The sequence below is a fragment of the Mesorhizobium sp. M1169 genome (genome assembly GCF_040318345.1).
Classification (GTDB): domain Bacteria; phylum Pseudomonadota; class Alphaproteobacteria; order Rhizobiales; family Rhizobiaceae; genus Mesorhizobium.
Window position 1 is genome coordinate 1 of the sequence record NZ_JAMYME010000028.1, and the last position, 56010, is coordinate 56010.

54 protein-coding genes and 1 tRNA gene (1 of these 55 only partly in view) are annotated in these 56010 nt (G+C 62.2%); 27 read left to right on the top strand and 28 right to left on the bottom strand.

Features of this window, described 5'->3' with window-relative positions; genetic code table 11:
* The first annotated feature begins 232 nt into the window (after positions 1 to 232).
* Positions 233 to 1162 (top strand): IS110 family RNA-guided transposase, encoded by a 930-nt coding sequence (locus NKH41_RS23395; protein ID WP_352780255.1) that lies wholly within the window; start codon positions 233 to 235, stop codon positions 1160 to 1162.
* Positions 1163 to 1347: 185 nt separating this feature from the next.
* Here the strand turns inward: NKH41_RS23395 and NKH41_RS23400 are convergent, their stop codons facing one another.
* The 4 genes from NKH41_RS23400 to NKH41_RS23415 form a co-directional block, all read right to left on the bottom strand.
* Positions 1348 to 2406 carry a tyrosine-type recombinase/integrase gene (locus tag NKH41_RS23400; protein WP_352771737.1) on the bottom strand — a complete coding sequence of 353 codons (1059 nt, stop codon included), beginning with the start codon at positions 2404 to 2406 and terminating at the stop codon, positions 1348 to 1350.
* A gap of 236 nt (positions 2407 to 2642) precedes the next feature.
* Positions 2643 to 3836 (bottom strand): porin, encoded by a 1194-nt coding sequence (locus tag NKH41_RS23405; protein ID WP_352771735.1) that lies wholly within the window; start codon positions 3834 to 3836, stop codon positions 2643 to 2645.
* 81 nt (positions 3837 to 3917) lie between these two features.
* On the bottom strand, positions 3918 to 4214 hold the full coding sequence (locus NKH41_RS23410; RefSeq protein WP_502900221.1) for a hypothetical protein: 297 nt from the start codon (positions 4212 to 4214) through the stop codon (positions 3918 to 3920).
* 288 nt (positions 4215 to 4502) lie between these two features.
* A tRNA-Ser gene (locus NKH41_RS23415) sits at positions 4503 to 4593 on the bottom strand.
* Positions 4594 to 5041: 448 nt separating this feature from the next.
* Between NKH41_RS23415 and NKH41_RS23420 the strand changes: the two genes are divergently transcribed.
* A complete protein-coding gene (locus NKH41_RS23420) occupies positions 5042 to 6193 on the top strand; it encodes a porin (protein ID WP_352771733.1) in 1152 nt (383 codons plus the stop codon).
* A 254-nt stretch (positions 6194 to 6447) separates the two neighbouring features.
* Here the strand turns inward: NKH41_RS23420 and NKH41_RS23425 are convergent, their stop codons facing one another.
* Positions 6448 to 8100: a tetratricopeptide repeat-containing sulfotransferase family protein gene (locus NKH41_RS23425; protein ID WP_352771731.1), complete on the bottom strand. Its 1653-nt coding sequence runs from the start codon at positions 8098 to 8100 to the stop codon at positions 6448 to 6450.
* A 9-nt stretch (positions 8101 to 8109) separates the two neighbouring features.
* On the bottom strand, positions 8110 to 8403 hold the full coding sequence (locus NKH41_RS23430; protein WP_352771729.1) for a hypothetical protein: 294 nt from the start codon (positions 8401 to 8403) through the stop codon (positions 8110 to 8112).
* A 47-nt stretch (positions 8404 to 8450) separates the two neighbouring features.
* Between NKH41_RS23430 and NKH41_RS23435 the strand changes: the two genes are divergently transcribed.
* From NKH41_RS23435 to NKH41_RS23495, 13 genes are all read left to right on the top strand, one after another.
* Complete coding sequence (locus NKH41_RS23435; RefSeq protein WP_352771727.1) at positions 8451 to 9746, top strand: outer membrane protein; 1296 nt, start codon at positions 8451 to 8453, stop codon at positions 9744 to 9746.
* Positions 9747 to 10263: 517 nt separating this feature from the next.
* Complete coding sequence (locus tag NKH41_RS23440; RefSeq protein WP_352771725.1) at positions 10264 to 11370, top strand: pyridoxal phosphate-dependent aminotransferase; 1107 nt, start codon at positions 10264 to 10266, stop codon at positions 11368 to 11370.
* A gap of 90 nt (positions 11371 to 11460) precedes the next feature.
* Complete coding sequence (locus NKH41_RS23445; protein ID WP_352771723.1) at positions 11461 to 11739, top strand: acylphosphatase; 279 nt, start codon at positions 11461 to 11463, stop codon at positions 11737 to 11739.
* Between the two features lie 145 nt (positions 11740 to 11884).
* Complete coding sequence (locus NKH41_RS23450; RefSeq protein WP_352771721.1) at positions 11885 to 12547, top strand: TetR/AcrR family transcriptional regulator; 663 nt, start codon at positions 11885 to 11887, stop codon at positions 12545 to 12547.
* 47 nt (positions 12548 to 12594) lie between these two features.
* A complete protein-coding gene (locus NKH41_RS23455; protein WP_352771720.1) occupies positions 12595 to 13758 on the top strand; it encodes an isovaleryl-CoA dehydrogenase in 1164 nt (387 codons plus the stop codon).
* Between the two features lie 82 nt (positions 13759 to 13840).
* The gene (locus NKH41_RS23460) at positions 13841 to 14233 is read left to right on the top strand and encodes an AbrB/MazE/SpoVT family DNA-binding domain-containing protein (RefSeq protein WP_352540761.1); all 393 of its coding nucleotides are present in this window, start codon (positions 13841 to 13843) and stop codon (positions 14231 to 14233) included.
* Positions 14230 to 14613 (top strand): type II toxin-antitoxin system VapC family toxin, encoded by a 384-nt coding sequence (locus NKH41_RS23465; protein WP_023677795.1) that lies wholly within the window; start codon positions 14230 to 14232, stop codon positions 14611 to 14613. Before NKH41_RS23460 ends, NKH41_RS23465 begins: the two co-directional genes overlap by 4 nt.
* 4 nt (positions 14614 to 14617) lie before the next feature.
* Positions 14618 to 16225, top strand: a complete 1608-nt coding sequence (locus NKH41_RS23470; protein WP_352540760.1) for a carboxyl transferase domain-containing protein — start codon at positions 14618 to 14620, stop codon at positions 16223 to 16225.
* Between the two features lies 1 nt (position 16226).
* The gene (locus NKH41_RS23475; RefSeq protein WP_352471028.1) at positions 16227 to 16757 is read left to right on the top strand and encodes an O-acetyl-ADP-ribose deacetylase; all 531 of its coding nucleotides are present in this window, start codon (positions 16227 to 16229) and stop codon (positions 16755 to 16757) included.
* A 115-nt stretch (positions 16758 to 16872) separates the two neighbouring features.
* Entirely contained in the window at positions 16873 to 17247 is a 375-nt protein-coding gene (locus NKH41_RS23480; RefSeq protein WP_352471111.1) for a hypothetical protein, read from the top strand.
* Positions 17248 to 17276: 29 nt separating this feature from the next.
* Positions 17277 to 17657: a hypothetical protein gene (locus tag NKH41_RS23485; protein ID WP_245274740.1), complete on the top strand. Its 381-nt coding sequence runs from the start codon at positions 17277 to 17279 to the stop codon at positions 17655 to 17657.
* 43 nt (positions 17658 to 17700) lie between these two features.
* Positions 17701 to 18075: a hypothetical protein gene (locus NKH41_RS23490; protein WP_023677798.1), complete on the top strand. Its 375-nt coding sequence runs from the start codon at positions 17701 to 17703 to the stop codon at positions 18073 to 18075.
* A gap of 111 nt (positions 18076 to 18186) precedes the next feature.
* Entirely contained in the window at positions 18187 to 20175 is a 1989-nt protein-coding gene (locus NKH41_RS23495; RefSeq protein ID WP_352771718.1) for an acetyl/propionyl/methylcrotonyl-CoA carboxylase subunit alpha, read from the top strand.
* A gap of 99 nt (positions 20176 to 20274) precedes the next feature.
* On the opposite strand, the gene NKH41_RS23500 is transcribed toward NKH41_RS23495, so the two are convergent.
* Positions 20275 to 21396 carry a branched-chain amino acid ABC transporter substrate-binding protein gene (locus tag NKH41_RS23500; RefSeq protein WP_352471026.1) on the bottom strand — a complete coding sequence of 374 codons (1122 nt, stop codon included), beginning with the start codon at positions 21394 to 21396 and terminating at the stop codon, positions 20275 to 20277.
* Between the two features lie 390 nt (positions 21397 to 21786).
* Positions 21787 to 22053: an SEL1-like repeat protein gene (locus NKH41_RS23505; protein WP_010915070.1), complete on the bottom strand. Its 267-nt coding sequence runs from the start codon at positions 22051 to 22053 to the stop codon at positions 21787 to 21789.
* A gap of 459 nt (positions 22054 to 22512) precedes the next feature.
* Here NKH41_RS23505 and NKH41_RS23510 point away from each other — a divergent pair, with 459 nt between their 5' ends.
* The 5 genes from NKH41_RS23510 to NKH41_RS23530 all read left to right on the top strand — a co-directional run bounded on the left by NKH41_RS23510 (position 22513) and on the right by NKH41_RS23530 (position 26157).
* Positions 22513 to 22857 (top strand): DUF2147 domain-containing protein, encoded by a 345-nt coding sequence (locus NKH41_RS23510; RefSeq protein ID WP_023677801.1) that lies wholly within the window; start codon positions 22513 to 22515, stop codon positions 22855 to 22857.
* Positions 22858 to 23067: 210 nt separating this feature from the next.
* Positions 23068 to 23220 carry a hypothetical protein gene (locus NKH41_RS23515; RefSeq protein WP_023677802.1) on the top strand — a complete coding sequence of 51 codons (153 nt, stop codon included), beginning with the start codon at positions 23068 to 23070 and terminating at the stop codon, positions 23218 to 23220.
* Positions 23221 to 23261: 41 nt separating this feature from the next.
* Positions 23262 to 23456 carry a hypothetical protein gene (locus NKH41_RS23520; RefSeq protein WP_352454349.1) on the top strand — a complete coding sequence of 65 codons (195 nt, stop codon included), beginning with the start codon at positions 23262 to 23264 and terminating at the stop codon, positions 23454 to 23456.
* A gap of 80 nt (positions 23457 to 23536) precedes the next feature.
* Positions 23537 to 25039, top strand: coding sequence for an AMP nucleosidase (locus NKH41_RS23525; RefSeq protein WP_352540756.1), 1503 nt, complete (start codon positions 23537 to 23539; stop codon positions 25037 to 25039).
* Positions 25040 to 25119: 80 nt separating this feature from the next.
* Positions 25120 to 26157, top strand: coding sequence for an endonuclease/exonuclease/phosphatase family protein (locus NKH41_RS23530; protein WP_352771716.1), 1038 nt, complete (start codon positions 25120 to 25122; stop codon positions 26155 to 26157).
* 30 nt (positions 26158 to 26187) lie between these two features.
* On the opposite strand, the gene NKH41_RS23535 is transcribed toward NKH41_RS23530, so the two are convergent.
* From NKH41_RS23535 to NKH41_RS23545, 3 genes are all read right to left on the bottom strand, one after another.
* Entirely contained in the window at positions 26188 to 26784 is a 597-nt protein-coding gene (locus NKH41_RS23535; protein WP_352771714.1) for a DUF922 domain-containing protein, read from the bottom strand.
* Between the two features lie 111 nt (positions 26785 to 26895).
* Positions 26896 to 28575: an electron transfer flavoprotein-ubiquinone oxidoreductase gene (locus tag NKH41_RS23540; RefSeq protein WP_352471023.1), complete on the bottom strand. Its 1680-nt coding sequence runs from the start codon at positions 28573 to 28575 to the stop codon at positions 26896 to 26898.
* 106 nt (positions 28576 to 28681) lie between these two features.
* Positions 28682 to 28864, bottom strand: a complete 183-nt coding sequence (locus NKH41_RS23545) for a hypothetical protein (protein WP_198023574.1) — start codon at positions 28862 to 28864, stop codon at positions 28682 to 28684.
* Here NKH41_RS23545 and NKH41_RS23550 point away from each other — a divergent pair.
* From NKH41_RS23550 to NKH41_RS23560, 3 genes are all read left to right on the top strand, one after another.
* Positions 28815 to 29459 (top strand): hypothetical protein, encoded by a 645-nt coding sequence (locus NKH41_RS23550; protein ID WP_023677808.1) that lies wholly within the window; start codon positions 28815 to 28817, stop codon positions 29457 to 29459. The two genes, NKH41_RS23545 and NKH41_RS23550, sit on opposite strands and share 50 nt — an antisense overlap.
* A gap of 37 nt (positions 29460 to 29496) precedes the next feature.
* A complete protein-coding gene (locus NKH41_RS23555; protein ID WP_352934257.1) occupies positions 29497 to 30378 on the top strand; it encodes a uracil-DNA glycosylase in 882 nt (293 codons plus the stop codon).
* A gap of 105 nt (positions 30379 to 30483) precedes the next feature.
* Positions 30484 to 31299 carry a helix-turn-helix domain-containing protein gene (locus NKH41_RS23560; protein WP_352771711.1) on the top strand — a complete coding sequence of 272 codons (816 nt, stop codon included), beginning with the start codon at positions 30484 to 30486 and terminating at the stop codon, positions 31297 to 31299.
* On the opposite strand, the gene NKH41_RS23565 is transcribed toward NKH41_RS23560, so the two are convergent.
* Positions 31300 to 32277, bottom strand: coding sequence for a DMT family transporter (locus tag NKH41_RS23565; RefSeq protein ID WP_502906045.1), 978 nt, complete (start codon positions 32275 to 32277; stop codon positions 31300 to 31302).
* Positions 32274 to 32498, bottom strand: coding sequence for a hypothetical protein (locus tag NKH41_RS23570; RefSeq protein ID WP_352616908.1), 225 nt, complete (start codon positions 32496 to 32498; stop codon positions 32274 to 32276). Before NKH41_RS23570 ends, NKH41_RS23565 begins: the two co-directional genes overlap by 4 nt.
* Before the next feature lie 154 nt (positions 32499 to 32652).
* Between NKH41_RS23570 and pepN the strand changes: the two genes are divergently transcribed.
* A complete protein-coding gene (gene pepN, locus NKH41_RS23575) occupies positions 32653 to 35298 on the top strand; it encodes an aminopeptidase N (RefSeq protein WP_352771709.1) in 2646 nt (881 codons plus the stop codon).
* A 188-nt stretch (positions 35299 to 35486) separates the two neighbouring features.
* Positions 35487 to 37814, top strand: coding sequence for a PAS domain-containing sensor histidine kinase (locus NKH41_RS23580; protein WP_352934260.1), 2328 nt, complete (start codon positions 35487 to 35489; stop codon positions 37812 to 37814).
* A gap of 50 nt (positions 37815 to 37864) precedes the next feature.
* Here the strand turns inward: NKH41_RS23580 and NKH41_RS23585 are convergent, their stop codons facing one another.
* The 15 genes from NKH41_RS23585 to NKH41_RS23655 form a co-directional block, all read right to left on the bottom strand.
* Positions 37865 to 38344 (bottom strand): EF-hand domain-containing protein, encoded by a 480-nt coding sequence (locus NKH41_RS23585; protein WP_352771706.1) that lies wholly within the window; start codon positions 38342 to 38344, stop codon positions 37865 to 37867.
* A 145-nt stretch (positions 38345 to 38489) separates the two neighbouring features.
* On the bottom strand, positions 38490 to 41456 hold the full coding sequence (locus tag NKH41_RS23590; protein WP_352771705.1) for a bifunctional [glutamine synthetase] adenylyltransferase/[glutamine synthetase]-adenylyl-L-tyrosine phosphorylase: 2967 nt from the start codon (positions 41454 to 41456) through the stop codon (positions 38490 to 38492).
* A complete protein-coding gene (locus NKH41_RS23595) occupies positions 41456 to 42925 on the bottom strand; it encodes a sensor histidine kinase (protein WP_352771703.1) in 1470 nt (489 codons plus the stop codon). The genes NKH41_RS23590 and NKH41_RS23595 overlap by 1 nt, the downstream gene beginning before the upstream one ends.
* A gap of 6 nt (positions 42926 to 42931) precedes the next feature.
* On the bottom strand, positions 42932 to 43606 hold the full coding sequence (locus NKH41_RS23600) for a response regulator transcription factor (protein WP_254819962.1): 675 nt from the start codon (positions 43604 to 43606) through the stop codon (positions 42932 to 42934).
* A 399-nt stretch (positions 43607 to 44005) separates the two neighbouring features.
* Positions 44006 to 45562: a Do family serine endopeptidase gene (locus tag NKH41_RS23605; RefSeq protein ID WP_352771701.1), complete on the bottom strand. Its 1557-nt coding sequence runs from the start codon at positions 45560 to 45562 to the stop codon at positions 44006 to 44008.
* A gap of 116 nt (positions 45563 to 45678) precedes the next feature.
* Entirely contained in the window at positions 45679 to 46143 is a 465-nt protein-coding gene (locus NKH41_RS23610) for a cytochrome c-type biogenesis protein (protein WP_352616899.1), read from the bottom strand.
* Entirely contained in the window at positions 46140 to 48128 is a 1989-nt protein-coding gene (locus tag NKH41_RS23615; RefSeq protein ID WP_352501785.1) for a heme lyase CcmF/NrfE family subunit, read from the bottom strand. Before NKH41_RS23615 ends, NKH41_RS23610 begins: the two co-directional genes overlap by 4 nt.
* Before the next feature lie 14 nt (positions 48129 to 48142).
* Positions 48143 to 48586: a cytochrome c maturation protein CcmE gene (gene ccmE, locus NKH41_RS23620; protein ID WP_352471012.1), complete on the bottom strand. Its 444-nt coding sequence runs from the start codon at positions 48584 to 48586 to the stop codon at positions 48143 to 48145.
* A gap of 3 nt (positions 48587 to 48589) precedes the next feature.
* Positions 48590 to 49726: a c-type cytochrome biogenesis protein CcmI gene (ccmI, locus tag NKH41_RS23625; protein WP_352771699.1), complete on the bottom strand. Its 1137-nt coding sequence runs from the start codon at positions 49724 to 49726 to the stop codon at positions 48590 to 48592.
* 222 nt (positions 49727 to 49948) lie between these two features.
* Positions 49949 to 50380, bottom strand: a complete 432-nt coding sequence (locus NKH41_RS23630; protein WP_352771697.1) for an RT0821/Lpp0805 family surface protein — start codon at positions 50378 to 50380, stop codon at positions 49949 to 49951.
* A gap of 121 nt (positions 50381 to 50501) precedes the next feature.
* A complete protein-coding gene (locus tag NKH41_RS23635) occupies positions 50502 to 51929 on the bottom strand; it encodes an ATP-binding protein (RefSeq protein WP_352471109.1) in 1428 nt (475 codons plus the stop codon).
* Positions 51930 to 51939: 10 nt separating this feature from the next.
* Complete coding sequence (locus NKH41_RS23640) at positions 51940 to 52605, bottom strand: response regulator transcription factor (protein WP_352771695.1); 666 nt, start codon at positions 52603 to 52605, stop codon at positions 51940 to 51942.
* A gap of 64 nt (positions 52606 to 52669) precedes the next feature.
* A complete protein-coding gene (locus NKH41_RS23645) occupies positions 52670 to 52969 on the bottom strand; it encodes a hypothetical protein (RefSeq protein WP_352771693.1) in 300 nt (99 codons plus the stop codon).
* A gap of 383 nt (positions 52970 to 53352) precedes the next feature.
* Entirely contained in the window at positions 53353 to 53763 is a 411-nt protein-coding gene (locus tag NKH41_RS23650) for a DUF3168 domain-containing protein (protein WP_352771691.1), read from the bottom strand.
* 211 nt (positions 53764 to 53974) lie between these two features.
* The gene (locus tag NKH41_RS23655; protein WP_352771689.1) at positions 53975 to 54247 is read right to left on the bottom strand and encodes a hypothetical protein; all 273 of its coding nucleotides are present in this window, start codon (positions 54245 to 54247) and stop codon (positions 53975 to 53977) included.
* Positions 54248 to 54492: 245 nt separating this feature from the next.
* Between NKH41_RS23655 and NKH41_RS23660 the strand changes: the two genes are divergently transcribed.
* On the top strand, positions 54493 to 54831 hold the full coding sequence (locus NKH41_RS23660; RefSeq protein WP_352748114.1) for a co-chaperone GroES: 339 nt from the start codon (positions 54493 to 54495) through the stop codon (positions 54829 to 54831).
* 99 nt (positions 54832 to 54930) lie between these two features.
* On the top strand, positions 54931 to 56010 hold the 5' portion of the coding sequence (gene groL / locus NKH41_RS23665) for a chaperonin GroEL (protein ID WP_352771687.1). Its footprint extends 540 nt past the window's final position; the window shows 1080 of its 1620 coding nt (coding positions 1-1080); the start codon lies at positions 54931 to 54933; its stop codon lies beyond the right edge, outside the window.

Below are 56010 nucleotides of genomic sequence, written 5' to 3' on the forward strand. Positions count from 1 at the left end.
TCCGCTAAACACGGGGGCTGCGCGGCGGACACGCCGACGTCAACGCAATGCCACGCCATTTTGCAGAACTTGACGCACACAACTGAAGGCAGGTGCGGTGGCGGACGGGAGACCGGAGCATCTTTGGGTGATCGAGCCCGTGGGAGAGCAAGGGTCTTCGTCCGCCGTTCCATCGAACCCGAACAGTCGCCTGGGCCGCAAGCGAAGCCCGATTAGGCAAGGATGGGACAGGATGGAAATCATTGTTGGCATCGACGTTTCCAAGGATCGGCTCGACGTGCATGTTTTGCCGTCGGGCGAGGCGTTCTCGGTGGAGAATGACCACGCCGGGGTGGAGGATCTGGTTCGGCGGCTGGCAGCCCTTTCGCCGGCCGTTGTCGGATTGGAGTCGACAGGCAGCTTCGAGAGACTGGCGGTCGCCGCCTTGGCAGGCGCCGGCCTGGCGATTGTCGTGGTCAATCCGGCGCAGGTGCGCGCCTATGCCAATGCACTCGGCAAGCGGGCCAAGACCGACCCGATCGATGCCGCCGTCATTGCCGCTTTCATCGCCGCGACCAGGCCGCAATTGCGGCCATTGCGCGACGCCGAAACCGAGGCCCTGGCCGAGCTCGTCGCCCGCCGGCGTCAGATCGTGCAGATGATCGTGGCGGAGGAGAACCGTGCTCGCACGGTCATCGCGAAACAGGCGCAAAAGAGCATCCAGCGGCTGCTCGTCGCGCTTCGGCGTGAGCTGGCAAGCCTCGATGCGGGCATGGACGATCATATCCGCAAGTCCCCAGTCTGGCGGGTCAACGAAAAGCTGCTTTCCTCCGTGCCGGGTGTCGGTCCTGTCGTTGCCCGCAGCCTGATCGCCGAAATGCCGGAACTGGGCAGCCTCGACCGCCGCCAGATCGCCGCGCTCGCCGGCCTTGCGCCATGGACGAGGCAGTCCGGAAAATGGCGTGGCAAGAGCTTCATTGGCGGTGGCAGGAGCCACGTGCGCGCCGCCCTCTTCATGGCCGCCCTCGTCGCCATCAGGCACAACCCCGTGCTCAAGGCTTTCCGCGACCGCCTGGTCGAGGCCGGCAAGCCGAAGATCGTCGCCGTCGTCGCCACAATGCGCAAGCTTCTCACGATCCTCAACGCAATCGTCCGGGATCAAAAACCGTGGCAAACAGCTTGACAGCCAAGACAGTCGCTCTCCCCGTATTGCGACCGGGAGAAGGGAGGTGTCTGCAACGCTGGGGATTAGCGAAATCTTTCGCAAGGACGCCTTTCTCCCCGTCGCTATACGGGGAGAAATGCCCGGCAGGGCAATGAGGGGCAGCGCAACCCTGAGCGGCTGGCTGATATCTCACGTCAGATCCGTCAGGATTTGGCGCTTCTCTTTGCGGGCTTTGGAGCCTTGCTTGCGGCCGGCTCGCTTTTTGGCTCTCGCCTCGCCGGAGGTGGAGAAGACAAAGCGCTTGCACCGCCGATGTCCGAGCCACCGGACCGAGGCGTTTCCAGCACGGTGACGCAGCCATCGAGATCGTTGGTGGCCAGATGGGCGTAGCGCATGGTCATCGACAGCGTCTGGTGGCCGAGCCACATCTGCACACGCCTGATATCGATGCCGCCCTGGACGAGACGCGAGGCACAAGTATGGCGCAATATATGCGGCACGACCTGATCGTCGGCGCCAAGCCCGACTTCGGCCTTGGCATCGTTCCAGATGGCGCGAAACTGCGCCTGGCTGAGCTTGGTGAACGGGCCTTTGGGCCGGCGGCCCTCGGTCGCCGGCAGCTTGATCACCTCTTTTACCCGCTCGGTCATCGGGATGGTACGGCTGCGGCCGGATTTGGTGATCCAGAAACTGACGCGGTGCTCCTGGATATCATTCCAAATCAAGCCCAGCGCTTCGCCGAGGCGGCAACCGGTGTCGACGAGAAAGACGGAAAGCCGATAAGCGTCCTCGCTGCGGCTCTTGATGGCGGCGAACAGCCGGGCCTCCTCGTCTCTCTCGAGGAAACGAATCCGTCCCGCCCGCTCCTTCTGGCGGCGGAACTCCGGCAGGCTGTGGATATCTCCCATCTTGTAAGCCTTGCGCAGCAGTTTGCTGAGGGCAGCCATCTTCCGGTTGATGGTTGCGTTGCTGTTGCCGCGCTGGCGCAAGGTGCCGATAAGGTTGTCGAGGGTGCTTTGGTCAAAGGCGCTGAAACGCTCCCCAAGGAGGATCTCGTCTATCTCGCCGATGAAGGAGCTGACATTGTATTTATGCCGCCCGTCATCCCAAAGTATATCCCGGTATGCTGAAAAAAGTTCTCCGATCCTATGCGACTTTACTTCTCGTATCTTGTTGTAGCTGTATTTTATCTTTGCAGTTTGAGAAGAAAACATCGAAAAATGATCAGAGGTTCCTCCCTCTTGAATCGCATCGTTCGTCATTATTCGCCACACCCCCGAGTGGATAGGCCTAGACCTACCTGCTTGGCGGTGCCCTTTCAAGAGTTTTAAGCGCTGCGGCCGATCTCATCCACCAGCGGCGGATCCCAACGACATCGTTCCACAACCCTGTTCAGCTACCGAACCCCCTTTTCCTTCTGTTTGCGACCAGTCGCGAAAACAAAACAGCCCGGGCGATTGAGCGCCCGGGCTGGATTTCACCTGTATAGACCCAGCCCTCAGAACGAGCGCTGGAAGCGGAGGATGCCGCCGACGGCATCTTTCTTGCCCGGCTCAATACCAGTCCAGTTATAACGATAGCCACCGTAGTCGCCGGTGAAATGATTGCTGTTGTGGGCATAGTCGACTTCGGCCGTGATCGTGAAGCCGGGAACGATGTCGTAGGCGATGTTAGCCGCGACACCAGCTTCCTGCGCATCGTCGTACGACGCCTGGAGGTTGAACGAGGTCTTCTCGTTGATGGTGTAAGTGCCACCACCCCAAACTGCCCAGTTGCCGCCCCACTGCTTGTAGTAGTTGCGCGGCAGATTGTCGTCCGAACCATAGCCGGCCATGATGAACAGCGACAGGTTCTGCATCGGGGTTATGTCCAAGCGGACCTTGCCGGCCCATTCTTCCGCACTGCTGTCATAGGCAGCAACACCGGTGATCGAGCCCCAGCCCTGCGTCCACTTCAGACCGCCAACTACATAGGGAACGTAGCTATCGATCGAATCCGAACCGCCGCCAGTGGCGTCGGCCGTACCCACAGCCGGGGTGTAATTATGACCTTCACCGGTTTCCAGCGATGCCACGGCCGAAAAACCGTTGCCGGCGTCGAAATAGTACTGGACCACGTTGGAGTCGAAGCCGCCGTAAGGGACGATCGTATCCTGGATGACATTGCCGGCGTAGCCGCTGAACGTATTAAACGCTGTCTCGTCCTTGCCGACGCGCAGGCCACCGAGCTGGATCCAGGCGAAGTTCAGCGAGACGCCTCTGCTACCGAAGGCAGAATAGCCAGGGTCGATCTCGCCGTCCAGGGTGTCGTGACCGGTTCCCCAGTTGAAGCGGGTTTCGGTGTAGGTCTTCAAGGTACCGAGCTCGGTTTCCTGACCGGTCCAGGTCCTCAGCGTGAAGCGGGCCTGCTTATAGTAGCCGTCATTGACATCGTCGGGATCCAGAAGATCAGTGTACTTCGCACCGTCGAACGAGCCAGCCTGGCCAGCGCTGATATCATAGCGGACATAGCCGCCGATGCGCAGGCAGATTTCGGTGCCGGGGATGTAGTAGTAGCCAGCGCCGTAGACGTCGCAGATCTTGACGTATTCAGCGGGTTCCGGCTCGGCGACGACGACGGCGTCGGCGGCGCGCGCACCGGAAACTGCGATCAGTGCCGCAGCGGAGCCGAGAAGAAGGCTCTTGATGTTCATTTTCTGACCTCCAGTCAGAATCGAACAAAAGAGCGGAGTTGGCGCCGTGTGTTTATGCAGTAAGTAGCTGAGATTACGACATTATTTCGGAAAATCGTTGATTTTTGCGCGATCATGTGAGCAGCCGCAGATGTTCACCAGAGGCACTTGCTGGCAAAAGCATGCCCGGAACCGGATTTGAGATAACGCTCGAATGAAGTCGCCTTGGCTTGGTTCGAGAAGGCGATACAGGTCACGATCCGCCACGGCCGGAATTTGGACGTATGGCTGGATTTTCCGGCGTTGTGCTCGGCAGATCCGTCGCTTCAGGTCCGAGGTCACACCGATAAAGCGCTCGCCTTCCGCAGTCTTGCTTTCCAGCAGGTACACGTACCACACGAACCGGCCCTCCCTCGCCAAGGCATCGGAGTACATCCTCCTTCGCCAGCAAGGATATGCCAACCTGATTTTGCAACCGTTCCAAGGGGTTGCAGTCCTCCTTCGCTACGCCTTCGGAGGGCATCCTGCTTCGCGCGGAGAGGGTTTCGCTGGACTTGTCCTGCGAAGCGCGCAGCAGGGTTTTCGGGGCTAGCGGCCCCCCTTCGCTACGGCTTCGGAGGGCATCCTGCCTCGCGCGGAGAGGGTTTCGCTGGACTTGTCCTGCGAAGCGCGCGGCGCGAAGCAGGATGGCGGAGAGGATGGGATTCGAACCCACGAGAAGCTTTTGACCTCTACTCCCTTAGCAGGGGAGCGCCTTCGACCACTCGGCCACCTCTCCGTTGCGCCGGTGGATAAAGAAAAGCGCCGGCACAATCAACAAGCCTGCGCTATTATCCTTGAAAAATCGACCCTTCGCCAAAGCGCGCCCAGCGATGTGGCGATTCTGCGGCAATTCCCTGGTTCGCGACTCGGGCCATGGTCACATTTCGTGCCGACCATCGCCGGAATCCGCCGTTTGCAACGGCTTGCGAAAGGCTTTTGGTTAACGGGAGCTTTCGGAGTGAGGCCAAATCGTGTCATTTGTGCAACAACGCCGGGGGATAGCGCCGACATAAACCTTTTGCCGGTACGATCGTGGTTGAACGCCGCCGTCTCATGGGTAATGTCGGGTTTGAAGGAGCGGCGCGGTGCGCATCTTTTTCGGTAGTGGGGATGGGGCAGGGAACGCTGTCCTTCAGCAAAGAATACCCAGACCCGTTTTTTAACTTTTGACTGGAGGTCAGAAAATGAACATCAAGAGCCTGCTTCTCGGCTCCGCTGCGGCACTGATCGCAGTTTCCGGTGCGCGCGCCGCCGACGCCGTTGTCGTCGCCGAGCCGGAACCCGCTGAATACGTCAAGATCTGCGACGTCTACGGCGCTGGCTACTTCTACATCCCCGGCACCGAAACCTGCCTGCGCATCGGCGGCTACGTCCGCTATGACATCGGCATCGGTGACGTCGGCTCATTTGACGGTGCAAAGACTACTGATCAGCAGGATGGCGACTCGCAGGATACCTACTACAAGCACGCCCGCTTCACGCTGAAGACCTGGACCGGCCAGGAAACCGAGCTCGGCACCTTGAAGACCTACACCGAGACGCGCTTCAACTGGGGTAACCACAACGATTACCTCGACGACAACTATAATGGTGGCACAAGTGTTTCGCTGAACTTTGCCTGGATCCAGCTCGGTGGTTTGCGCGTCGGTAAGGACGAATCGGCCTTCGACACGTTCATCGGCTACGCCGGCAACGTCATTCAGGATACGCTGGTTCCCTATGGCGGCTTCGACACCAATGTCGTCCAGTACTACTTCGACGCCGGCAACGGCTTCTCGGCCGTGGCTTCATTGGAAACCGGTTCGGGCAGTGCCGATGCGGATCCTGGCGTTTTCCAAGACAGCAACAGCGGCAATGATTCCATCGACAGCTATGTCCCGTATGTCGTCGGCGGTATCAAATACACGCAGGGCTGGGGCTCGATCACCGGTGTCGCCGCCTATGACAGCACCTGGGAAGAGTGGGCCGGCAAGGTTCGCGTCGACGTTACGCCGATACAGAACCTGACGCTGTTCATAATGGCCGGCTACGGCTCTGACGACAACATCGACCGCAACTTCTACAAGCAATGGGGTGGTAACTGGGCCGTCTGGGGTGGTGGCACCTACACTATCAACGAGAAGACCTCGTTCAACCTCCAGGCGTCGGTTGACGACGACAAGAACTACGGCGTCGCCGCGAACGTCGCCTACGATATCGTTCCCGGCTTCACGATCACTGCCGAAGTCGATTGGGCCCACGACGGCCAGTTTGATAAAGCCTACGATCGGAACTGGACCAATGCCGACGACAAGGACAGCATCGGCGGCATGCTCCGCTTCCAGCGCTCGTTCTAACAGGCAAGTCTGACTGAAATCGAACCCGGCGGGCCACCGCCGGGTTTTTCGTACCCGGTGATGCCGCTCGCAATTGCGCAAACGCGGCTGCTGAACAGCGATCGGCCCGCAACTGGGCACGTCAATTGCAATTCCTGCCGCCGGGCGCGCAAAAGAAAAGGAGATCCTTGGTTCGATCTGAAGCGCTGGCCCGCAGGATCAACCAGTCTCGACAGCAACGATCGATATCGGCCTATCGAGCGCGCCGGACTTATTCAAAGTTCGGCCAAGTCGCCCAAGGCATCAATCAGCGGCTGGATTTTGTTTTCATAATTTTTCCACCGCTTGATGGAGGAACTGTAGATCGGCTGCCGGACCTGCCAGCGGCTGGGCGTATTGACCGACCTGTCCTTCTCGAAAAAGCGCAAGCAGGCATCGTCCCAAGGCAACCCTAAATGATCGATGAGACGGCGCGATTGCGCCTCTTGATCCGCAACCAGCATCTCATAGCTGCTTTCGAGAATACGTCCTGGAAAAATCTTGTCCCAGTGTCGCATCAAGCGGTCATATTCACGGTAGTACAGCCCCAATGTCTTCAAGTCGGCGTTATAACTGTGTGCCTCGGTGAAGTTCAGAGCAAAGCAGGAGAGGCAATTGTCGATGGCATCGCGACGGCAATGAATGATGCGGGCATTGGGAAACAGAATGCCAATGAGACCGATAAGCTCGAAATTATGAGGTCTCTTGTCGATTACGCGAAGCGCGGCCGGAGCTCGCTCCCGCAGGTAAGCCAAATGTTCTTCCGCCAGCATCTTGGCCAGGTCAGCGGTCAGCGTCGTGAGTGATTCCTGTAACGCTCCTGCCGAACGACTTGTGAAACCGAGTCCATTCGCGGCTCGCCGCAGCTTGTTAAGTTCGCCAGCACCGTGAACATCCGGATGGCTAGCGCATATCTGCTCAGTCAGAGTCGTCCCTGAACGCGGCATGCCGACTATGAACACAGGCACTTCCGACGGGTTTCCATAACCGGCCCTGGCTGCCAGCATCTCCGGGGTGAAGAAGTCGATTATCGAATCGACCCAGTGACGATAGGATTCAAGGTCGAAATGGTAGCCAGCCGCCTTTTTCGCTCTTTGGAAGTGATCCATCGCCTCTTCATAGCGCCGAATGTCGTTCAGCACTTTGCCGGCGGCGTGATGGAGCAGCTGCGCGACTTCTGAGGGAAGCTTCGGGTTGGCAAGTTCCGATAAAATAGATCCAAGTTCGGCAGGTTCATCAACGAATTTGCGGGTGTGCACCAGATCGTTGTAGGCCTCGCCCACGTCGAGCCGGCGCTCGATCGCCTCCTTCAAATAGGTCGTGGCCTCATCCATGCGGCCGAGGCTGGTAAGCACCCTGGCGAGACCGGTTCTGACCAGCACATTATTGCTGTCGATCTTGAGCGCCTTCTCGTAAAGCGGCAAAGCTATGTCGGCCTCGTCAAGCTCAACATAGGCACGCCCCAACAGGCAAAGCGCTTGCACCAGGTCTGGCTTCAATTCGCAGGCGTGCTGCAAGTGTCTGATGGCGGGCATTTGTTCGCCGACCTTCAGATAGGCCTCGCCCAGACTGAGATGGAAATAAGGATTTGTGGGCGCCTCGCCGACCGCCCGCGCGAAATATTCCAAGGCCAACTCGTCATCGACACCGAGCCCCAACGTGCCGAGGATGTAGAGCGAAAGCGGGTGGTTGCGGGTGCGGGCGAGAACGCGATGGCATAACTCCTCGGCCTCCGGGAACCGTTTGGCTTGCTGGAGTTCGAGCGCCTGCCTCAGCAGCATGTCGTCGGCTTGCGCACGCGACAGCGGCTTCACCCTCGGCGGTTCCGCTTTCGGCGCAGGTCGGCCCTTAAGATGCTTGGAGAAGGCGGGCGGCAGTCGGCTGCTCATCGTGCCTCGCTAGCAAAAAGAGCTGAAGGAATCCAGGGCCTGTTGAGAGTCAACGTGAGTGATGACTTTGGCGCCGCGTAGATCATTGCTGGGAATTTTTGATCCGTTTTCTCGCTGCGCATTGCGGCCTTCGGAACCTTTGAGCCTGGCGAACAAGTTTTCGATGAGATGTAGTTTCGGCGTCGATCTGGAGCGGGAGCCTTCGCCTTGGTTGTTCACAGGCAATTTTCGCAGTCGACAGCCGGCGTTGCCGGCATTCCATACAATGCGCCCTTCCTGTGGCTTTTTTGTTACAGCCGTCATAATGACCCGATGCTAAGAGGATTCTGGGTTTATTAAAGGTGGGGCAAATGATCAGCAGGAAATCCGCTAAATCTCTTCTTCTTGGCGCAGTTTCCATTCTGGCGCTTGGGTCGGTGGCCCACGCCGCCGACGTGGTCGAACCGGTGGTCGAGACGACGGGCTTCAACTGGAGTGGCATCTATGTCGGCTTTGGCGTTGGCGCAGGGGCGAACGTCCACAAGCTTAGCACTGACTTGTTTCCCGTGTCGTTCAACGGAATTGGTGGCGAAGGCGTGTACGGTGAACTCACAGTTGGCTACGACTACATGGTGGCGCCGCGCTTCCTGATCGGCGGACTTTTGGACGCTCATGCCGGCAACATCGAAACCTCCCTTGATGTCGCCGGGTTCGACGCGTCGGTCAAAGAGACCTATGGTTTCGACGCTGGCTTGCGGGCAGGCTACCTCTTCACGCCAAACACCTTGGGCTATGTGCTTGGCGGCTATTCCTGGCAGAAATACAAGTTCGACACGAATGCTGGTTTTGATTTCGACTGGGACCAGAGCGGCTATTTCGTCGGGGCCGGCATGGAAACGGCCATCAACAGCAACTGGACCATCAAAACCGAATATCGCTATACCGCCTTCGGCACCGAGAACATTCTTTCCGAATTCGGCGTGCCGGACGGCATTCTCGACACCGACACATCACGGCATACGTTCCAGGTTGCAGCCAACTACCGCTTTGGCGCCCAGAATGGCGGCGTCGCGTCTTTTGAAGCTCCTGCCTACAACTGGACTGGCTTCTACATCGGCGGTGCGGGCGGCGCGGGTGCGTCGGTGCATCAGATCAACGTTCCCCCGCTTGCCGACCTGGAATTCAACGGTATCGGCGGCGAAGGCGTATTTGGCGAATTGAACGCCGGCTACGACCATGATTTCGGCAGCTGGGTTGCGGGTGTCATGGTTGACGCTCGCTACTCTGGCATGACTACGGAGCTGGAAGTGCCCGGCGGATCCGTCAATCTGGACACAGATTATGGCTTCGATGTGCTGGGCCGGGTCGGTTTGAAAGTCAACGAATCGACCCTCGCCTACGTGGTTGGCGGCTACAGCTGGCAGCATTTCGATCTGAATGCATCTTCACCCATCGGTGACATCATCGATTGGGGCTCGAGCGGCTTCTCGGTCGGTGGTGGTTTGGAAGCGGCCGTGACCAACAACGTAACCGTCGGTCTCGAATATCGCTATTCGCAGTTTGCCGAGAAGGATATTCTGGAGGAGTTTGGGGGGCCGGGCGATGTCCTCACCACCACTCCTTCTTTCCACACCGTCCGTATCGGTGCGAAGTATAAGTTCAACTAAGGCCCTCCAGGCAAATCGTTCAAGCTCGCCGGCCAATCCCGGCGGGTTTTTCTTGTGCGAACAATGCGGGCACAAAAAGAGCGGAGCCAAAGCCCGCTTCCTCGGTTGTCGAGATTTCCGCCGGTTCATCCGCGGCCGGCAAATCGATCGACCATCCCTCTCTATCGCAAGAATGCGACGGGAGTACGACAGCCCAAGCCGGCACAACTTGCGCTGATCCCCGCGGTCGATCCAGCGCTGAGGGCGATTGTAGGTGCGGAGCGATATGTATGTATATGCGGCGGCGCAGAGGGTTCAACTCGGCCGTCTTTCATGTCCTGTTCTCAAGATTGCGCTTCAACAGTCGCAATCCTTCAAAACAGAAGCCCTCATCCGCAAACCCGCGCGCCGCGCCAGCGGCTTCCTTCAATCCTAATTCTTATCAGGCCCTAATGCGACAGTTCCCGCCTGCCCTGGAACTTGCGCAGGCCCAGCCAGCAGGCTAGCAAGAAGGCCCCTTTTCGAACGAGCCTTTGCCATGCGCCCTCCCCTTACGCCGCTCATCGACGCGCTTCCCTCCACAGTGCCGTTTGTCGGCCCGGAGGCGCAGGAGCGTGATCGCGGCCGCGCCTTTCGCGCCCGCATCGGCGCCAATGAGAGCAGTTTTGGCCCTTCCCCGCGCGTCATTGCCCGCATGGCTGAGATTGCCGGCGACATGTGGATGTATTGCGACCCCGATAATCACGATTTGAAGATAGCTGCCGCCGGGCATCTCGGCGTCGGCGCCGAAAACGTCGTCATCGGCGAAGGCATAGACGGGCTGCTCAGCCTGGTGGCGCGCATGTATGTGGCGCCCGGCGACGCGGTGGTGACCTCGCGCGGCGCCTATCCGACCTTCAACTTTCATGTTGCCGGCGTCGGCGGCCGGCTGGTCGCAGTGCCCTACGAGAACGATCGGGAAAACCTCGACGGCCTGCTGGCGGCAGTGGCCAAGGAAAAGGCGCCACTGGTCTACCTGTCCAATCCGGACAATCCGATGGGCAGTTGGTGGGAAGCCGCCGAGCTCAGCCGCTTCATCGAAGCCTTGCCGGAGACCACGATGCTGGTACTCGACGAAGCCTATGGCGAATTAGGGCCAGCCTCAGCGCTGCCGCCGATCGATATGGCGCGGCCGAACGTCATCCGCATGCGCACCTTCTCCAAGGCCTATGGGCTGGCCGGCATACGCTGCGGCTATGCGGTGGCCGAGGCCCAGGTGATTCGGGACTTCGAGAAGATCCGCAACCACTATGGCGTCAGCCGCATGGCGCAGATCGCCGGTGTCGAGGCGCTTGCCGATCAGGCCTGGCTGGAGAGCGTGGTGGCGCGGGTCGCTGCCGGCCGTCGACGCATTGCCGCAACAGCCGAAGCGAACGGGCTGAAGCCGCTGGCTTCGGCGACCAATTTCGTCACCATCGACTGCGGCCGCGACGGCGCCTTTGCACTGAAAGTGCTGCAGGCGCTGTTGTCACGCGACGTCTTCATCCGCAAGCCGATGGTGCCGGTTCTCGACCGCTGCATCCGGGTCAGTGTCGGCCTCGACCACGAGCTCGACATCTTTGCCGAGGAACTGCCTGGCGCACTGGCGGCAGCGCGGGGGAATTGAAGAGCCTTCGCCCTATGTGGCTGACCGGCGGCAACGCTGTTGAATTTGCACGGCGATGCGCCAGACTCGACTCAGAGGATGGAGAGCGTGATGACCGACCGGACTGTGCAGGTACGCATTTACGGCAAGGTGCAAGGCGTCAGCTACCGGGTCTGGGCGCGGCGCGAGGCGTCGGCGCTTGGCCTTGCCGGGTGGGTGCGCAACGAAGTTGACGGCTCGGTGACAGCCTTGATTGCAGGGACCGATGCGGCGGTCTCGACAATGATCGAACGGCTTCGGGAAGGGCCGCCAGAGGCAGCGGTTTCGAAGGTCGATGTCGAGGAGATCGAGGCTCGCGACATGTCGGCCGATTTCAGGATTGTTGCCTAGCAAGGCATGGTCCTGCTCATTCGCTTCCATCGCACAAAGTTCTCGAGGGTGCAGATAGAGCAAATCTGAAGCCATTGCCCTGCCCGGACGCGCCTCTTGAATTAATTGAACGTTTGTTTTATTTTCCGCGAAAAGGCGGCTTGTCATGGCGCGTACGACCGGTTCCGACGGAGAGAAGACCGAAGCTGCGGTCCGCGAGGCGGCAGTCAGCCTGATTGCGCGTCTCGGCTATGAGGCGATGTCGATGCGCCAGTTGGCGGCCGAGGTCGGCGTCCAGGCAGCGGCGCTGTACCGCTACTTCCCGACCAAGCAGGACCTTCTGTTCATGCTGATGCGTGAGCATATGGAAGGCTTGATCGAGGCGTGGTGCGCAACACGCCCTGTCGGCGCCGATCCGGCAGCGCGGCTTGCCGCTTATGTCGAAAACCACATCGCTTTCCATATCGCACGCCGCCACTCCACCCATGTCTCGAACATGGAGCTGCGCAGCCTGTCGCATGAAAAACTCACGCAGATCCTGCGCATGCGCACGGCCTACGAGAAGGAGCTGCGCGCCATCCTGCGCGACGGCGTCGAAGCGGGGTTATTCAGCATCGAAGACACCGGGCTCACCGCCATGGCGCTGATCCAGATGATGACCGGCGTCATCGTCTGGTTCCGGCCGGGCGAACGGCTGTCGATCGCCGAAGTCACCGCTACATATCTAGCAATGACAATGCGCCTTGTTGGAGCAAAGAGCCATGGCGCGTCAACGAGCTACGACGCCGCGCCTCTATTCGGGCGCGCAAAGGACGCTCTAGCAACTTGATTTCGCGCATGATCCCGATTTCGGGATCGTGCGCCGGGAGGAACGGCATGTACATGCATACGCTCAACTTCGGGCTTGACGAAGACATCGAGGCGCTGCGCGACCTGGTGCGGCGCTTCGCCCAGGAAAAGATCGCACCGATCGCCGCCGAGATCGACCGCTCGAACGAATTCCCGGCACATCTGTGGGCGGAGCTCGGCGGGCTCGGCCTGCTCGGCATTACCGCCGATCCCGATTTCGGCGGCAGCGGCATGGGCTACCTCGCCCATGTCGTGGCGATGGAGGAGATTTCGCGCGCCTCGGCCTCGGTCGGCCTCTCCTACGGCGCCCATTCCAACCTCTGCGTCAACCAGATCAACCGCTGGGCAACGCAGGCGCAGAAGGAAAAGTATCTGCCATCGCTCTGCAGCGGCGAAAAGGTCGGCGCACTGGCGATGTCGGAATCGGGTGCCGGCTCCGATGTCGTGTCGCTGCGCCTGCGTGCCGAAAAGCGCAACGATCGCTATGTGCTGAACGGCACCAAAATGTGGATCACCAACGGGCCGGATGCCGAGACGCTGGTCGTCTACGCCAAGACCGATCCGGAACTCAATTCGCGCGGCATCACCGCTTTCATCGTCGAAAAGGCTTTTGCCGGTTTTTCGGTGGCGCAAAAGCTCGACAAGCTTGGCATGCGCGGCTCGAACACCGGCGAGCTGGTGTTCGAGGATGTCGAAGTGCCGTTCGATAATGTGCTGCACGAGGAAGGGCGCGGCGTCGAGGTGCTGATGTCGGGCCTCGACTACGAACGCGCCGTGCTGGCCGGCGGCCCGGTCGGGCTGATGGCAGCGTGCCTCGACGTGGCGATCCCTTACGTGCATGAACGCAGGCAGTTCGGTCAGCCGATCGGCGAATTCCAGCTGGTGCAAGGCAAGCTCGCCGACATGTATGCGACGATGAACGCGGCGCGCGCCTACGTCTATGCCGTGGCCGCCGCCTGCGATCGCGGTGAGACGGCCCGCAAGGATGCTGCCGGCTGCATCCTCTTCGCCGCCGAAAAGGCGACGCTGATGGCGCTCGACGCGATCCAGCTTTTGGGCGGCAACGGCTACATCAATGACTACCCGACCGGCCGGCTTTTGCGCGACGCCAAGCTTTATGAGATCGGCGCCGGCACCAGCGAAATCCGTCGCTGGCTGATCGGACGGGAAATCATGGTGGAGGGCGCCTGATGGCGTCTTTTTGAGATTTTGCCAGAAGCCGCACGATGTGGCACACTTCGGAATATATGCCACAACACAGGCGAGACGGACCATGGCTGGCAGAACGGGAAAGTCCGGATTTGACGAAGACCCGCAAGCACGGTTCGATGCTGGCGCTCGCAAAGCGCCGTTTCGGCTTCCGGCGAAACGCGAGCGTGTCAAGCTTGGCGAGGGCGGGCGCTTTGTCATCCCTGCCGCGATGCGCGAGCAGATGGGCGTGAAGCCTGGCGAGGATATGATCCTGCATGTCGAGAACGGCGAGCTGCGGGTAAGATCGTGGCTGCAGAATCTGCGACGCGTCCAGGCCGAATTGTCAGCGTTGAAACAGCCCGGTGAAAGCGTCGTCGACGAATTTCTGAAAGAGCGACGGGAAGAGCAGCGTCGAAGCGACAAGCGTCTCGACCGTCTTCACGCCGAAGGGACGACGGGAAAGCGGACGAAATGAAGCCCTATGTCATGGACAGTTCGGCGGCGCTCGCAATCCTGCTCAACGAGCAAGGCACCGATAATGCTTTGGGGTTCGCGCCGGATGCACAATGCAGTTCGGTCAATGCGGCCGAAATCATCGCCAAACTGATCGACAAGGGACGCAGCATGGAACAGGCTGCGGACGACCTCGCCAGTCTCGGCATGCCGATCGCCGTTTTCGACGACGCGATGGGCATCGCCGCCGGGCAGCTTCGCCAATTGACGCGGCATCGCGGCTTGTCGCTGGGCGATCGGGCTTGCCTGGCGCTGGCAATTCGCGAGAATGCCATTGCCGTCACCGCTGATCGCGATTGGGGCGACCTCGATGTCGGCTGCAAGATCGAGTTGATCCGGTAGCGCCATGGCCCCCCTCACCTCGCAGATGTCGCCCGCCTCCGATATTTTCCGCGCCAATGCCGAGCGCATGCGGGCGCTGGTCGCCGATATTGCTGAAAAAGCCGCCGCCATCGAGGGCGGTGGCGCGGAAGAGGCGCGTGAGCGGCACGTCTCCCGCGGCAAGCTCCTGCCGCGGCAACGCCTTGCCCAATTGCTCGATACAGGCTCGCCCTTCCTCGAAATCGGCCAGTTCGCGGCATGGTCGATGTATGGCGAGGACATCCCTTCGGCCGGCCTCATCGCCGGCATCGGCCGCGTCGAAGGCACCGAAGTGATGGTCGTCGTCAATGACGCCACGGTGAAGGGCGGTACCTATTATCCACTGACGGTGAAGAAGCATCTGCGTGCACAGGAGATCGCATTGCAGAACAATCTGCCTTGCGTCTATCTGGTCGACAGCGGCGGCGCCAATCTGCCCAACCAGGACGAGGTGTTTCCCGACCGCGATCATTTCGGCCGCATCTTCTACAACCAGGCCAACATGTCGGCCGCCGGCATTCCGCAGATCGCCTGCGTCATGGGTTCGTGCACGGCCGGCGGCGCTTATGTGCCTGCGATGTCGGACGAGACAATCATGGTGCGCAACCAGGCAACCATCTTTCTCGGCGGGCCGCCGCTGGTGAAGGCGGCCACCGGCGAGGACGTCACCGCCGAGGACCTCGGTGGCGCCGACGTGCACACAAGGCTTTCCGGCGTTGCCGACCACTATGCGCTCGACGACGAGCATGCGCTGGCCATATGCCGGCGTATCGTCAAAAACCTGAATCGGAACAAAAATGTAAGCCTGGCCTTGCAGAAATCGATTCCGCCGCTTCACGATCCACATGAACTCTACGGCATCGTGCCGACGGATCTGCGCCAGCCCTATGACGTGCGCGAGGTAATCGCCCGCACCGTCGACGGCTCCGAGTTCGATGAGTTCAAGCAGAATTATGGCACCACGCTGGTCACCGGTTTCGCCCATCTCAGCGGCATGCCGGTCGGCATCGTCGCCAACAATGGCGTGCTGTTTTCGGAAAGCGCGCTGAAGGGCGCGCACTTCATCGAGCTGTGCTGCCAGCGCAAGATCCCGCTGATTTTCCTGCAGAACATCACCGGCTTCATGGTCGGGCGAAAATACGAGGCCGGCGGCATCGCCAAGGACGGCGCCAAGCTGGTCATGGCGGTCGCAACGGCCAAGGTGCCGAAGGTGACCGTGATCATCGGCGGCTCGTTCGGTGCCGGCAATTACGGCATGTGCGGACGCGCCTATTCGCCACGCTTCCTGTGGATGTGGCCGAATGCCCGCATTTCGGTGATGGGCGGCGAGCAGGCGGCAACGGTGCTGGCCGTGGTCAAGCGCGAAGGCATCGAGCGCAAGGGCGGGGAATGGAGCGCTGAGGAGGAAGCGAAATTCAAGAAGCCGATCCTGATGAAGTACGAGCACGAGGGACACCCGCTCTATTCGTCGGCAAGGCTCTGGGACGACGGCATCATCGACCCGGCCAAGACCCGCGAGGTGCTGGCGCTCAGCCTTTCGGCCGCGCTCAACGCCGAGATCGAGGAGACAAAATTCGGCGTGTTCAGGATGTGAGATGAGCGAAATCGGCCAGAGGATTCGCATTCAAACCGGCGACATCACGAAGCTGGCGGTCGATGCCATCGTCAACGCCGCCAATACCTCTCTTCTCGGAGGCGGCGGCGTCGATGGCGCTATCCACCGCGCGGCCGGCCCCGAGCTTGTGGCAGAATGCCGGACCTTGCATGGCTGCAAGGTCGGAGACGCAAAAATCACCAAGGGCTACAGGCTGCCCGCGCGCTACGTCATTCATACGGTCGGGCCGGTCTGGCAAGGTGGCAGCAAAGGAGAAGCCGAACTGCTCGCCTCCTGCTATCGCCGGTCGCTCGAAATCGCCGCCGCAAAGGACTGCCGGACGGTGGCGTTTCCTGCGATCTCGACCGGGGCCTACCGCTATCCGAAGGATCAGGCGACGCAAATTGCTGTCGGGACCGTGAGCGCCTTCATCGGCCAGAACATCGCTCCGGAAACCGTCATTTTCTGCTGCTTCGACGAGCCGACGGCCGAATTGTATCAGCGGGTCGTCGCTGCACTCGGCAGGGTGTGACCCTGCGCGGGAGACAACCCACCACATCTCCAGACTATTTTTTGCTTCTCGATCTGGCCAGACGAAAGAATCACGGCTATTGATCATCGCAAATACCAATGGGGATTGGGCGAAGATGAGGCGGCGGGTTTTTCAGAGAACAACTGCGCATATACTTGCGGCGTTGCTTATATTAGCGACGCCTGGCATCAGTGCAGCGGAGTCGCTGGCGGGAAGCAAGGGCGAGACCCGTTTCTATCCCTATTTGCCGCAGAGCCCGAAGGATCCGTGTACCAGGGCCTACAAGGCCTATGTAGCGGCCGGCGGCCATTCAGCCTATGCAACCACTCCGTATTCCCGGGTGCGTTTTCTGTACATCATCTGCGGCTCGCGCTTGAATGCACCGTCACAGCAAGCTGCCGAAGAATTGGCGTTGAAATCCTGTCAGGCCGCCCGCAACAGTTACAGAGTTACAACAGGCGGCGGCTGCGAAATCGCTGCCTCCAAGTAGGCGAATATATTTCAGTGTTTGGGGTTCAAATGGGTTTGGCAATGAAATCTTTATCAATCAAGCGAGCAACCATGTCGGTACTTGCACTGCTTGTGGCCTCTGCACCGAATGTCGGCGCCGCCGAATCGCTGGCGGGAAGCAAGGGCGACAGCCGCTTTCCGGTCTATTTTGCACCGGGTACAATCGGAGGCTGCGGCAAGAATTACAAGGACTATGTGGCGGCTGGCGGTCACTCGGCCTATGCGATGACGCCATTCAACTGGGCAACCGAATTCACTATTTGCGGTGCTTATCTGAATGCAACATCCCAGAAGGCTGCGGAGGCGCTGGCGTTGAAATCCTGCCAGTCCGCGCGCAGCAAGTACAAGGTCACGACTGCAGGGGCCTGCGCCATAGCTGCCTCCAAATAGACCGACACCCGTCGGCCTTCGACGTATTCAATGGGTGGGAAAAATGAAATCTATAAGCGTCAAACAAGCAGTCTTCTCGCTGATAACCGGGTTGCTTCTAATCTCGAGCCCCAATGTCGGCGCGGCGGAATCGCTGGCTGGAAGCAAGGGCGACGTCCGCTTCTACCCGTATTTTCCGGCGACCGCGGATCGGCCATGCACCAAGGCATATAAGGCCTATGTGGCGGCCAGCGGCCATTCAGCTTATGCGACCACTCCGTATTCCCGGGTGCGTTCGTTGTACATCCTGTGCGGCTCGCGCTTGAATGCGCCCTCGCAAAAGGCTGCCGAGGATATGGCGATGAAATCCTGCCAGGTCACCCGCGACCGTTACAGGGTCACGACCGGGGGAGCTTGCGAAATCGCGGCCTCAAAGTAGGCAGGCCTCGCTTGCCTACCCTTTGACCGCCAGACTACAAAGCAGGGCATTGCCGCAGTTCGCGTGACGAGAATTCGCGCCGTTGGCGGCAGCTCTGCCTGTGGAGGCCCGATGTTCGCCAAGATCCTGATCGCCAACCGTGGCGAGATCGCCTGCCGGGTGATCCGCACGGCACGCAGGATGGGTGTGCGCAGCGTCGCCGTCTATTCCGACGCCGACGATCGCGCCTTGCATGTCGAAATGGCCGACGAAGCGGTGCATATCGGCGCCTCTACCGCCAACGAAAGCTATCTGCGCGGCGACAAGATCATCGCGGCGGCCTTGGCCACAGGTGCCGAGGCCATCCATCCGGGCTACGGCTTTCTTTCGGAAAACCCTGATTTCGTCGACCAGGTGGTCGCGGCGGGGCTGATCTTCATTGGCCCGTCGGCGGCCTCGATCCGCGCCATGGGACTGAAGGACGCGGCCAAGCGGCTGATGGAAAAGGCCGGCGTGCCTGTCGTTCCGGGCTACCATGGCGAAGCGCAGGAGATCGTGTTGCTCGCCTCCAAGGCGCGCGAGATAGGCTACCCCGTACTGATCAAGGCGCGCGCCGGCGGCGGCGGCAAAGGCATGCGGCGCGTCGAGCATCCCGATGATTTTTCGGAAGCACTGTCGGGCGCGCGGCGCGAGGCGAAAGCCGCGTTCGGTGACGACCGCGTCTTGGTGGAAAAATATGTCGACAAGCCTCGCCACATCGAAGTGCAGGTGTTTGGTGACAATTTCGGCAACGCCGTGCATCTTCACGAACGTGACTGCTCGGCACAGCGCCGCCACCAGAAGGTGATCGAGGAGGCGCCTGCCCCGGGCATGACGCCGGCACTGCGCAAGGCGATGACCGAGGCGGCGGTGAAAGCCGCCAAGGCAATCCACTATTCCGGCGCCGGTACCATCGAGTTCATCGTCGATGCCTCGCAAGGTCTGAAGGCCGACCGTTTCTGGTTCATGGAAATGAACACCCGCCTGCAGGTCGAGCACCCCGTCACCGAAATGGTCACCGGCATCGACCTGGTCGAGTGGCAGTTGCGGGTAGCCTCCGGCGAAAAACTGCCGAAGACCCAGAGCGAGATCGCGCTCTCCGGCCACGCCTTCGAGGCGCGCATCTATGCCGAGGACGCGGCAAGAGGGTTTTTGCCGGCGACCGGCACCTTGCACCATTTGAAATTTCCGCAGCCGGCACCGGAGGGTGCGACCATGCGCGTCGAAACCGGTGTACGCGCTGGCGATGCGATTTCGCCGTTCTACGATCCGATGATCGCCAAGCTGATCGTTCATGGCAAGGACAGACGGACGGCGCTCATCGCGCTTGGCACGGCACTGTCGCAGACCGAAATCGCCGGCTCGACGGTCAACACTGGCTTTCTTGCCGCGCTGGCCGCTGATGCGGATTTTGCGGCGGGCGATGTCGATACCGGCCTGATCGCCAGGCACCAGCAGGCGTTGACGGCGGTTCCGCCGCCGAGCGGTGAGACGATTGCCGCCGCGGCACTTGCCGCGTCCGGTGCGCGCGACTTGCCGTCCTCGGACGATCCCTGGTCGTCACTGGCCGGCTATGCGCATTTCCACGCTGTAGCGCGGAGCACCCTGCTGAAGTTTGGCGAGCAGGAGATCGGCGCGCGCGTGTCGGTGCGGCCGGACGGGCGGTTCGAGGTGGCGCTGGATGCGCCCTATGACAGCGTCAATTCGCGGGATCTCCGCGCGGCGCCTCGCCTCGCCCGCTGGCCGGGCCACGTCACGGTCTTCGATGGCGCCATCGGCTACGGTTTTGCCGTGCCGGATCCGCTGGCCCGAGCCGACGAAGCCGCCGCCGCTTCCGTCAGCCTGCGCGCTCCAATGCCCGGCCTGGTCAAATTGGTGCGTGCAGGCAAAGGCGAGTCCGTGATCAAGGGCCAGCCGCTGCTGATCCTGGAGGCGATGAAGATGGAGCACACCATTGCCGCGCCCCATGACGGGGTTATCGCCGAGATTGCTGCCGAAGGCGCGCAGGTAACCGACGGCACCGTGCTGGTTCGCTTTGTCGAGGAACCTCAGTTGACTGCTGTTTCCCTATCCACGAAGTGATCTCGAACGCGTGACAAAGGCGTCGCCAAAAAAAATGTGGCCGGGTTTGACCCCCGGCCATGTTCGATTACAGCAGCGCGTCTTGCGGCGCCGCGGCCATCACGGTTGGATCGGCGCGTATTTGCCGTCATGCCACTGGTTGATGTCGTAGCTCGCGTTCTTGAGGTCGCCCTTCTCGTCGAAGGTGACCGAGCCGACAACCGTGCTGATCGGCTGGCCGTTCTTTAACGCTTCGGCGACTTTTGCCGGATCGTCGCTGCCGGCGCGTTTGATGCCTTCGGCGAAGGCCTGGATCACCGCATAGGAAAACAGCGTGAAGCCCTCAGGCACGAAGCCGCCGGCCTTGATCTTGGCGATGGCCTCCTTGGCTTCGGGCTTCGCCTGCGGATTCGATGGGAAGACGAACATGGTGCCTTCGCCGGCCGGACCGGCAACCTGCCAGAATTCCGGCGAAGCGATCGAGTCCGGCATGATCAACTGGAACTTGAGGTTCTGCTCCGCCGACTGGCGCAGGATCAGGCCGGCTTCGGGGTGATAGCCGCCGAAATAGACGACGTCGGCTTTCAGCTCCTTGAGCTTGGTAACAAGAGCGGAATAGTCCTTCTCGCCAGCGTTGATGCCCTCGTAGAGGATTTCATTGAGACCGTTCTGGTTCATCGTTGCCTTCACGGCATCGGCCACGCCCTGCCCATAGGCGCTCTTGTCGTGCAGGATGACGACTTTCTTGCCGGCATATTTCTTGGCGATCCAGGGACCGATGAAAGCGCCCTGCGCATCGTCGCGCGTGTAGAGGCGCATGATCGTCGGCCAGCCGGCTTTCGCCGCTGCATCGGTCAACACCGGGTTCGAGGAAGCCGGACTCATCATCAGCGCACCGGCTTCGGCGTAGACAGCGGAGGCCGGGATGCTGGAGCCCGAGCAGGCGTGGCCATCGATGAACTTGACACCGTTGGCGATGATGCGGTTGGCGACCGAAACCGCCTGCTTCGGATCGCACTGGTCATCCTCGATGTCGAGCTTGATCTGGCGGCCGTCGACGCCGCCCGCCGCGTTGATCGCGTCGGCGGCGGCTTGCGCGCCTTGCTTAAACTGATCGCCGATGTTGGCAAGCTGACCGGTCATCGGTCCGACCACCGAAAAGGTGATGTCATCGGCGAAGGCGACCGGCGCGGTCATCATCAGGCCAAATATGGCTGCGCTGAAAATACTGAATTTCTTCATGGTGACACAACTCCTCCACTCTCGCGCGACCATCCCGGCCGCGCCTCTTCCAGAATGGCGGGAGAATTTCATCCTTCACCGGAGCTGTCTAGACGCATCGTCGGCGCTCGATTGGGCCTGTAATGCGCTGTTCCAAAGACAAAGCCGCGCCAGCCTTGTTCCGGCCGGTCGCAGCTTTTCTCATCGAGTTCCCGAGGTATCCCCACCAGGATCCGCTCGCCTTCCCTGTTTGTACGGTTTATGGCGCGGCTCGTCCGCCGTGTTCTTGATCTTGTTGGCCCGGCCGTCTTGCGCGGCCTTGATTTTTCGGGCCCGGCCCTCTGCGCGGCCTTGACCCGAAGCGTCCCTGTCGTGAGGTCAGTACCCCTTGTGAGGTCGATGCCGGCGAATTCAGTGCATCGTCATCCATTCGCGAGCTTCGCGCAGCGCCTTGGCGATCTCGACCTTCGACATGGCGGCAGACAATTCGGAGCGCAGTTCCGCGGCGCGGGCCGAACCCTTGATCGCGGCGATGTTGAACCATTTGTGGGCGGCGACGACGTCGGTCTCGCAATCGCGGCCAGTCGCATACATCATGCCCAACTCGAAAAGAATATCGGCCTGGGCGGTTGCCCCCATGGCGCCGAAGCCGGCTTCAAGCATTTCAAAACGTGCCATTTCAAATCCCCTGTTCTGGCTCCCGAGAGCTGTCTCCGTATGTCCCTCGGTGTCCTTGATTACCGTCGGGGGCGGCCGCTCTTTCGATGCTTTCGAGAATGCCCCGGAGGCTTGAATCCGTCGTTAAATGGCGTGCTTAATTTGAGGAAAACAAAGCTAAAACAAGAGGTAAACACGAAAATTCGTTAAGGATACAAAGCCAGCAATCGCGCCGGTTTGCACAAGATTTGAAGAAAACTTGCGAGGCGCGGATCAAGACTCCGCTAACCACAGAAGACAAAGACGTGTGCGGCCCGTTTCATTTTTCGCCGGCGCGGCCGTTCGGGAGCGGGCAAAAACCCGCAACCCTTCCGTGGCGGCACCGCTTTTGTTTTTCCGGGAGCTGGACTAGCTTACGTTTGCGTAAGGGGCAGACACCCGGGACGGAGCCCGATTGGACTTACCTGAGGGAGGAAAGACATGTTTCGACAAGTGAGCCTGGCCCTCGCGGCCGCAATAATGATGACCGGCGCGGCATGGGCCGATCCGATCGAAGGCAATTGGAAAACGCAAGCCGGATCGACTGCCGCCATTTCGGGTGGCGGCGGGGCATTTTCGATTACGCTCAAATCCGGCAAATTTGCCGGCAAGAACATCGGTTCACTGAAGGTTGCCGGCGACAACAAATATGCCGGCACGATAACCGACCCGGAAACCGACAAGACCTATTCGGGCAAGGCTTCGCTTTCCGGCAGTTCTCTCAAGATGAGCGGCTGCGTGCTCGGCGGGCTGATCTGCAAGAGCCAGACCTGGCACAAGCTCTGATCGTGCCCTTCCTGCCGGGGTGAGCGGGGCCAGTCGGCCCCGTTTTCATGTTATCGGTCTCGCAGCCATGGTGTCGCCATGGGTCGCTGCACTCACAGCGGACCCTCTCAGAGATCATCAACCATTTTTGAACCGCAGATGAACGCCGGGATCAGAGCCGGTTCAGCCGGGGCAAGGCATTGTCATGCGTGTTGAAGGAGACACCGCGCAATGCTTGCCCGCCGCTTCACCATCGTCTGCCTGCTGATGAGTCTGTTCGGCATGTTGTTCGCCGTCCTTGTCGCCGAAGCCGGCCGGCCGTCCCGCTCCTGGGACGTCGCCAGTTCCTGCCGACTCGGTTGCTTGAACCATCTTCACCACTGAAACGACAAAGAGCTGAACCTTTAGAGAAAAGCAAAACGCCAATGAACCGCCTCGCCGCCAACACCCTCAAGACGCTTCGGCTGCTGCCGCGCGCGGCGCTCATCCTGACTGTTCTTTCGGTACCGGTACTGGCCGTGCCGACGATGCGCACCAATGCCGGCTCGACGATCGAGGCGCCTGCGTTGAGGAAGTCAGGCCTCGGCTTTGTGCTGCTGGTTAGCCTGCAGCGCGGTTAGCAGACCGAAAAACGCCGACAGCGCGTATTGAGGCCGCCTTACCCCCTCCCAACCGCGCGTCCAACTCTCTATATTGGGTCATGGAAAAGCGAATCTATCCCCAAGCCATTGAATCGGTGGTCACGCCGGAGCCGTTTGGCCGGCAGAGCTTCAACGACGCCAAGAAGGCGGTCGCCGCCCTACAGGTGCTTTACGACCGCAACACCAAGTTCCTGCGCGATTCATTTACCGCGCTCGCCGCGGGCGGCGACAACAACAAACGCTACCGGGCTTTCTATCCGGAGATCGGCGTCACCACGAGTTCCTTCACGCAAATCGACTCGCGGCAGGCCTATGGCCACATGCCGACGCCGGGGCATTTCTCAACCACCGTCACCCAGCCTGCTCTTTTCGAAAGCTACCTCACCGAACAGCTTCGGCTGATCATGCGCAACCACGGCGTTCCCGTAACGGTTTCGGAATCGACCACTCCCATCCCGCTGCATTTCGCCTTCCTCGAAGGCACGCATGTCGACGGCACTGCTGCCGAGCGCATCAAACGGCCGATCCGTGACCTGTTCGACGTGCCGGATCTCGACGGCACCGACGACCAGATCGCCAACGGCACGTTCGAAGTGGCATTGGGCGAGGCACGGCCGCTGGCGCCGTTCACGGCGCAACGGATCGACTATTCGCTGCACCGGATGTCGCATTATACGGCGACTAGTCCCCAGCATTTCCAGAACTTCGTGCTGTTCACCAACTACCAGTTCTACATCGACGAATTCGTCGCCCGTGCACGCGAATTGATGGCCAATGGCGGTGACGGATATGTCGAGTTCGTCGAGCCGGGCAACATCGTGACCAAAGCAGGGGACGGTGCGCCCGGTGAGGGTGCTGCGCCCCCTCGCCTGCCGCAGATGCCGGCCTATCATCTGAAGAAGCCGAACCATGGCGGCATCACTATGGTCAATATCGGCGTTGGGCCTTCCAACGCCAAGACGATCACCGACCATATCGCGGTGCTCCGGCCGCATGCCTGGGTGATGCTCGGCCATTGCGCCGGCCTGCGCAACACGCAGGCGCTCGGGGATTATGTGCTGGCCCATGCCTATGTACGAGAAGACCATGTCCTCGACGACGATCTTCCGGTCTGGGTGCCGATCCCGCCGCTAGCCGAAATCCAGGTGGCGCTGCAGGAAGCGGTCGCCGAGGTCACCGGGCTTTCCGGATATGATCTCAAGCGCATCATGCGCACTGGCACCGTCGCCACTATCGACAACCGCAATTGGGAGCTGCGCGACCAGCGCGGGCCGGTCCAGCGGCTGTCGCAGTCGCGGGCGATCGCGCTCGACATGGAATCGGCGACGATCGCCGCCAACGGCTTCCGCTTCCGGGTGCCCTATGGCACGCTGCTTTGCGTATCCGACAAGCCGCTGCATGGCGAATTGAAGTTGCCGGGCATGGCGACCGAGTTCTACAAGCGGCAAGTAGCGCAGCACCTGACCATCGGCATCAGGGCGATGGAGAAGCTGGCTGAAATGCCGATGGACCGACTGCATTCGCGCAAACTCAGGAGCTTTTCGGAAACTGCCTTCCAGTAAATGCCGAATCGCATGTGTCGGTCCAGGTCAGGACATTTCGTCATCTTGATTGAGCCGCACTTCTGCCGATAGACAAAGCGATGGCACGTGTTCGGGACATGACGGTTGCGCTGGCATTCGTCGCAATGCTTGCACTCTCGGCCGCGCTGGTGGCCGGGTTCTTCGGATCGCTGCATCCGGCCCTCGATTCCTTTGCTCATTTCCGCGTCCATTTTTCGGTGCTGATGGCGCTTTGCGCGCTGCCGCTGCTCGCCACCTCGTTTCGCCTGCAGGCCGCGGTCGCATTGCTGTTTGCGATAGCCTCCTTTGCCACCACGCAGAATGCCTTGCCGCTTTCGCGGCTATGGCAGGTGCAGGCCGCCTACGAAGCCAAACTCGGTGACGAGCCAGTCTACCGCCTGCTGCAGATGAACCTCAGGTTCAACAATCCAACGCCTGAGAAGGTGCTGTCGCTGATCGGCCGGACCCAGCCTGATGTTATCACCCTCGACGAGGTGTCCGAAACGTGGAAGGCAAAGCTTGGGCTGCTATCCGGCGGCTATCCCTACCGGATCCTCTGCCCATATCCCAATGGCGTGTTCGGCGTTGCGCTGCTGTCCAGACGATCGTTTGGCATAGGCACGGAGCCGCACTGCGACAGCCGCGGCGCGATGGCGATCGCCACGGTCGATTTCGGCGGAACCGACGTCGATGTCGCCGCCATCCACCTCACCTGGCCATGGCCGCACAACCAATCACGGCAGATTGGAGGGTTGTCTGACGAAATCGCCTCGCTTGGCGAGACGTCGATCCTGGCAGGCGACTGCAACGCAGCGCCATGGAGCGCCGCCGTCCGGCGCGTCGCATCGCTTGGCAAGCTGACTGTAATGCCGTCGGTCGGGCCGACCTGGCTCTACAGAAGGCTGCCGGATTTCCTGCGCTTCGCCGGACTGCCGATCGACCAGGTCTTCAGCAAGGGCGCCATTGTTATCCATTCGGCGTCGACCCTTGAGGACACCGGCTCAGACCATCTGCCGGTGCTGGTGGAGTTTTCGCTTCGGTCGGATGAACAAAAGCCGCTCGACGAGCACCAGACGGCGACCGCGCTTGCGGCGCTGCCTGGCGGGACGCGAAGCTGAAAATCCGCAGTCCAATCTCGACCTGGCTTATTACTGGCCCACAAAAGCGCGGATGAGGTGCTCGACAGGGCCGCCGTCGCGATGCTCGTGCGCATCGAAGGCGATCTGCTTTGCCTCGTATTCGGCATAGATGGCATTGATCCGGCGCTTTGCCTCGCGACGTGCCTCGAAACAGTGCGGGTCATCACCGACTGTCAGCCCTCGAACCGACTTTTCGGTGGCCCGCATCATCTGTCTGGCGATGCGGCCATGGGTCTCTTCATGGGCGCGAACGCCAGCGAAGAACCGCTTCCAGCGCTTCTGCAGCGCAGGCGACGTGGCTGAGACTAGTTTGGGATAGGTATAGAAGAGATTGAGCGTCCCGTTGGCCTGGCGCAGGCGGCAGACGCCGTTTTCCCGTTGGGCGTCGAAGGTCCAATCATCGACGCTGTAGCCGGTCTGCGCGATGGCGTGGGTCATGAAGCCGTGCTTCGGCCCACTGCGATCCATGGCCTCGATCAGGGCCGCGCCGGTGGTTCCGGCAATGTTGTAAGTTCGTGTCTTGACCAGCACCTTAGTGCCGGCCAAGGCTGCAGGGGCGAACAATGCCCCGATCGCCACAACGCTCGTCAGAACTGCCAGGCGCATTTTTCCTTCCTCCCTGTCGCCGCAGAAAGGAAACACAGGCAGGCGGTTTATTCAACAATCCTACGGTTGCGCTGCTCCTCATCTTGTTTAGTCCGGAGCAAACCTTGTGACTTACATGTTCTGGTAGACCGGGCCCTCGCCGCCCTGTGGCGGCACCCAATTTATGTTCTGGTTCGGGTCCTTGATATCGCAAGTCTTGCAGTGCACGCAGTTCTGCGCGTTGATGACGAAGCGCACATCCTTGGCCGCAGGATCGGCGGCGGCATTGCCATCCTTGTCGACCCATTCGTAGACGCTGGCCGGGCAGTAACGCGTCGAGGGTCCCGCATAGACGTCATGCTCAGAGCGCTTCTGCAGGTCCATGTCGGCGACGAGCAGATGCACCGGCTCGTTCTCCTCGTGGTTGGTGTTGGACAGGAACACCGACGACAGCCGGTCGAAGGTCAGCACCCCGTCCGGCTTCGGGTAGGCGATCTTCTGGTGCGCGGCGGCCGGTTCCAGCGTCGCATAGTCGGCCCTGCCGTGCTTCATCGTGCCGAAGGGCGAGAAGCCGAACAGCGTGTTCAGCCACATGTCGAGGCCGCCAAGGCCGACGCCGACAATGGTGCCGAAGCGCGACCATAGCGGCTTGACGTTGCGCACTTTCTTCAGGTCCTTGCCGATATCGGTGGCGCGCCAGGCGGCCTCGTAGGAGGCCAGCTCGTCATTGGTGCGGCCGGCGGCTATCGCATCACAGACATGCTCGGCCGCCAGCATTCCGGAGAGCACGGCATTGTGCGAGCCCTTGATGCGCGGCACGTTGACGAAGCCGGCTGCGCAGCCGATCAGCGCACCGCCAGGGAAGGACAGTTTCGGCACCGATTGCCAGCCGCCTTCGGTGATGGCGCGGGCACCATAGCCCAGCCGCTTGGCACCCTCGAAGGTGCCGCGGATCGCCGGATGGGTCTTGAAGCGCTGAAACTCGTCAAAGGGCGACAGATAGGGATTCTTGTAGTTCAGGTGAACGACGAAGCCGACTGCCACCTGGTTGTCCTCGAGATGGTAGAGGAAGGAGCCGCCGCCGGTCTTCAAATCGAGCGGCCAGCCGAAGGAATGCTGGACAAGGCCCGGCCGGTGGTTTTCCGGTTTGATCTGCCAGAGTTCCTTGAGGCCGATGCCGTATTTTCCGGGCTCACGACCGTCGGAAAGGTGGTATTTGGCGATCAGTTGCTTGGCCAGCGAGCCGCGCGCGCCCTCGCCGATCAAGACATATTTGCCCATCAGCGCCATGCCCGGCGCAAAGCCCGGACCGTGCGTGCCGTCCTTCTCGACGCCCATGTCGCCGGTGACGACGCCGGTGACCGCACCGGCCTCGTTGTAGAGCAGGCCGACCGCGGCAAAGCCCGGATAGATCTCGACGCCCAGCGCCTCGGCCTTGGTCGCCAGCCAGCGGCAGACATTGCCGAGCGAGACGATATAATTGCCGTGATTGTTCATCAGCGGCGGCATCAGGATATTGGGCAGACGGAACGAACCGGCGGGGCCGAGAACCAGGAAATGGTCGTCGGTGACCGGTGTCCTGAAGGGATGACCCTCCTCTTCGCGCCAGCCGGGCAGCAGCCGGTCGATGCCGATCGGATCGACGACGGCGCCGGACAGGATGTGCGCGCCGACTTCGCCGCCCTTTTCCAGCACGACGACGGAAAGCTCGGGATTGACCTGCTTGAGACGGATCGCGGCGGCGAGGCCGGCCGGGCCGGCGCCGACGATGACCACGTCGAATTCCATGCTTTCGCGTTCGATATCGCTCATCGATCCCTCACTGGCTCGCTATTCCCGGCATCTTGCTGGCTCACGCGCTGCATAGCGCATCAAATAGCGACGGGAAACCGGCGCGGACGTGACAATACCGATTTCATCAAAAAGTCGCGTCCTGCCGCACAGATTCGCGGTGACGAGCATCAATCTTCAATCCTATTCCGTTTGCACAGATATGTCGCACTGATGTTTTTAATTGTTCGACGGCTTGCTTATCGGCCATACTTCCCGCCATGCGCATATTCGGGCCGGCTGGCTTTTCATCGACGCGCTTTTTTTTCACGCCCGGCCGGTTTTGCCGTGCGGCGCTCTTGGCGCTTCTGCCACTGACGGCCCTCGATGCCCGTGCCGAGCAGCAACTGGTCTGGGCGACCGGCGCCTATTCCTTTTCCGACGAGCGCGGCGGTTTCCGCATCACCGGGGCTTCCGGCATCGGCACGAAAGAGGATCCGCTGGTCATCACCGAAGAGCTGAATTCAGCGACGCCGGTAACGCTGGCCATTCGCACGACAAGGCCGATCCAGCCGTTCGGCAAGGCGGGAGACTTCGCCAATGGTCTGATGTATATGCGCATCGACGTGCTCAACAATAGCGGCCAAGCCTGGGTCGAGTTCCAGTTCGAACTCCAGGAGATCCTCGACCAGCCGAGCGTGTTCGGCGACGGCCTGTCGTTCGACCAGCGCAACAAAACGCCCGAAAATATCTGGTCGAGCAGCTACGCCGATTTCGACCGCAATTTCGAACCGTATGACCGCCTGCTGTTCAAGAACGGCAAGATCGACCCGCTGAAGACCGCCAGCTTCTATTTCCTGATCACCGACTACACGCCGCGCTGGACGTTCTATCTGGTGCAGGATCCGCGCATACCGTCGAGCTGAACTTGCAAATTCAAGCTCCGCGGCCGAATGTGAAACCATGACTGCCGCCCCCCACACTAGCCGAGCCGATCTCGCCGAGCTGCTGGCCTTCTACGCCAGCGCCGGCGTCGACGAGGCACTTGAAGAACAGCCGGTAAACAGGTTTGCAGAAGCCAGGCCGCCGGAGCGGGTGCCTGCGGCGGCCGCTCTGCCGGCCGGTGAAAATGCATCGCCTCATCGCTCGACGAGCGTGTCGCGCGGCGAAATGGGCGAGAGACCGAATACGGCACCGGCAGTGCGAACGTCCCCGGCCATGTCAACGGTGCCCGACGAGGCGCAGGCGGCATTGGCGCGGCAACTGGCGAGATCGGCGGCAAACCTCGACGAGCTTCGCCAGCACATGGCGGCATTCGACGGCTGCAATCTTAAATTCACCGCCAAGAACCTGGTGTTCGCCGACGGCAATCCGACTGCCGCGGTGATGCTGGTCGGCGAAGCGCCGGGCCGCGACGAGGACATAGAGGGCTTGCCGTTGGTCGGCCGCTCGGGCCGGTTGCTCGACCGCATGCTGGCCGCGATCGGTCTTGACCGGACATCTGCCTACATCGCCAACGTGATTCCCTGGCGGCCGCCGGGCAACCGCGCGCCGACGCCGCACGAGACCGAGATCTGCCGGCCGTTCATCGAGCGGCAGATCGAACTGGTCAATCCGAAGGTGCTGGTCAATCTCGGCGGCCCGTCGGCAAAGACCCTGCTCAACACCTCCGAAGGCATATTGCGGCTGCGCGGCAACTGGCGCGTCCACACGACCCCGTCTGGCGTCGCCATTCCCGCCATGCCGACCCTGCATCCGGCCTATTTGTTGAGAACGCCTGCGCACAAGAAGCTGGCGTGGCGGGATTTCCTCGAAGTGAAGGCGAAGTTGCGGGCACTTGGGTAACGGTGCAGAACGCGTCTTCCGTCCTCCCCTTGCGAGGAAGGAAGGGCGGCATCATGATCTCGCAGGTAATTGAAATGCGCCCACTGCCGGCCTAGTCATCTCGTTATGACAGCAGCCCAGATTTCCGCCGGCAGTCTCATTCGCGAATGGCGTACACGCCGGCGCATGAGCCAGCTCGACCTCGCCATGGAGGCCGAGATCTCGCAGCGGCATCTGAGTTTCGTTGAAAGCGGCCGCGCCGCACCCTCGCGTGACATGGTGCTGCATCTGGCGGAGCAGCTTTCGATCCCGCTCAGGCAGCGCAACCAGCTGCTGCTGGCCGCCGGCTTTGCCCCGAGCTTCAGCGAACGACCACTTGACGATGCCTCGATGGCACCGGCGGTGGCGGCGGTCGAGACCGTGCTCAAGGCGCACGAGCCGTTCCCGGCGCTTGCCGTCGACCGGCATTGGAACCTGGTGTCGGCGAACGCCGCCATCGGCCCGTTCCTCGCCAATGTCGCCGACGCCTCCCTGCTGAAGCCGCCGGTCAACGTTTTGCGCCTCAGCCTGCATCCCGGCGGCATCGCGCCGCGCATCGTCAACCTTGCGGAATGGCGGACGCATCTTCTGGAGCGGCTGAAGCGGCAGAACGACGCTGCCGCCGATCCGGTTCTGGTCGAGCTCGAGCGCGAGCTTCGGGCCTATCCGTCCGGCCTTAAAAGCAGCCGGCCGGCGCCGGTCGAACCGAACGCGATTGTCCATCCGCTCAAGCTTGCCCATGGCGACGCGGTGCTGTCGTTCATCAGCACCATCACCGTGTTCGGCACGCCGCTCGACGTGACGCTGGCGGAGCTGGCGATCGAATCTTTTTTCCCCGCCGACGAGCAGACGCGGGCGGTGCTGATGCGGCTGGCGAAAGAGCGGACCGACGCAGCGGGCTGATCACCCTTCCGGCGCGACGGCCTTGCGGGTGCGGGTGCGTTCGAGACCCAGCTGGCGCTCGCGCCAGATGATGAAAATCCCCGCCGCAACCACGATCATGCCGCCGATCAGCATGTTGATCGTGGCGATATCGCCAAAGACCAGATAGCCGACGACGACGCCGAGGATCATCGAAGTGTATTCGAAAGGTGCTACGACGGAAGCCTCGGCATGGCGATAGGCCGAGGTCATCAGAATCTGGCCAAGCCCGCCGCAAAAACCCGCGGCAATCAGAAGCCCCGCCTGTGCTGGCGTCAGCGCCTGCCAGCCGAATGGCAGCGAAAGCAGCGCCATGACGCTCGCGGTTACCGAAAACCACAGCACGATGGTCGCCGTCCGCTCGCTCTGGACGAGGTTGCGAACCAGGAGCATGGCGATGGCCGAGATCGCCGCGGCTATCAGGGCGGCGATGACGCCAAGCACCTCCTGATCGCCAAGGGCAGCGCCCGAACTGAGCAGCGTCAGTTCCGGCCACGAGATGATCAGCACCCCGACCAGGCCGACGGCAACCGCACTCCAGCGATAGATGCGGATGGCTTCGCCGAGGAAGATCGAACTGAACACCACGACCAGCAGCGGCTGCGCGTAGTTCAGTGTGATCGCCTCCGGCAGCGGCAGCCGCGTCAGCGCGAAGAAGCCGAGCCCCATGGCACAGACACCGACGACGCCGCGCGCAATGTGGTTGAGCGGGCGCTTTGTCGAAAAGGCGGTTCCGAGTTTTCCCTGGAAGGCGAGGAAGGCGATGATCGGAAAAATGGCAAAGAAGGAGCGGAAGAAGACGATCTGGCCCGCCGGGACGGTGCCTGCCGCCTTGATGCAGGACGACATGCCGACGAAGACCGCCACCGATACGATCTTGAGCAAGATTCCGGTCAGCGTGCTGTGCTCGCCGGCAAGGTCGCCAACTGCAAGCACTGGCAAATCCGGTCTGGCTGTCACGCCCCTCTTGCTTCCTCGATCGCCGCCCAGATGCACGCCGGCGTTGCCGGCATGTCGATATGCCTGATGCCGTAGGTGCGGTAGTGCGCGTCGGTCACCGCATTGAGCGCGGCAGGCGTCGACCCGATCGTACCCGCCTCCCGCGCGCCCTTGATGAAGGCCACATCCTCGCGACGCAACACAGAGGCGCTCGTTCCGAATTTCGGCGTGACGACGGTCATGGAAGCCTCGCGATGATGCTTGGGAAATGATCGCCTGAAATAGACGTCGCTGCAGTTTTGTCGAGGGAGCGTTTCGTGTAAAGAGCGCAGACTTCAAATTATTTGGACCAGCGGACCCGCCCGCCGCACCCGGATCGACAGGAAAAATCAAGGAATGCGCACAGATACCGGCCAGGTCTTCAAGCTCGAAGACTATCGCCCCAGTGATTATCTCATTCCGGAAACCAGCCTGACTTTCCGCCTTTCGCCTGAAGCAACGCATGTGACCGCCGTGCTGACGGTCGAACGCCGCGACGGGATTGCGGCGTCGGTGCCACTGGTGCTGGATGGCGACGGGCTGACGCTCCGCGGCATCGCCATCGACGGCCAGGAGCCGAGCCCTGCGGATTTTCTCGTCACGCCCGATCAACTGACAATCATCAGCCCCCCTGCGACAAGGCGCTTCCAGCTGAGAATTGAAACCGTGTTGGCGCCGGCGCAGAACGAAGCGCTGATGGGCCTCTATCGCTCGAGCGACGTCTATTGCACGCAATGCGAGGCCGAAGGCTTTCGCCGCATCACTTATTTCCTCGACCGTCCCGACATCCTGTCGGTCTATACGGTGCGTATCGAAGCTGAGCGCAATGAGGCGCCGCTGCTTTTGTCCAACGGCAACCCGGCCGGCAGCGGCGAGCTTGCCGGCGGCTGGCACTATGCGGTCTGGCACGACCCCTTCCCCAAGCCGTCCTATTTGTTTGCGCTGGTGGCGGGCGACCTCGGCAAGATCTCGGACAGTTTTGTCACCCTGTCTGGCCGCAGGGTCGAGCTCGGAATCTATGTCGAACCGGGCAAGGAGAGGCTCGCCGGCTACGCCATGGACGCTTTGAAACGGTCGATGAAATGGGACGAGGAGGCATTCGGCCGCGAATACGACCTCGATGTCTTCAACATCGTCGCCGTGTCCGACTTCAATATGGGCGCAATGGAGAACAAGGGTCTCAACATCTTCAACGACAAATATGTGCTGGCCGACCAGGAAACCGCGACCGACGCCGATTTCGCCAATATCGAGGCCATCATTGCCCATGAGTATTTCCACAATTGGACAGGTAACAGAATCACTTGCCGCGACTGGTTCCAGCTTTGCCTGAAGGAAGGCCTGACCGTTTTCCGCGACCACGAATTCTCCGCCGATCAGCGCTCGCGCGCCGTCAAGCGCATCGCCGAGGTTCGTACGCTGCGCGCCCATCAGTTTCCCGAGGACCAAGGGCCGCTGGCGCATCCGGTCCGGCCTCGCCGCTACCGCGAGATCAACAATTTCTACACGGCGACGGTCTACGAAAAAGGCTCGGAAGTCGTGCGCATGATCCATACCATCCTCGGCGCCGAGACGTTCCGCGCCGGCATGGACCTCTACTTCGAACGTCACGACGGCCAGGCGGCGACGATCGAAGACTTCATCAAAGTGTTCGAAGACGTCTCAGGTCGCGACCTGTCGCAGTTTTCGCTGTGGTATCATCAGGCCGGTACGCCGAACCTGACCGTCAGCTCGGCGTATAATCCGGCGGCGCGAGAATTCACGCTCGAAATCGAGCAGTCGGTGCCGCCAACGCCGTCGGAAAGCCGCAAGCGGCTGATGCACATTCCGCTTGCCTTTGGCCTGGTTGGCGCCGGTGGCGAGGCGATAGCCCACAGCGGCGCCGAAGGGGCGAACGTCGAGGACGGTGTCATCCATATCCGCAAACGCCGCCATGTCGTCAGGTTTTCCGGGATTGCCGAGCGTCCAGCCATGTCGCTCAACCGCGGCTTTTCGGCGCCGGTGACGCTTTCGGTCGAGCAGCGGCCCGACGACCAGTTTTTTCTGGCTGGCCACGACAGCGACGCCTTCTCGCGCTGGCAGTCGTTCAACACGCTTTTGACCGATGCGCTGATTGCAGCCTTCCGCCAGATCCTGGACCACAGGCAACCCGAGTTCAGCGCCCGGCTGACCGGGCTTGCCGGCAAAATAGCCGGCGACGAAGCGCTCGAACCCGCCTATCGGGCACTGGCGCTGGCGCTGCCCGGCGAGGCCGATATCGCCCGCGACATCGGCAAGAACATCGACCCCGACGCCATTTTCGCGGCGCGCGAGGCGCTGGCGGTTGCGATCGCCGAGGCCAACCGCGAGATATTCTCCAAACTTTACGATCGGCTCGCCGACACTGGTCCGTTCAGCCCGGACGCGGCCAGTGCCGGGCGGCGGGCGCTGCGCAATGTCCTGCTGGACTATCTGTGCTTGCTGCCGGGAGGTGCGGAACTCGCCGCCGGGCACTTCCAATCGGCGACCAACATGACCGACCGGGCCGCGGCGTTGACCGTGCTTGCGCACCGTCACCATGGCTCACCGGAGGCGACCAAGGCGCTGGCCGATTTCGAGGCGAAATATGCAACCGATCCGCTGGTCATGGACAAATGGTTCCAGATCCAGGCCAGCGTGCCCGGCCCGCAAACCGTCGACGCGGTGCGCGCCTTGACAGGCCACCCTGCGTTCTCGATGGCCAACCCGAACCGGGTACGGGCACTCATCGGCACGTTTTCCAGCGCCAACCAGACCGGCTTCCATCGCGCCGACGGCCAAGGCTACCGGCTTTTCGTCGAAACGGTGCTGCAGGTCGAAAAACGCAACCCGCAGGTGGCCGCCAGGCTGGCGACGGCGCTCAGGTCGTGGCGCTCGCTCGAACCGGTGCGGCAGGCCAAGGCAAGGGAGGCGTTGCTTTCGATCGCCAATACCGAGAAGCTGTCGGCCGATTTGCGAGACATCGTCGAGCGCACCCTGGCGTAAGCGACCTCCGTTGTCCCCTTGTGGGAAAAAGGGAAGACCCCCCGAAAACCCCGTTATTTTAGTCGATTTTTAATCTTTTTTCGCCGCGCCTCTGGACAAGGCGAATCACCTTTGATTCTTTAGTGACGATTCGGAAGTGCGGCGTTGCCGGATCGTCAAGCGGGACAGAAAATCGGGGAGTGCCATTTATGGCGAAGGCGGACGCGTGGGGCGCGCCCGGTGGGACGGCTTTTGGGCGGCGCGAGGCGCGAAGCGACGGTCTCGCGGGCAATACGCGGCTCATCGCCGAACCTGCCTACCGACGGCTGCTGGCAGCCGAGCCGCTGTTGCGGCGATCGATACCGGCCCTCATTATCATGTTTCTGTTGATCATCGCAGTACTGCGCTTTCTGTCACTGATGAACGAGCGCGACGAGATCGAGCGCGACGCCAAGGCGATCCTTGCGCTGGCCGCCGGCCAACTGGCCAGTTCGATCGCTGCCGATGCGACCATGGGTTCCACGCCCGGCGCGATCCAGGACCTGCTGGAGAGCACCGGTCGTCAGGGCGCGATGGGCCGAAGCCACGTACTGGCGATCACCGATAGCGCCTTCAAGATCATTGCCGTATCGCCGCAGTCGATGCACTGGGAGGGCCGGTCGCTCGATGGCGTCGTACAGGGCGGGCAGCCGCTGTTCATGTTCGGCGACCGCGCCGGGGTGATGGAGGTCAGCATCGGCGGACAGGACTGGTACGCGGCAGTGAGCCTGGCGAACGGCCGAAAGGGTGCCGCGGCAGCGTTCGTGCCGCGGGACGCAGTTTTTGACGCCTGGCGCAAGACGGTCTCACTCAACGTCACGCTGTTCGTGCTGACGGCCGGTGTGCTGATCATCATCCTCTACGCCTATTTCGGCCAGGCGGCGCGCGCCCAGGCCGCCGATCGCATCTATCTCGAAGCCCACCAGCGCATCGACATGGCGCTGGTGCGCGGCCGCTGCGGCCTGTGGGATTGGGACATGGTGCGCGGCAAGATGTACTGGTCGCGCTCGATGTACGACATGCTGGGCTACGAGCCTTGTGACACGATGCTGTCGTTCGGCGAAGTCGATGAAATCATTCATCCCGACGACGGCGATTTGTTCGAACTCGCCAACAGGATCGTCGCACGCGAGATCGACCATATCGACCAGGTGTTCCGGATGCGCCATGCCGACGGGCAATGGGTTTGGATGCGCGCAAGAGCACACGTTATCGACCCGGAAGCGCCGGAGATCCAGCTGATCGGCATCGCCGTCGACGTCACCGAGCAGCGGCATCTGGCGCTGCGCTCCGAAGCGGCGGACCTGCGCCTGAGGACGGCCATCGAAAACATCAACGAATCTTTCGTGCTGTGGGATTCGTCCGAGCGCCTGATCATGTGCAATTCCAAATACCAGCAGGACAACGGCCTGTTGGATCGCGACGTGATGCCGGGCGCTCCGCGCGCCGTTCTGGAGGAACGCATGCTGGCCTTCGCCTCGGAGCGGCGGCTTGCCAACACCAACGGACCGCAGGGAGGCGTGACCTTCGAGCGCCAGCTTGCCGACGGCCGCTGGCTGCAGGTGAACGAGTTGCGGACAAGGGACGGCGGTACCGTCTCTGTCGGCTCCGACATCACCCAGATCAAGCTGCACCAGGAGAAGCTGGTCGACAGCGAGCGCCGGCTGATGGCGACAATCCATGACCTCAGCCTTGCCCGCCGCGCGGAAGAAGAACGGGCGCGTGAGCTCGTCGAACTCAATCGCAAATACATGAAGGAAACCGAGCGCGCCGAAGCGGCAAACCGGGCCAAATCCGAATTCCTGGCCAACATGTCGCACGAGTTGCGCACCCCGCTCAACGCGATCATCGGCTTCTCGGAACTGATGGAGCGGCGGCTGTTCGGGCCGCTGGGCTCGCCGCGCTACGAAGAGTATGCCACCGACATCAACGGCAGCGGCAAATATCTTCTCGGTGTGATCAATGACATCCTCGACATGTCGAAGATCGAGGCCGGCCAGTTCGCCCTGGATCAGGAAGAAATCGATCTCTGCCCGCTCATCAGGGAGACGGTTCGCGTCGTTTCTCTGCAGGCGGCGGAAAAGTCGATCACCGTCGAAACCCGCATCGCCGATTCGCTGACGCTGTTCGCCGACCGCAGGGCGATCAAGCAGATCCTCATCAACCTTCTGTCCAATGCGGTGAAGTTCACCGGGCAAGGCGGCCACATCTCGGTCAGAGCCCGCAGCATTTCCAGCGCGCTGATCCTGACGATCGAGGACAATGGCTGCGGCATCCCGAAGGCGGCGCTGAGCAAGCTCGGGCGGCCATTCGAACAGGTGCAAAACCAGTTCTCCAAGAGCCATGCCGGCTCCGGCCTCGGCCTCGCCATCTCGCGCTCGCTGGCCGAACTTCAGGGTGGCGCCTTGAAGATCCGCTCGACCGAAGGCACCGGCACGATCGTCTCGGTACGCATCCCGATCAAGAAAGCCGCGCAGGCGGTCAAGGCCGCCGCCTGAATGACAAAATAAGTCTCCGGCGGCTCGCACCGCCGGAGCGTTATCAATTCTCACTGCATGCCGTCAGTGCCATCATTGCCCTCGCCGTCCCATTGGCGGTGACCGCCGGGACCCTTCGGCAGTTCGTTCTTCTCGATTTTCCCGTCATTGTCACGGTCGAGCATGGCGAAGACCTTCTTCTGGCGGCTGGTGATGTCATCGGCGGTCAGCGTGCCGTTGCCCTTGGTGTCGTAACGGGCGATGATGCGCCTGGCCATCTGCTCGAAGCGTGCTTTCTCGAGCGCGTCGGCGAGCTGTGCCACGGTCAGCTTGCCGCCATTGTCGGCGACCATCTTCTTCAGCCGCGCGTCCATGGCGTCGGAGAACTGGTCGAAGGTGATGGTGCCGTCATTGTCCTTCATGACCTTGCCGAGGCGCATCATCATGCCGTCGCGCGGCCCGGCCACGGAGTGCTCGTCTGCATAGGCAGCGGTGCCGACGGCGCCGGCCAGGGCTGCGAAAACGAGTGCAAGTCTGGTTGTCTTTCTCATGGTCTTCTCCTGTTGCATCGTCACCCCCGATGCTAGAGCGGCGGACCTTCAATCCCCCGCTCCATCTCTTTGATTGAACATCGGAACCTCCCAAAGCAGGTCGCAATTTTGGGCCCAATGCTCTCGCCCGTACGGCTGGTTGCCGTCACGGTTGTTTCACACGAAGCAGAAGGTCGAAATCCTTTCTGACCTTCTGCGACGTCTCCTTGAGGTGCGCTTCAAGCACCCCGAAATCCGGCAGGTCGGTGACCGCAAGAAGCAGATCGGAAAGCCCTGGCGGAACGTCGTCGCGTTCGAACGCGCCGGTGAGGCAAAGCCGTATCATCTGGGTCAGCGCCAGATAGAGCGAATAGGCATCCACCAGTTCCTGCCTGACCTGGGCGTTGGCGAAATCCGGCGCCAGGCGCGACAGGACCTCAGCCGTGCCGGTGGCCCTGCGGCCTGCCTCGATCTTTCCGGTGATCAGCGCAACCTGGGCAATGAATTCGAGATCGATGAGGCCGCCCGGGATCAACTTGATGTCCCAGGGATCGCGCGGCGGCTTCTCCTTGTCGACCATGGCGCGCATCTCGGATGCCTCGGCCATCACCTTGGCTGGATCGCGCGGCAAAGCGAGCACTGCGGCAACGTCCCCTTCGACCTCGCGGCAGAGCTCGGCATCGCCGCCGATCGTGCGGGCCCGCGCCAGCGCCATGTGCTCCCATGTCCAGGCGTCCTGGCGCTGATACTTCTTGAAGGCGTCGACATGAGTAGCCACCGGCCCCTTGTTGCCGGACGGCCGCAGGCGAAGGTCGAGCTCGTAGAGCACGCCCTCGGCGGTCGGCGCGGAAACGGCGGCGATCAGCCGCTGTGTCAGCCGGCTGTAGTAATGCGACGGGGCAAGCGGCTTGTCGCCGTCGGACTCCTCCGCATCGGCGTCGTGATCGTAGAGCAGGATGAGGTCGACGTCGGAGCCCGCCGTCAGTTCGCGGCTGCCGAGCTTGCCCATGCCGAGCAGCGCGACCCGGCCGCCGGCAATATAGCCATGACGCAAAGCGAATTCCGCCATCACCGCCTGCAATGCCGCCTCGATGGTCAGGTCGGCGAGATCGGAAAAAGCGCGGCCGGCGCACGGCGGATCGATCGACCCGGCAAGCAGCCTGACGCCGATCAGGAATTTTTGCTCCGAAGCAAAGATGCGCAGCCGGTCGAGCACGTCTTCATAGGCTCTGTCGCCTTCGAGGAAGGCGGCAAGGCGCGCCGACAGATAGGCGCGGTTTGGCAGTTCGCTCAGCAGCGCCGGATCGAGCAGCCCATCGAAGACATGCGGCCGGCGCGTGATGATGGCGGCCAGCCGCGGTGCCGCGCCCATGATAGTCGCCATCAGCTTCAGCAAAGCCGGATTCGACTGCAGCAGCGAAAACAGCTGGATGCCGGCAGGCAGGCCGGCAAGGAATTCGTCGAAGCGGATCACTGCCTCGTCCGCCCGCCGCGTCTGGCCGAAGGCTCGCAGCAGCGCCGGCGTCAGTTCGGTCAGCCGCTCGCGCGCTTCCGCCGACCTGGTGACGCGGTAGCGGCCGAAGTGCCAGCCGCGGATAACCCGGCAGATGTCGCTCGGCCGCTGGAAGCCGAGCCGCTGCAAGGTCTGCAAGGTATCGGGATCGTCGACGTCGCCGGTAAATACCAGATTGCCGATGCCGGCCGAAAGCTCCGGCGCGGTCTCGAACAGCGCTGCATAGTGGCGCTCGACCTGGTGCAGCGCCGCGCGGAACGTTTCGGCAAAGCCTGCCGCATCGGCAAAGCCCAGCATGCGGGCGACGCGCTCCAGCCCCTCTTCGTCCTCCGGCAGGATATGCGTCTGCTGGTCGGCAACCATCTGGATGGCATGTTCGACGCGGCGCAGGAACCAGTATTGCCTGGTGAGCGCATCGCGCGCGTCGGCGGTGATCCAGCCGCGCGCGGCGAGCTCGCCGAGCATCGGCACGGTCTCGCGGCCGCGCAGTTCGGGAAAGCGGCCGCCGGCGATGAGTTGCTGGGTCTGGACGAAGAACTCGATCTCGCGGATGCCGCCGCGGCCGAGCTTGACGTTGTGGCCTTTGACCGCGACCTCGCCATGGCCCTTGTGAGCGTGGATCTGGCGCTTGATCGAATGGACGTCGGCAATCGCCGCGTAGTCCATGTATTTGCGCCAGATATAGGGCTGCAGTTCCTTCAGGAACGCGGCGCCGGCGGCAACATCGCCGGCCACCGGGCGCGCCTTGATCATGGCGGCGCGCTCCCAGTTCTGGCCGCGCGCCTCATAGTAGCGCAGCGCCGCCTCGACCGGGATCGCCAGCGGCGTCGAGCCGGGGTCGGGACGAAGCCTGAGATCGGTGCGGAAGACGTAACCGTGCTCGGTGCGGTCCTGGAGGATGCGGACCAGCCGGCGTGTCAGCCGCGAAAACAGCTCGGTTGCATCGAGCGGATCGACGACGGCAGGCGCATCGGGGTCGAAGAAGGCGATGAGGTCGATGTCGGAGGAGAAGTTCAGCTCATGCGCGCCGAGCTTGCCCATGCCGAGCAGGATCCAGCCCGAGCGTCGCGCCGGATTTTTGGCATCCGGCAATCGGAGCTTGCCTTGCTCATGCGCGTCGCGGAGCAGGAAATCGACAGCCGCACGCGTGCAGGCGTCGCCAAGGTCGCTCAGTCGCCGCACCGTCAGCGAGGTCTCGGCTTCGCCGGCGAGATCGGCCAAGGCGATCAGGAAATGCGCCTCCGCCTTGCATTGGCGCAGCTCCATCATCAGGCTGCTTTCGGAGACGGCCTCTGCGCGTGATGCCTTGTCGACCACGGCGCCGATCGATGACAGCCGCGCCTCGATGGTCTCGTTGAAAAGCGCATCGAGTATCCGCGGCCGGCGGCGCGCGGTATCGCGCAGGAACGGCGACAGGTCGAACACGGCGGCGAGGAAATCCTGGACGACCCCCTTGCCGGCGAGAAATTTCGCCAGTCGCGGCAGTTCCTTTTGCCGCGCGGCGTCGGCGATCTCCGACAATTCCTGCCTGGCGCGGCTTGCATCCAGCGGAACGAGCTCTACCGCCGGCTTCAACAGCCAGTCCGTTTCGAGGCGTCGCACTGCCATCCTCGCTACCATCAGCGATCCTCCCGCCCGGGAAAACTCATGACGACCGACAATCCGGGATTGCCGGGCAGAAGCTCAAGCCGTCCATTGTGGAATGTCATGATGGCCTTGGCGAGACTCAAGCCAAGGCCGGATCCCGGCTGCGAGCGGCTCTTTTCCAGCCGCACGAAGCGTTCGGTCACCCTGGCACGGTCGACATCGTCGGGAATGCCCTGGCCGTTGTCGGAGACGGCGAGTCTGATCTCGCTACCGACACGCTCCAGCGTCACGCGAACCATAGGCCTGGAGGTCGAGTCGGTCGAATATTTGATCGCGTTGTCGACGATGTTGGACAGCGCCTGGCCAATCAGCTCGCGATTGCCGTTGACGGCGAAGGAACCTTGCACCGAAGTTTCGAGCGTCACGCCCGCCTCCTCCGCTACCGGCTCGTAGAGTTCGACGACGTCGTGCACGGCAGCGGCCAAATCAACCCTGGTGGTGCTTTCCGAGGAATAGCCGGCTTCCAGTCGCGAGATCATCAGGATGGCGTTGAAGGTCTTTATCAGCTGATCGGATTCGGCGATCGTTCCTTCCAGCGCCTGCCGGTAGTCGCTGGTGTTGTGCTTGCCGGAAAGCGTCGCCTCGGCGCGATTGCGCAGCCTGGTCAGCGGCGTCTTCAGGTCGTGGGCGATGTTGTCGGAGACCTGCTTCAGGCCCTCGTTCAGCGTGGCGATCCTGGCCAGCATGGAATTGAGGTTTTCCGACAGCCGGTCGAACTCGTCGCCGGCGCCGGTGACCGGCAGCCGGCCGGAAAGATCGCCGCCCATGATACGGCGGCTCGCCTCGGACACGCTGTCGATGCGCTTCAGCGCCGCGCGCCCGACGAAGAACCAGATCAGAAGCCCACCGACGCCCATCATGCCGAGCGCCAGCATCAAGGCGCGGCGAATGACGGCGCGGAAGCGCTCCGGCTCGCCGAGGTCGCGGCCGACCAGCATGATCATCTGGTTGGGCAGGCGCAGCACCAGGGCAATGGCGTTGTGGCCTTTCTCGCCTTCGGCCTGGACTTCGCTCTGGGCGGGCTCGTTCGGGTCGGAGATCGGGTTGCGCTGCCGCTCGAGCTCGCCCTCGCCGAAGCGGCGGTAGGAGAACGGTTCGGTGGTCCAGCCCTCGGCCTCGATCACGCCCGGCTCCAGGCTCTGCACGTTTCCGGTCAGGATCTGGCCGTTGGCATCGGCGATCAGATAGAGATTGGCGCCGGGCTGGCGGGAGCGCTGCTCGACGACGCGGACCAGCAGCGGCAGGCCGCCGCGCTGATAGGCGCGGGCGAGGCCGAGCACCTCGTCGTTGATCGTCTCCTGCGTCTGGGCGGTCAGCATGCGCGCCGAGAGCGAGGTCATGTACAAGACCAGCAACACCGCGCACAGCGCAAAAAGCAGAAGATAAAGCGCTGAAAGCCGCGCTGCCGTCGTCTTCATGATGGCCGGCACGGAAAGAGCCATGGGGTTCTAGCCGCTTTTCAGCATGTAGCCGGCGCCGCGAACCGTGTGCAGGATCGGCTTGTCGAAGCCCTTCTCGATCTTGCCCCGCAGCCGCGAGATATGAACGTCGATGACGTTGGTCTGCGGATCGAAATGGTAGTCCCAGACATTCTCGAGCAGCATGGTGCGCGTCACCACCTGGCCGGCATGGCGCATCAGATATTCGAGCAGGCGGAACTCGCGCGGCTGCAGCGTTATCTCGCGCCCGGCGCGGCGCACCGAGTGCGACAGCCGGTCGAGTTCGAGATCACCGACCCGGTAGACGGTTTCGGCTTCCCTGGCGCTAGCGCGGCGGTTCAGCACCTCGACGCGGGCGAGCAGTTCGGAAAAGGCGTAGGGCTTGGTCAGATAGTCGTCGCCGCCGGCCCGCAGACCGGTGACCCGGTCGTCGACTTCGCCGAGCGCCGACAGGATCAGCACGGGCGTCGTATTGCCTCGGGACCTGAGCCCGGCAATGACGGACAGGCCGTCGCGGCGCGGCATCATGCGATCAACGACCATGACGTCATAGTCGCCGGAATCGGCGAGCGCGAAGCCGGTTTCGCCGTCGCCGGCGACATGGGCGGTATGGCCGGCCTCGGCGAACGCCTTCTGCAGGTAGTCGGCTGCCTCGCGATCGTCTTCTATGACGAGAATCTTCATAGAACCGTTATACGCGATTTCGCTGGAAGATTGAGTGGCCGGCATATGCATCGTGGCCTTCTCCATGGCGTATCGCGAACAAAGTGATTCAGGGATACGCGGTAAGTCTTTGTTTTAGCATGTCGTAGCCTAAAACCGCTTCACGCCTTGAGCGGCATGTTCGAGCGGCAGCGGGCGATGGGAGGCCCGCTGCCGCTGGGGCGGAACACGATGACTGACGAACGTATTCAGGCCCCGTGCTTTCCCGTGCGGCGGCTCGGGGGTGTTGAAAACCGCCGCACCGGAAAAGTCGACCACTAGAGCGCCGCGCGTCCTCTTGGACGCGCAAAGGACGCTCTAGCACCTTGAATCGGCGCATGAGCCTTTCCGAAAACGGAATACGTGTTCGGGGTCATGCGCTCAGCCCTTGGCGACAGGCAGTGCGACGAAGCGGTTGCTGTCGTCGCGGGTGATCTGCATCAGCACCGCCTTGCGGCCGGACTTCACCGCGTCGGCCATCGCCTTGTCGACGTCGCCGGCGCCGTTCACTTCCGCCGAATTGACGGAGGTGATGACGTCGCCGGGCTGGATGCCGCGATCGGCGGCATCGCTGTCGGGGTCGACATCGGTCACCACAAGGCCCTTGCCATTGTCAGACTTGGTGACGGTCAGGCCGAGATCGGCGAGCGTGTCGGTCTTCGGCGCGGGGGCAGGCTGCTGGTCGGCCGAGGCCTGCTTGTCGCTCGACGGCAGCTTGCCGAGATCGACCTTGACCGCCTCGCTCTTGCCGTTGCGCCACACCGTCACATCGACAGATTTGCCGGGCGGGTAAGCGCCAATCAGGCGGGCGAGTTCCTTCGGCGAAGCAACGTCCTTGCCGTCCACCTGGGTGATCACGTCACCGGCGGTGATGCCGGCCTTCTTGCCGGGACCGTTGTCCTGCGCGCTGGCAACGAGCGCGCCCTTGCCGGACCCAAGGCCAAGCGACTCGGCGATTTCGGGGGTGACCGGCTGGATCTCGACACCGAGCCAGCCGCGCTGCACGGTGCCGTTCTTCATCAGATCCTGCACGACCTGCTTGGCGGTCGAAGCGGGAATATCGAAGGCAATGCCGACGCTGCCGCCCGAGGGCGAGAAGATCGCGGTGTTGATGCCGACAACCTGGCCGTTGAGGTTAAAGGTCGGGCCGCCCGAATTGCCGCGGTTCACCGAGGCGTCGATCTGGATGAAGTCGTCATAGGGACCGGCGCCGATATCGCGGCCGCGGGCCGAAACGATGCCTGCGGTAACCGTGCCGCCGAGGCCGAACGGATTGCCGACAGCCACCACCCAGTCGCCGACGCGAACCTTGGAATCATCGGCGAAGTCGACATAGGTGAACTTGTTGCCGTCATCGACCTTGAGCACGGCAAGATCGGTGCGCGGATCGGTGCCGATCAGCTTGGCGTCGAGTTCCTTGCCGTCATTGGTCACCACGGTGAAGGCGGTGCCCTCCTCGACGACATGGTTGTTGGTGACGAGATAGCCGTCATCGGAGATGAAGAAACCGGACCCTTGCGCCACTGGCCGCGGCTGGTCGTTGTTGCGGTCACGGTGTCCAAAACGGCGCATTCCGTTCGGGCCCTGATCGCCGCCTTGATCGCCAAAGCCGCGAAATTCGCGGAAGAACCGGCGCAGCTGCGGGTTGTCGGGAAGATTGCCTAAGCCGTCCTCGTCGTCCATCTGGCCGGAACCGTTATCGGCCGTCGGCTGGATCTTGGCCTTGACGCGCACGCTGACGACCGCCGGCGAAACGCGCTCGACCACATCGGCGAAGCTCGGGACCTGCGGTGCCTCGACACGCACGGCGTCGGCCAGCACCGGGGCTGTCCCGGTGGCAACAGCACCAAAGCCGATCGCGCCGGCAATGGCCAGGGATGCGGCTGCGGCCAAAAGGCGTTTGCGGGTGCGTAGATATGAATTGGGGGCAACATTCATGGTTATCGTATCCTCTTTTCAAGGGACGCCCCTTGATTGGCATCCTCGACAAAGGAAATAGAGGGCCGCACATTACGGCGCCATTTCCGGTACATGAAACTTTCGTAATGTATCGATCAATCGCGGCGGAGCATCTTGTCCAGCGCCGCCTGTTCCTCGGCAGTTAATGCAGCGGTCACCGTCGAACGGCGCGAGCGGGCGGCCAGCAGGATGAATGTCCCGCCAACGAGCAGCAGAAGAACTGGCGTCCCCCAGAGCAAAACATTGCGCAGATTGAAGCGTGGCTTCAGCAGCACGAATTCGCCGTAGCGCGAAACGACATAGTCCATCACCTGCCGGTCGGTATCGCCGGCGACCAGGCGCTGGCGCACAAGGACGCGCAGGTCGCGGGCGAGGTCGGCATCGGACTCGTCGATCGACTGGTTCTGGCAGACCATGCAGCGCAGGCCTTCCGACAATGCGCGCGCCCTCGCCTCGAGTGCCGGGTCGGCCAGCACCTCGTCCGGCTTGACGGCCTGCGCGGCGCCGGCGAACAACAGCGCCAGCAGCAGGACCAGCGAGGCCAGCGTGGCCCTTTTCATTGCAGGCTCGCCGATGGCACGCCGGCCGCAGCCTTGCGGCGCGACGGTGCGCCGACGCGCAGGCGGCGGTCGAGCAGCGACATCGCCGCGCCCGCCATCATCACCAGTCCGCCACCCCAGATCAGCGTCACCAGCGGCTTCCACCACAGACGAACGACCACAGAGCCATCGCTGCCCTCGTCGCCAAGCGAAAGATAGAGCTGGCTGAAGCCGATCGTCCTGATGCCGGATTCGGTCGTGGTCATCTGGCGCACCGGATATGAGCGCTTGGCCGAGGTGATCTCGCCTGCGACGCTGCCGTCGGCGCCAAGCAGGGTGAAGCGGCCGCGATCCTCACTGTAGTTAGGCCCCTGGGCCGGGTAGAGCCCCTCGAAGCGCAGCTTGTGGCCGGACAGTTCGACGGTCTCGCCGGCATGCATCGACAGGATTTTTTCGGTGCCGAAACAAAGCGTGCCGACAATGCCGAGCGTTGTCAGCCCGAGGCCGAGATGCGCAAGCGCTGTGCCGAAGACCGAGCGCGGCAGGCCGGCGAAGCGCCTGAGCATGGTGGCGGGCGCGACGGTGCCGAAGCCGGATTTGACGGCGAGATCGGTGAGCGCGCCGCAGATCAGCCAGAAGGCAAGGCCGACACCGAGTGCCGCCAACACCGAAGCGCCATCGATGAACAGGGCCGTCACCAGCACGGCGAGCAGCGCCGCCGCGAAAGCCGCCATCAGGCGCTGGGCGACCGCGAAAATGTCACCGCGCTTCCAGGCGAGGAGCGGCCCGAACGGCACGACGACCAAGAGCGGCACCATCAGCGGGCCGAATGTCAGGTTGAAGAACGGCGCGCCGACCGAAATCTTGTCGGCAGACAGGGCTTCGACCACGAGCGGGTAGAGCGTGCCGACCAGCACGGTGGCGGTGGCGGTGGTCAGGAACAGATTGTTCAGGACCAGCGCGCCTTCGCGCGAGATCGGGTGAAACAGGCCGCCGGCCGTCAGCCGGGAGGCGCGCAAGGCAAACAGCGCCAGCGAGCCGCCGATGAACAGCGTCAGGATGCAGAGGATGAACACGCCACGCGTCGGATCGGTGGCGAATGCGTGCACCGAGGTCAGCACGCCGGAGCGCACCAGGAAGGTGCCGAGCAGCGACAGTGAGAAGGTCAGGATCGCCAGAAGCAGCGTCCAGATCTTCAGCGCCGAGCGCTTTTCCATGACGATCGCCGAATGCAGCAGCGCCGTGCCCGCCAGCCACGGCATGAAGGATGCGTTCTCGACCGGATCCCAGAACCAGAAGCCGCCCCAGCCGAGCTCGTAATAGGCCCAGTAGGAGCCCATGGCGATGCCGCCGGTGAGGAACATCCAGGCAACCAATGTCCACGGCCTTACCCAGCGCGCCCACGAAGCGTCAATGCGGCCCTCGATGAGGGCAGCGACAGAGAAGGAAAAGCAGATCGAGAAACCGACATAGCCGAGATAAAGCAGCGGCGGATGGATGGCGAGGCCGAGGTCCTGCAGGATCGGGTTGAGATCGCGGCCCTCGATAGGCGCCGGATTGAGCCTGACGAACGGGTTCGACGTCGTCAGGATGAACAGGAAGAAAGTGGCGCCGATCGCTCCCTGCACGGCAAGCACATTGGCCCGGAGCGTCGCCGGAAGATTGCCGCCGAAGACGGCGACGAGCGCGCCGAAGAAGGTCAGGATCAGCACCCAGAGCAGCATCGAACCTTCGTGATTGCCCCAGGTTCCGGTGATCTTGTAGATCAGCGGCTGCAGCGAATGCGAGTTCTCCCAGACGCTCTCAACCGAGAAGTCGGAGCCGGCGTAGGCGGTTGCCAGCGCCACGAAAGACAGCGCCGTCAAGGCAAAGCCGGTCAGCGCGGCCGGTGCGCCGACGGCCATCATCTTGTGGTTGCCGGTGCGCGCACCGAACAGCGGCACCATCGTCTGCACCAGGGCCAGCGCAAACGCCAGGACCAGGGCGAAATGTCCGGTTTCAACCATTGTCACCGCACCCGCTAGTCACTCTTGCTCTCCTGCCATACGCCCTTGGCCTTGAGGCCGTCGGCCACTTCCTTGGGCATATAGGTCTCGTCATGCTTGGCCAGCACGCTGTCGGCGACAAAGATTCCGTCAGGGCCAAACGAGCCTTCGGTGATCACGCCCTGCCCTTCGCGGAAGAGGTCGGGAAGAATGCCGGTATAGGTGACCTTGACGTCCTTCTGGTTGTCGGTCACCGAAAAGGCGACGGTGGCGCCTTGGCCACGCTCGACCGTGCCTTTTTCGACGAGACCGCCGAGCCTGATCCGCTGGCCCGGCTGAAGGCTGGCGGTGGCCAGATCGGCCGGCATATAGAAATAGGAGGCCTTCTGGCCAAGCGCATAGAAGGTCAGCCCGGTGGCAACACCGAGAAACCCCAGCCCCGCTGCGATCACCGACAGTCGTTTCTGCTTGCGCGTCATCGTCTACTCCGTCGCCGTCACGCCAAGCGAGGCGGCAAAGGCGGTGAATTTCCTGGCCTGGTCACTGTCCGCGCCAAAGACGGCGATACCGCGATTGAGCGCGTCACGTGCCTGATCTGTCTTGCCCAGCACGGCATAGGAACGAACGAGCTGCATCCACCCTTCCTCGTCGCGCGGATTTTGCCGAAGCCTTTCGTCGAGGCCGGCAACCATGGTGCTGATCATGGCTTGCCGGTCCTGCGGCGACATCGAGGAGGCAGCATCGATATCCTCGGCGGTCGGCCCTTTCGCAGGCGCCTCCGAAGCGACGCTGCGGGCGGCGGATTCGGCCAGCGCCTGCTCGACGGCGCCGCGCCACGGCGAGCCCTGCGGCAAGGCGGCAAGCATCTTTTGCCAGGCCGCCGTGGCTTCAGCTATGCGGCCTTCCTGTGCCATGCCCATGGCGAGATAGAACGCGGCCTTCGGATTGGCCGGATCGAGCTTCAACGCCGCCTCGAGAGCCGCCTGCGCTTCGGCGGAGACAATGCCGCCGGCCGCATTGGCGATCGCCTCGCCAAGACCCGCCTGGCGGGCGGCGCTGTCGCCGTCGAGGCGGATGGCGTTGCGATAGGCGGTCACCGCATCGGCGTATCGCTGCATGCGCAGATAGACCGGCGCCAGCACGTCCCAGCCGCGGCCATCGGATGGGTTGGCCGCCAGGTGCGCCTCGGCGCGGGCTATCAGCTCGTCGACCGAGCTGTCGGCAGGGTTCTTGGCCAGGCGTTCGCTGAGCGGCTGCGACGGCAGGTCGGGTGAGCCGAGTTGGCCATAGAGGCCCCAGCTGACCAGCGGAACCAGCAGCACGGCCGCCGTCGCCACCAGCCTTGTCGACCGCGACGGCTGCGTCGCCGTCTCGTCGGGGTGGCCGGCATTGCTCAGGCGAAGGATGCGGCGGGCGATTTCGGCGCGTGCCTCTTCGGCCTCCATTGGCCGGATCAGGCCACGCGCCATATCGCGGTCAAGCTCGGCCAGCTGGTCGCGATAGACTTCAAGGTCGTGATCGCCGGCAGCGGACGCGTTCTTCGATCCGCCGGCCAACGGCAGCAGCACCGCCAAGCTTGCGCCCAGCGTCAGGAGTGCGGCTATGACCCAAAACAGCATGGCTCTTCCAATAGAACGAGACCCTTGCCCTGCCAACACAAGCGTGCTGCGACGCTTTGGCGGGGCCGCTCCGATCGATAATGCATGTCGCGCAAAAGTGTGCAGCGGTTTTGCGATAACGACCATGCATCAAAACAAGAACCTATAGCGCGTCGCATGACGCCGGTCGAACGCGACGCGCTTTAGTGCCGGACCGGTATCGGCGGATCGACGACCGGCCAGCTACGTCAGCGGCGTCCAGCTGCCGTCGGCATTGCGGCAGGCGGTCCCGCGCGCGGTGGCGCCGGCGGTGCCGGTAAACACCGTATGGGTGTATTGCCGGCAGTCCTGCGAGCCGACGCGATAGGGCTGGGCGGCGACCACTTCGCCGCGATGGGCCGAACTGTCGCTCTTCCAAGCCACTTTCTGGCCGCTCGCCGTGTATTCAAGCGCCTTGTATTCCGCCTCGAGCGCGCTGCGCTTCTCGGTCTCGCTCAGGCCGGCGCCGATAGAGCCGCCGACGAGGCCGCCGCCCATGGCGGAGATGATCGTCGTCGCCACCTTGGCGCCGCTGGGCGTCGCGGCCGGCGTCACCGTAACGGCCGGGCCCTTGCCGAGCGTCGTGCAGCCGGAGACGGCGAGCAGGGCGGAAACGAGCGCGACGCGAATCTTCATGCCAATACCGGCTTTCTTGAGCTGGACCGCCGCGCTGTCAGCAGCTGGCGCGGCCATAATGTCGATGTTTGTCGGAAATTTGGCCGCAGCCAGCCACCTGGAAAAGCAATCTGGAAAAGCATTACTGAAGGCTCCGCAATCGAACCATCGCCTTCAATCCACCCATGATGGATCGTTCCAGCGCCAGAGAGCCTCCATACTCGTTGACAAGGTCGGCGACAATGGCAAGTCCGAGCCCGCTGCCCGGTTTTGTCTCGTCGAGCCGCCGGCCGCGCTGCAACACCTCGCGCGCCTTGTCGTCGGGAATGCCGGGGCCGTCATCCTCGATGCTGATCTCGAACAGGTTGGCTGCGCCTTCCGTGCCAGCGCCACCTTTGCTGGAGATTGGCTTGACCGAAACGGCGACCGCGCTCCTTGCCCATTTCATCGCATTGTCGAGCAGATTGCCGAGCAGCTCCTCCAGGTCCTCGCGTTCGCCGGCAAAGACGATGTCGGTGGCCGGCAGCGACAGCGACAGCGCCGTCTGCGGGTTGAGCTTTTGCAGCACCCGAACCATGCGCTGGACCAGCGGCGCCACCGGCGTACGGTAGACGACGCTGTCGCGCTGCGCGGCGACGCGAGCACGTTGCAGATAATGGTCCACTTGCTTTTGCATGGAAGCGGCCTGCTCGGCGATCAGCTGGCCCTTGGCGCCACCCAGCGCCCGTCCCTCGTTGAGCAGCACGGCAAGCGGCGTCTTCAGCGAGTGCGCGAGGTTGCCGACCTGCGTGCGCGACCGCTCGACGATGCGCCTGTTGTTCTCGATCAGCGCATTGGTCTCGTTGGCGAGCGGCTCGATCTCGGCCGGGAAACGGCCGTCTAGGCGCTGCGCCGTTCCTTCGCGCACCATGGCAAGCGCATTCCTGACCCGGCGCAGCGGCTGCAGGCCGAGCAGGATGGCAATCGCATTGATGGCGATCATGCCGACGCCGAACAGCGACAGATAGGTCAAAAGACGCCGCTGGAAGGTGGCGATTTCCTGCTCGAGCTCGGTCTGGTTGCCCATGACGCGGAAGCGCGCGGCGCGGTTTTTCGCATCGAGCACGAACTCGCTCTCGAACACCTCCAACTGCTCGCCTTCGATGCCGTCCGCTGAATAGCTGCGCTGGAAGCTGGCATTGAAGGGCACCTCGGCAACGCTTGGCGACGGGATCGCCTTGGTCATCGACGACGAATGGAGATCGCCGTGCACGCCTTCCGAGGCAGGCTCGACCGACCAGTACCAGCCGGAATTCGGTTCCGAGAACCTCAAATCACCAAGGTCGGGGGCGCCGGTCAACTGGCCGCTTTCAGAAACGCCGACCGAGCCGATCAGGTTGAACAGATGCGCCGAAAGCAGGCTGTCGAAACCGCGCTCGCTGGCCTGGCGATAGAGCGTGGTGATCAAGGTGAAGATGACGACCAGAGTGAGGATCGCCCAGACCGTGGAAAAGGCGATGACGCGAAACGCCACCGAACGCGGCCATGACCGCAGCGACGGCGTGTTCGAGACGGCGGGTTTTGTAGGCAGCGGTTCCGCGTTACGCCTCCGGCTTACGCATGCGGTAGCCCATGCCGCGAACAGTTTCGATCATGTCGATGCCCATCTTCTTGCGAAGCCGTCCGACAAAGACCTCGATCGTGTTGGAATCGCGGTCGAAATCCTGGTCGTAGAGATGCTCGACCAGCTCGGTCCGGGACACCACCTCGCCCATGTGGTGCATCAAATAGGCAAGCAAGCGGAATTCGTGCGAGGTCAGCTTCAGCGGCACGCCGTCGACGTCGGCCTTGGAGGCCTTGGTGTCGAGGCGGAGCGGCCCGCAGGTCAGCTCGGACGAAGCGTGCCCGGCAGCACGCCGGATCAAGGCCCGCACCCTGGCCAGGATTTCCTCGATGTGGAAGGGTTTGGTGACGTAGTCGTCGGCGCCGGCGTCGATGCCGGCAACCTTGTCGCTCCAGCGGTCGCGTGCCGTCAGGATCAGCACCGGCATCTTGCGGCCGCCGCGCCGCCATCGCTCGACCACGCTGATGCCGTCCATCTGCGGCAGGCCGATGTCGAGCACCACGGCATCGTAGGGCTCGGTGTCGCCGAGAAAGTGCCCTTCCCCGCCGTCGAAAGCGCGGTCGACGACATAGCCGGCATCGACCAGCGCGTCGCCGATCTGCCGGTTGAGATCCTTGTCATCTTCGACGACGAGTACGCGCATGCGGAAGGCCTGTTGAAGCTGTTCAGATATAGGCCGATTCCGGCAGACTGGGAAACGGCACGGTTCAGTTCAGCGGAACGACGATCTCCGAGCGACGCGGACGCTGCCCTTCCTTGCCCGGAACCAGCACGACGATGACGCAGACCGGCTGGCCGCCGCGTGTCGACTGCGAGGCCTTGGCCAAGGTGCCGCCATTCTGCTCGGCCACCTGCTGGCCGATCGCATAGCAGTCGGAGGCGGCGAGGACGACCGGTTGGGGCTGCTCGGGCACGACAACGGGGATCGCCATCGCCTGCGACGCAAGCAGACCGGCGGCTGACAGCGCCAGTGCCGCGGTCCGGAAGTGGCAGCGAAGGGTTTTCATGGTCAGCGTTCTAACGCGCCGGTGCTGAACGTCATATGAACGGTGAACGCTCGAATGCATGCCCGCCACACCCCTGAAGCGCGAGATTACCGGATTGCCATTTCGCCGCCCCATCCCGCGAAATTGCCAAGTTTAACCTAGCCCTCCGATCCTTCGCCGACAACCGGGCATCGTTTGGCAGTGAAAGGCAATCGCTTCAGGTTTGCCCCGACTTCGACAATCGATCCGGCAACCGAAGGCAGATTCAGGCGAACCGACCCGGAAATAAAAAACCGCCTCTGCGGCGGGTCGCTGGCGCCATCAGCACCATAGGCGAATTAGTAGCATAGCTGCCGGCACAAAGCAAGAACAAAATTGCCGGATTTGTAAAAAATGCCCGGTGGTCAGCCCTCGTCCTTGATCACGGCGCGGAAGCGCAGCAGCCCGTGATGGGCCGAAAGGTCCTCGTCGTAGCGGGCTTCGGCGAATTCGAGCTTAAGGTAGGCGCGGCGATGTTCGCCGAGCGAGAGAGCCGTATCGCGCAGGCGGGTGCTAACAAGGTCCATGATGTCATTGGTTTCCTTGCTGGCCTCTGATTTCGACCAGACATGCAACGTCAGCAACTGTTCTGCGTCGTTCTCCATTCCCGTTGCCCAATCGTAGACGCTGGTGCGGCCGAAGGTCATGTGGGGGAACGCAACATTTTCCGGCGCACGGTCGAGCAATCTTGCATCGCCCAGTGCCGCCGACAGGTGGGGATCGCCGTTCACTGCCTGGAATATGGCCCTCTGCAATTCGACGGCCGGCGCGGTCATCGTCTTTCCCTTCGCCCGTCGCGTCGACCTCCCGGCTGCGTAGCTGCGTTGCATGAAGGCATCCCGCCAAAGCGCGAATCAGCGCGTCTCATGCGGATTATGAACCTTCATGATCTCGGCAATAAGCCCTGCTCCTGCAACCCGCGACGGCACGGACGACGAAGCGGATGCGTTTGCTTCCTGGCCGCAGCTGGAGTGGGAAATGTCAGGCTCATGATTTGGGCTGTGTCGATGCAGATACGGCCTTCTTGACTGCCCGTGACGCCCGCTTCTTCTTTGGTGGGACCGGATTCAGAGCTTCCGCCGCGCGGTCCGCCTCTTCCTTGGCCAGTCGCAATTCCCTCAGCCTTGCCGTTTTGATGCTCCTCGCCTTGGCTTCCGAGAGATATTCGGCAGTTGCTTTGTTCCGCTCCGCCGTCTTCTTCTGGTTTTCCATGAAGCGAGCCTGAGCTTTTTCCATGATGTTCTGATTGCCTTCGGCCATCGGTAAAATCTCCCTTGAAGCGAAAGTCATGAATGTGAACTTCATCGTAAAATAGGTGTTCAAAGACAGAAATTCAATTTCATTAATATTCGGCAAGACCCGAACACCAGGGGATGACCTGGCAAGATAATACGTTCAATATTTTATATGCCGCATGAATATTTTTTTGGCACTCCTATCAATCGAGTGCCAAGGCGCCTATAGAGAGGGGGCGGCCGCCTAAGCCGGCCCCAGAAAGAGTCCCCATGAAATTCCGGCCACTCCACGATCGCGTCGTCATTCGGCGCGCCGAAAGCGACACCAAATCCAAGGGCGGCATCATCATCCCCGACAATGCCAAAGAAAAACCGCAGGAAGGCGAAGTGATCGCTGTCGGGCCGGGCACGCGGGACGAAAGCGGCGCGCTGATCCCGCTAGAAGTCAAGGCCGGCGACCTCATTCTGTTCGGCAAATGGTCCGGCACCGAGGTCAAGATAGACGGCGAGGACCTTCTGATCATGAAGGAGGCCGACATAATGGGCATCATCGAAAAAAGCGAGACGGGCATCATCGACAAGACCGTGGCTGCCAAGAAGGCCGCCTGATTGGAAGGCCGCGCGCCCTCCCGCGCGCGCAAAGGACGCTCCGAGCTTTGATTCAGGCGCTGCAAGCGCCTTGCCACGACAACCGAACTGGAAAAGATCATGTCTGCCAAGGAAATCAAATTCTCCACCGACGCGCGTGACCGCATGCTGCGCGGCGTCGAAATCCTCAACAACGCCGTCAAGGTGACGCTCGGCCCCAAAGGCCGCAACGTCATCATCGACAAGGCCTACGGCGCGCCGCGCGTCACCAAGGACGGGGTGGCCGTGGCAAAGGAAATCGAGCTTTCCGACAAGTTCGAAAACATGGGCGCACAGATGGTGCGCGAAGTGGCCTCGAAAACCAACGACCTCGCCGGCGACGGCACCACCACCGCCACGGTGCTTGCCGCTTCCATCCTGCGCGAGGGCGCCAAATTCGTTGCCGCCGGCATGAACCCGATGGACCTCAAGCGCGGCATCGACCTTGCCGTCAGCGCCGTCGTCCAGGAAATTCAGGCGCGCGCCAAGAAGGTCAAGTCCTCAGGCGAGATCGCGCAGGTCGGCACCATTGCCGCCAATGGCGACACCAGCGTAGGCGCCATGATCGCCAAGGCGATGGACAAGGTCGGCAATGACGGCGTCATCACCGTCGAGGAGGCCAAGACCGCCGAAACCGAACTCGACGTCGTCGAAGGCATGCAGTTCGACCGCGGCTATCTCTCGCCCTACTTCGTCACCAATGCCGAAAAGATGCGCGCCGAGTTGGAAGACCCTTACGTCCTCATCCACGAAAAGAAGCTCGGCAATCTGCAGGCGCTGCTGCCCATCCTCGAAGCCGTGGTGCAAAGCGGCAGGCCGCTGCTGATCATCTCCGAGGACGTCGAGGGCGAAGCGCTGGCAACGCTGGTCGTCAACAAGCTGCGCGGCGGCCTCAAGGTAGCGGCCGTCAAGGCGCCTGGCTTCGGTGACCGCCGCAAGGCGATGCTGGAAGACATCGCCGTGCTCACCGCCGGACAGATGATTTCCGAGGATCTCGGCATCAAGCTGGAGAACATCACCATAGACATGCTCGGCCGCGCCAAGCGCGTGCTGATCGAGAAGGACACCACCACGATCATCGACGGCGCCGGCGAGAAGACCACCATCCAGGCGCGCGTCCAGCAGATCAAGGCGCAGATCGAGGAAACCACTTCCGACTAT

Bases quoted from the DNA above. Each gene is read 5' to 3' on its own strand.
- NKH41_RS23395 (WP_352780255.1), top strand. From the start codon at position 233: ATGGAAATCATTGTTGGCATCGACGTTTCCAAGGATCGGCTCGACGTG.
- NKH41_RS23540 (WP_352471023.1), bottom strand. From the start codon at position 28,575: ATGAGCGATATCGAACGCGAAAGCATGGAATTCGACGTGGTCATCGTC.
- NKH41_RS23610 (WP_352616899.1), bottom strand. From the start codon at position 46,143: ATGAAAAGGGCCACGCTGGCCTCGCTGGTCCTGCTGCTGGCGCTGTTG.
- NKH41_RS23600 (WP_254819962.1), bottom strand. From the start codon at position 43,606: ATGAAGATTCTCGTCATAGAAGACGATCGCGAGGCAGCCGACTACCTG.
- NKH41_RS23585 (WP_352771706.1), bottom strand. From the start codon at position 38,344: ATGAGAAAGACAACCAGACTTGCACTCGTTTTCGCAGCCCTGGCCGGC.
- NKH41_RS23615 (WP_352501785.1), bottom strand. From the start codon at position 48,128: ATGGTTGAAACCGGACATTTCGCCCTGGTCCTGGCGTTTGCGCTGGCC.
- NKH41_RS23510 (WP_023677801.1), top strand. From the start codon at position 22,513: ATGTTTCGACAAGTGAGCCTGGCCCTCGCGGCCGCAATAATGATGACC.
- NKH41_RS23445 (WP_352771723.1), top strand. From the start codon at position 11,461: ATGACCGACCGGACTGTGCAGGTACGCATTTACGGCAAGGTGCAAGGC.
- NKH41_RS23420 (WP_352771733.1), top strand. From the start codon at position 5,042: ATGAACATCAAGAGCCTGCTTCTCGGCTCCGCTGCGGCACTGATCGCA.
- NKH41_RS23405 (WP_352771735.1), bottom strand. From the start codon at position 3,836: ATGAACATCAAGAGCCTTCTTCTCGGCTCCGCTGCGGCACTGATCGCA.
- NKH41_RS23500 (WP_352471026.1), bottom strand. From the start codon at position 21,396: ATGAAGAAATTCAGTATTTTCAGCGCAGCCATATTTGGCCTGATGATG.
- NKH41_RS23630 (WP_352771697.1), bottom strand. From the start codon at position 50,380: ATGAAGATTCGCGTCGCGCTCGTTTCCGCCCTGCTCGCCGTCTCCGGC.
- NKH41_RS23605 (WP_352771701.1), bottom strand. From the start codon at position 45,562: ATGAATGTTGCCCCCAATTCATATCTACGCACCCGCAAACGCCTTTTG.
- NKH41_RS23650 (WP_352771691.1), bottom strand. From the start codon at position 53,763: ATGACCGCGCCGGCCGTCGAATTGCAGAGGGCCATATTCCAGGCAGTG.
- pepN (WP_352771709.1), top strand. From the start codon at position 32,653: ATGCGCACAGATACCGGCCAGGTCTTCAAGCTCGAAGACTATCGCCCC.
- NKH41_RS23580 (WP_352934260.1), top strand. From the start codon at position 35,487: ATGGCGAAGGCGGACGCGTGGGGCGCGCCCGGTGGGACGGCTTTTGGG.
- NKH41_RS23595 (WP_352771703.1), bottom strand. From the start codon at position 42,925: ATGGCTCTTTCCGTGCCGGCCATCATGAAGACGACGGCAGCGCGGCTT.
- NKH41_RS23430 (WP_352771729.1), bottom strand. From the start codon at position 8,403: ATGACGGCTGTAACAAAAAAGCCACAGGAAGGGCGCATTGTATGGAAT.
- NKH41_RS23470 (WP_352540760.1), top strand. From the start codon at position 14,618: ATGGCCCCCCTCACCTCGCAGATGTCGCCCGCCTCCGATATTTTCCGC.
- NKH41_RS23490 (WP_023677798.1), top strand. From the start codon at position 17,701: ATGAAATCTATAAGCGTCAAACAAGCAGTCTTCTCGCTGATAACCGGG.
- NKH41_RS23515 (WP_023677802.1), top strand. From the start codon at position 23,068: ATGCTTGCCCGCCGCTTCACCATCGTCTGCCTGCTGATGAGTCTGTTC.
- NKH41_RS23550 (WP_023677808.1), top strand. From the start codon at position 28,815: ATGCGCATATTCGGGCCGGCTGGCTTTTCATCGACGCGCTTTTTTTTC.
- NKH41_RS23455 (WP_352771720.1), top strand. From the start codon at position 12,595: ATGTACATGCATACGCTCAACTTCGGGCTTGACGAAGACATCGAGGCG.
- NKH41_RS23505 (WP_010915070.1), bottom strand. From the start codon at position 22,053: ATGGCACGTTTTGAAATGCTTGAAGCCGGCTTCGGCGCCATGGGGGCA.
- NKH41_RS23570 (WP_352616908.1), bottom strand. From the start codon at position 32,498: ATGACCGTCGTCACGCCGAAATTCGGAACGAGCGCCTCTGTGTTGCGT.
- NKH41_RS23435 (WP_352771727.1), top strand. From the start codon at position 8,451: ATGATCAGCAGGAAATCCGCTAAATCTCTTCTTCTTGGCGCAGTTTCC.
- NKH41_RS23560 (WP_352771711.1), top strand. From the start codon at position 30,484: ATGACAGCAGCCCAGATTTCCGCCGGCAGTCTCATTCGCGAATGGCGT.
- NKH41_RS23475 (WP_352471028.1), top strand. From the start codon at position 16,227: ATGAGCGAAATCGGCCAGAGGATTCGCATTCAAACCGGCGACATCACG.
- NKH41_RS23555 (WP_352934257.1), top strand. From the start codon at position 29,497: ATGACTGCCGCCCCCCACACTAGCCGAGCCGATCTCGCCGAGCTGCTG.
- NKH41_RS23460 (WP_352540761.1), top strand. From the start codon at position 13,841: ATGGCTGGCAGAACGGGAAAGTCCGGATTTGACGAAGACCCGCAAGCA.
- ccmI (WP_352771699.1), bottom strand. From the start codon at position 49,726: ATGCTGTTTTGGGTCATAGCCGCACTCCTGACGCTGGGCGCAAGCTTG.
- NKH41_RS23465 (WP_023677795.1), top strand. From the start codon at position 14,230: ATGAAGCCCTATGTCATGGACAGTTCGGCGGCGCTCGCAATCCTGCTC.
- NKH41_RS23530 (WP_352771716.1), top strand. From the start codon at position 25,120: ATGGCACGTGTTCGGGACATGACGGTTGCGCTGGCATTCGTCGCAATG.
- ccmE (WP_352471012.1), bottom strand. From the start codon at position 48,586: ATGACGCGCAAGCAGAAACGACTGTCGGTGATCGCAGCGGGGCTGGGG.
- NKH41_RS23400 (WP_352771737.1), bottom strand. From the start codon at position 2,406: ATGACGAACGATGCGATTCAAGAGGGAGGAACCTCTGATCATTTTTCG.
- NKH41_RS23535 (WP_352771714.1), bottom strand. From the start codon at position 26,784: ATGCGCCTGGCAGTTCTGACGAGCGTTGTGGCGATCGGGGCATTGTTC.
- NKH41_RS23645 (WP_352771693.1), bottom strand. From the start codon at position 52,969: ATGAAAACCCTTCGCTGCCACTTCCGGACCGCGGCACTGGCGCTGTCA.
- NKH41_RS23495 (WP_352771718.1), top strand. From the start codon at position 18,187: ATGTTCGCCAAGATCCTGATCGCCAACCGTGGCGAGATCGCCTGCCGG.
- NKH41_RS23660 (WP_352748114.1), top strand. From the start codon at position 54,493: ATGAAATTCCGGCCACTCCACGATCGCGTCGTCATTCGGCGCGCCGAA.
- NKH41_RS23590 (WP_352771705.1), bottom strand. From the start codon at position 41,456: ATGGTAGCGAGGATGGCAGTGCGACGCCTCGAAACGGACTGGCTGTTG.
- NKH41_RS23655 (WP_352771689.1), bottom strand. From the start codon at position 54,247: ATGGCCGAAGGCAATCAGAACATCATGGAAAAAGCTCAGGCTCGCTTC.
- NKH41_RS23480 (WP_352471111.1), top strand. From the start codon at position 16,873: ATGAGGCGGCGGGTTTTTCAGAGAACAACTGCGCATATACTTGCGGCG.
- NKH41_RS23450 (WP_352771721.1), top strand. From the start codon at position 11,885: ATGGCGCGTACGACCGGTTCCGACGGAGAGAAGACCGAAGCTGCGGTC.
- NKH41_RS23425 (WP_352771731.1), bottom strand. From the start codon at position 8,100: ATGAGCAGCCGACTGCCGCCCGCCTTCTCCAAGCATCTTAAGGGCCGA.
- NKH41_RS23485 (WP_245274740.1), top strand. From the start codon at position 17,277: ATGGGTTTGGCAATGAAATCTTTATCAATCAAGCGAGCAACCATGTCG.
- NKH41_RS23520 (WP_352454349.1), top strand. From the start codon at position 23,262: ATGAACCGCCTCGCCGCCAACACCCTCAAGACGCTTCGGCTGCTGCCG.
- NKH41_RS23640 (WP_352771695.1), bottom strand. From the start codon at position 52,605: ATGCGCGTACTCGTCGTCGAAGATGACAAGGATCTCAACCGGCAGATC.
- NKH41_RS23440 (WP_352771725.1), top strand. From the start codon at position 10,264: ATGCGCCCTCCCCTTACGCCGCTCATCGACGCGCTTCCCTCCACAGTG.
- NKH41_RS23525 (WP_352540756.1), top strand. From the start codon at position 23,537: ATGGAAAAGCGAATCTATCCCCAAGCCATTGAATCGGTGGTCACGCCG.